This is a genomic window from Enterobacter sp. B79-1, assembly GCF_057444735.1.
In genome coordinates this window covers 112,816-168,242 of the sequence record NZ_JBYAZJ010000004.1, presented here as the reverse complement: position 1 = coordinate 168,242, position 55,427 = coordinate 112,816, and the positions used below count along the sequence as shown (strand labels likewise).

At 56.0% G+C, this 55,427-nt stretch carries 58 protein-coding genes, 1 tRNA gene and 1 riboswitch (2 of these 60 only partly in view); of the genes, 31 read left to right on the top strand and 28 right to left on the bottom strand.

Features of this window, described 5'->3' with window-relative positions:
• From lysB to AC2T6E_RS13625, 17 genes are all read left to right on the top strand, one after another.
• Positions 1–161: the final stretch of an Rz-like lysis system protein LysB gene (lysB, locus tag AC2T6E_RS13705; RefSeq protein WP_486692179.1), read on the top strand. 265 nt of this gene lie to the left of the window's left edge; only the last 161 of its 426 coding nucleotides appear in the window; its start codon lies beyond the left edge, outside the window; its stop codon occupies positions 159–161.
• Positions 49–294, top strand: coding sequence for an Rz1-like lysis system protein LysC (gene lysC / locus AC2T6E_RS13700; protein WP_010435787.1), 246 nt, complete (start codon positions 49–51; stop codon positions 292–294). Before lysB ends, lysC begins: the two co-directional genes overlap by 113 nt.
• Entirely contained in the window at positions 257–724 is a 468-nt protein-coding gene (locus tag AC2T6E_RS13695) for a phage tail protein (protein ID WP_486692177.1), read from the top strand. The genes lysC and AC2T6E_RS13695 overlap by 38 nt, the downstream gene beginning before the upstream one ends.
• A 121-nt stretch (positions 725–845) precedes the next feature.
• A complete protein-coding gene (locus tag AC2T6E_RS13690) occupies positions 846–1,487 on the top strand; it encodes a phage baseplate assembly protein V (protein WP_089601096.1) in 642 nt (213 codons plus the stop codon).
• On the top strand, positions 1,484–1,834 hold the full coding sequence (locus tag AC2T6E_RS13685) for a GPW/gp25 family protein (protein ID WP_010435782.1): 351 nt from the start codon (positions 1,484–1,486) through the stop codon (positions 1,832–1,834). Before AC2T6E_RS13690 ends, AC2T6E_RS13685 begins: the two co-directional genes overlap by 4 nt.
• 5 nt (positions 1,835–1,839) lie before the next feature.
• Entirely contained in the window at positions 1,840–2,748 is a 909-nt protein-coding gene (locus AC2T6E_RS13680) for a baseplate assembly protein (protein WP_454539542.1), read from the top strand.
• Positions 2,741–3,271, top strand: a complete 531-nt coding sequence (locus tag AC2T6E_RS13675) for a phage tail protein I (protein ID WP_010435777.1) — start codon at positions 2,741–2,743, stop codon at positions 3,269–3,271. The genes AC2T6E_RS13680 and AC2T6E_RS13675 overlap by 8 nt, the downstream gene beginning before the upstream one ends.
• Before the next feature lie 11 nt (positions 3,272–3,282).
• Positions 3,283–5,457 (top strand): phage tail protein, encoded by a 2,175-nt coding sequence (locus tag AC2T6E_RS13670; RefSeq protein WP_454539541.1) that lies wholly within the window; start codon positions 3,283–3,285, stop codon positions 5,455–5,457.
• A gap of 14 nt (positions 5,458–5,471) precedes the next feature.
• Entirely contained in the window at positions 5,472–5,987 is a 516-nt protein-coding gene (locus AC2T6E_RS13665; RefSeq protein ID WP_454539540.1) for a tail fiber assembly protein, read from the top strand.
• A 146-nt stretch (positions 5,988–6,133) separates the two neighbouring features.
• Positions 6,134–7,327, top strand: a complete 1,194-nt coding sequence (locus AC2T6E_RS13660) for a phage tail sheath protein (RefSeq protein WP_486692172.1) — start codon at positions 6,134–6,136, stop codon at positions 7,325–7,327.
• Between the two features lie 11 nt (positions 7,328–7,338).
• Entirely contained in the window at positions 7,339–7,857 is a 519-nt protein-coding gene (locus tag AC2T6E_RS13655; protein ID WP_454539539.1) for a phage major tail tube protein, read from the top strand.
• 57 nt (positions 7,858–7,914) lie between these two features.
• Entirely contained in the window at positions 7,915–8,208 is a 294-nt protein-coding gene (locus tag AC2T6E_RS13650; RefSeq protein WP_089601104.1) for a phage tail assembly protein, read from the top strand.
• The gene (locus AC2T6E_RS13645) at positions 8,205–8,363 is read left to right on the top strand and encodes a GpE family phage tail protein (protein WP_309232527.1); all 159 of its coding nucleotides are present in this window, start codon (positions 8,205–8,207) and stop codon (positions 8,361–8,363) included. The genes AC2T6E_RS13650 and AC2T6E_RS13645 overlap by 4 nt, the downstream gene beginning before the upstream one ends.
• Entirely contained in the window at positions 8,353–10,632 is a 2,280-nt protein-coding gene (locus AC2T6E_RS13640) for a phage tail tape measure protein (protein ID WP_454539538.1), read from the top strand. Before AC2T6E_RS13645 ends, AC2T6E_RS13640 begins: the two co-directional genes overlap by 11 nt.
• Positions 10,633–10,643: 11 nt before the next feature.
• Positions 10,644–11,108 (top strand): phage tail protein, encoded by a 465-nt coding sequence (locus tag AC2T6E_RS13635; RefSeq protein ID WP_214598111.1) that lies wholly within the window; start codon positions 10,644–10,646, stop codon positions 11,106–11,108.
• A complete protein-coding gene (locus tag AC2T6E_RS13630; RefSeq protein ID WP_486692166.1) occupies positions 11,105–12,256 on the top strand; it encodes a phage late control D family protein in 1,152 nt (383 codons plus the stop codon). The genes AC2T6E_RS13635 and AC2T6E_RS13630 overlap by 4 nt, the downstream gene beginning before the upstream one ends.
• A gap of 67 nt (positions 12,257–12,323) precedes the next feature.
• On the top strand, positions 12,324–12,524 hold the full coding sequence (locus tag AC2T6E_RS13625) for an ogr/Delta-like zinc finger family protein (protein WP_100166454.1): 201 nt from the start codon (positions 12,324–12,326) through the stop codon (positions 12,522–12,524).
• Between the two features lie 85 nt (positions 12,525–12,609).
• Here AC2T6E_RS13625 and AC2T6E_RS13620 read toward each other — a convergent pair.
• Positions 12,610–12,685, bottom strand: a tRNA-Ile gene (locus AC2T6E_RS13620).
• A 124-nt stretch (positions 12,686–12,809) separates the two neighbouring features.
• Here AC2T6E_RS13620 and mug point away from each other — a divergent pair.
• A complete protein-coding gene (gene mug, locus AC2T6E_RS13615; RefSeq protein WP_089601111.1) occupies positions 12,810–13,316 on the top strand; it encodes a G/U mismatch-specific DNA glycosylase in 507 nt (168 codons plus the stop codon).
• Positions 13,317–13,346: 30 nt separating this feature from the next.
• Here the strand turns inward: mug and AC2T6E_RS13610 are convergent, their stop codons facing one another.
• From AC2T6E_RS13610 to rpsU, 5 genes are all read right to left on the bottom strand, one after another.
• A complete protein-coding gene (locus AC2T6E_RS13610) occupies positions 13,347–15,344 on the bottom strand; it encodes a TonB-dependent receptor domain-containing protein (protein WP_486692163.1) in 1,998 nt (665 codons plus the stop codon).
• A 10-nt stretch (positions 15,345–15,354) separates the two neighbouring features.
• Positions 15,355–16,404, bottom strand: coding sequence for a 7-bladed beta-propeller protein YncE (gene yncE, locus AC2T6E_RS13605; protein ID WP_486692161.1), 1,050 nt, complete (start codon positions 16,402–16,404; stop codon positions 15,355–15,357).
• A 162-nt stretch (positions 16,405–16,566) separates the two neighbouring features.
• The gene (gene rpoD, locus AC2T6E_RS13600) at positions 16,567–18,438 is read right to left on the bottom strand and encodes an RNA polymerase sigma factor RpoD (RefSeq protein ID WP_260662717.1); all 1,872 of its coding nucleotides are present in this window, start codon (positions 18,436–18,438) and stop codon (positions 16,567–16,569) included.
• 123 nt (positions 18,439–18,561) lie between these two features.
• The gene (dnaG, locus tag AC2T6E_RS13595; RefSeq protein ID WP_089599648.1) at positions 18,562–20,307 is read right to left on the bottom strand and encodes a DNA primase; all 1,746 of its coding nucleotides are present in this window, start codon (positions 20,305–20,307) and stop codon (positions 18,562–18,564) included.
• Positions 20,308–20,422: 115 nt separating this feature from the next.
• A complete protein-coding gene (gene rpsU, locus AC2T6E_RS13590) occupies positions 20,423–20,638 on the bottom strand; it encodes a 30S ribosomal protein S21 (RefSeq protein ID WP_001144069.1) in 216 nt (71 codons plus the stop codon).
• Between the two features lie 236 nt (positions 20,639–20,874).
• Between rpsU and tsaD the strand changes: the two genes are divergently transcribed.
• A complete protein-coding gene (gene tsaD / locus AC2T6E_RS13585; protein ID WP_010435734.1) occupies positions 20,875–21,888 on the top strand; it encodes a tRNA (adenosine(37)-N6)-threonylcarbamoyltransferase complex transferase subunit TsaD in 1,014 nt (337 codons plus the stop codon).
• Between the two features lie 31 nt (positions 21,889–21,919).
• Here tsaD and AC2T6E_RS13580 read toward each other — a convergent pair whose 3' ends face one another.
• Positions 21,920–22,600 carry a LuxR C-terminal-related transcriptional regulator gene (locus AC2T6E_RS13580; protein WP_120158603.1) on the bottom strand — a complete coding sequence of 227 codons (681 nt, stop codon included), beginning with the start codon at positions 22,598–22,600 and terminating at the stop codon, positions 21,920–21,922.
• 339 nt (positions 22,601–22,939) lie between these two features.
• Between AC2T6E_RS13580 and AC2T6E_RS13575 the strand changes: the two genes are divergently transcribed.
• Together AC2T6E_RS13575 and AC2T6E_RS13570 are read left to right on the top strand one after the other, a co-directional pair.
• Positions 22,940–23,488 carry a hypothetical protein gene (locus tag AC2T6E_RS13575; RefSeq protein WP_486692156.1) on the top strand — a complete coding sequence of 183 codons (549 nt, stop codon included), beginning with the start codon at positions 22,940–22,942 and terminating at the stop codon, positions 23,486–23,488.
• 44 nt (positions 23,489–23,532) lie between these two features.
• Positions 23,533–24,933, top strand: a complete 1,401-nt coding sequence (locus tag AC2T6E_RS13570) for a S8 family serine peptidase (protein ID WP_486692154.1) — start codon at positions 23,533–23,535, stop codon at positions 24,931–24,933.
• Between the two features lie 33 nt (positions 24,934–24,966).
• Here the strand turns inward: AC2T6E_RS13570 and ureG are convergent, their stop codons facing one another.
• The 10 genes from ureG to plsY form a co-directional block, all read right to left on the bottom strand.
• Positions 24,967–25,584 (bottom strand): urease accessory protein UreG, encoded by a 618-nt coding sequence (gene ureG / locus AC2T6E_RS13565; protein WP_486692152.1) that lies wholly within the window; start codon positions 25,582–25,584, stop codon positions 24,967–24,969.
• A gap of 9 nt (positions 25,585–25,593) precedes the next feature.
• Complete coding sequence (locus AC2T6E_RS13560; RefSeq protein WP_486692150.1) at positions 25,594–26,268, bottom strand: urease accessory protein UreF; 675 nt, start codon at positions 26,266–26,268, stop codon at positions 25,594–25,596.
• A complete protein-coding gene (locus AC2T6E_RS13555) occupies positions 26,268–26,807 on the bottom strand; it encodes a HupE/UreJ family protein (RefSeq protein WP_063144822.1) in 540 nt (179 codons plus the stop codon). Before AC2T6E_RS13555 ends, AC2T6E_RS13560 begins: the two co-directional genes overlap by 1 nt.
• Positions 26,808–26,816: 9 nt before the next feature.
• Positions 26,817–27,275 carry an urease accessory protein UreE gene (ureE, locus tag AC2T6E_RS13550; RefSeq protein WP_182401792.1) on the bottom strand — a complete coding sequence of 153 codons (459 nt, stop codon included), beginning with the start codon at positions 27,273–27,275 and terminating at the stop codon, positions 26,817–26,819.
• Positions 27,276–27,284: 9 nt separating this feature from the next.
• Positions 27,285–28,988, bottom strand: coding sequence for an urease subunit alpha (gene ureC / locus AC2T6E_RS13545; protein ID WP_486692147.1), 1,704 nt, complete (start codon positions 28,986–28,988; stop codon positions 27,285–27,287).
• Positions 28,981–29,295, bottom strand: coding sequence for an urease subunit beta (locus tag AC2T6E_RS13540; RefSeq protein ID WP_348553213.1), 315 nt, complete (start codon positions 29,293–29,295; stop codon positions 28,981–28,983). The genes ureC and AC2T6E_RS13540 overlap by 8 nt, the downstream gene beginning before the upstream one ends.
• A gap of 10 nt (positions 29,296–29,305) precedes the next feature.
• A complete protein-coding gene (locus tag AC2T6E_RS13535; RefSeq protein WP_006811999.1) occupies positions 29,306–29,608 on the bottom strand; it encodes an urease subunit gamma in 303 nt (100 codons plus the stop codon).
• A gap of 10 nt (positions 29,609–29,618) precedes the next feature.
• Positions 29,619–30,446 (bottom strand): urease accessory protein UreD, encoded by an 828-nt coding sequence (locus tag AC2T6E_RS13530; RefSeq protein ID WP_148400547.1) that lies wholly within the window; start codon positions 30,444–30,446, stop codon positions 29,619–29,621.
• Positions 30,447–30,635: 189 nt separating this feature from the next.
• Positions 30,636–32,102, bottom strand: coding sequence for an MFS transporter (locus AC2T6E_RS13525; RefSeq protein ID WP_486692143.1), 1,467 nt, complete (start codon positions 32,100–32,102; stop codon positions 30,636–30,638).
• A 93-nt stretch (positions 32,103–32,195) separates the two neighbouring features.
• Positions 32,196–32,810 (bottom strand): glycerol-3-phosphate 1-O-acyltransferase PlsY, encoded by a 615-nt coding sequence (plsY, locus tag AC2T6E_RS13520; protein ID WP_010435699.1) that lies wholly within the window; start codon positions 32,808–32,810, stop codon positions 32,196–32,198.
• Positions 32,811–32,917: 107 nt separating this feature from the next.
• Here plsY and folB point away from each other — a divergent pair, with 107 nt between their 5' ends.
• Positions 32,918–33,286, top strand: coding sequence for a bifunctional dihydroneopterin aldolase/7,8-dihydroneopterin epimerase (gene folB / locus AC2T6E_RS13515; RefSeq protein ID WP_148400548.1), 369 nt, complete (start codon positions 32,918–32,920; stop codon positions 33,284–33,286).
• 106 nt (positions 33,287–33,392) lie between these two features.
• Positions 33,393–34,214, top strand: a complete 822-nt coding sequence (bacA, locus tag AC2T6E_RS13510) for an undecaprenyl-diphosphate phosphatase (protein ID WP_010435693.1) — start codon at positions 33,393–33,395, stop codon at positions 34,212–34,214.
• 13 nt (positions 34,215–34,227) lie between these two features.
• Here bacA and AC2T6E_RS13505 read toward each other — a convergent pair whose 3' ends face one another.
• Positions 34,228–35,469: a multifunctional CCA addition/repair protein gene (locus AC2T6E_RS13505; RefSeq protein ID WP_341495288.1), complete on the bottom strand. Its 1,242-nt coding sequence runs from the start codon at positions 35,467–35,469 to the stop codon at positions 34,228–34,230.
• A 60-nt stretch (positions 35,470–35,529) separates the two neighbouring features.
• Positions 35,530–36,150, bottom strand: coding sequence for a TIGR04211 family SH3 domain-containing protein (locus AC2T6E_RS13500; RefSeq protein ID WP_010435686.1), 621 nt, complete (start codon positions 36,148–36,150; stop codon positions 35,530–35,532).
• Positions 36,151–36,387: 237 nt separating this feature from the next.
• Between AC2T6E_RS13500 and AC2T6E_RS13495 the strand changes: the two genes are divergently transcribed.
• Genes AC2T6E_RS13495 through hldE form a run of 3 tightly spaced genes read left to right on the top strand, consistent with a single transcriptional unit; the run spans position 36,388 to position 42,037 of the window.
• Complete coding sequence (locus tag AC2T6E_RS13495; RefSeq protein WP_486692139.1) at positions 36,388–37,689, top strand: CYTH domain-containing protein; 1,302 nt, start codon at positions 36,388–36,390, stop codon at positions 37,687–37,689.
• Between the two features lie 18 nt (positions 37,690–37,707).
• Complete coding sequence (gene glnE, locus AC2T6E_RS13490; RefSeq protein ID WP_486692321.1) at positions 37,708–40,566, top strand: bifunctional [glutamate--ammonia ligase]-adenylyl-L-tyrosine phosphorylase/[glutamate--ammonia-ligase] adenylyltransferase; 2,859 nt, start codon at positions 37,708–37,710, stop codon at positions 40,564–40,566.
• 40 nt (positions 40,567–40,606) lie between these two features.
• Entirely contained in the window at positions 40,607–42,037 is a 1,431-nt protein-coding gene (hldE, locus tag AC2T6E_RS13485; RefSeq protein ID WP_260662560.1) for a bifunctional D-glycero-beta-D-manno-heptose-7-phosphate kinase/D-glycero-beta-D-manno-heptose 1-phosphate adenylyltransferase HldE, read from the top strand.
• A 115-nt stretch (positions 42,038–42,152) separates the two neighbouring features.
• On the opposite strand, the gene ubiK is transcribed toward hldE, so the two are convergent.
• On the bottom strand, positions 42,153–42,449 hold the full coding sequence (gene ubiK / locus AC2T6E_RS13480) for a ubiquinone biosynthesis accessory factor UbiK (protein ID WP_013098757.1): 297 nt from the start codon (positions 42,447–42,449) through the stop codon (positions 42,153–42,155).
• 121 nt (positions 42,450–42,570) lie between these two features.
• Positions 42,571–42,721: riboswitch (FMN riboswitch) on the top strand.
• A 106-nt stretch (positions 42,722–42,827) separates the two neighbouring features.
• Here ubiK and ribB point away from each other — a divergent pair.
• On the top strand, positions 42,828–43,481 hold the full coding sequence (gene ribB / locus AC2T6E_RS13475) for a 3,4-dihydroxy-2-butanone-4-phosphate synthase (RefSeq protein WP_010435670.1): 654 nt from the start codon (positions 42,828–42,830) through the stop codon (positions 43,479–43,481).
• A gap of 44 nt (positions 43,482–43,525) precedes the next feature.
• Here ribB and AC2T6E_RS13470 read toward each other — a convergent pair whose 3' ends face one another.
• From AC2T6E_RS13470 to zupT, 5 genes are all read right to left on the bottom strand, one after another.
• Entirely contained in the window at positions 43,526–44,590 is a 1,065-nt protein-coding gene (locus AC2T6E_RS13470; RefSeq protein WP_458667613.1) for a fimbrial protein, read from the bottom strand.
• Complete coding sequence (locus AC2T6E_RS13465) at positions 44,574–45,335, bottom strand: fimbrial biogenesis chaperone (RefSeq protein WP_120158613.1); 762 nt, start codon at positions 45,333–45,335, stop codon at positions 44,574–44,576. Before AC2T6E_RS13465 ends, AC2T6E_RS13470 begins: the two co-directional genes overlap by 17 nt.
• A 9-nt stretch (positions 45,336–45,344) precedes the next feature.
• Positions 45,345–47,738 carry a fimbria/pilus outer membrane usher protein gene (locus AC2T6E_RS13460; protein ID WP_486692318.1) on the bottom strand — a complete coding sequence of 798 codons (2,394 nt, stop codon included), beginning with the start codon at positions 47,736–47,738 and terminating at the stop codon, positions 45,345–45,347.
• Positions 47,739–47,857: 119 nt separating this feature from the next.
• A complete protein-coding gene (locus AC2T6E_RS13455) occupies positions 47,858–48,418 on the bottom strand; it encodes a fimbrial protein (RefSeq protein WP_316468324.1) in 561 nt (186 codons plus the stop codon).
• Between the two features lie 273 nt (positions 48,419–48,691).
• Positions 48,692–49,465, bottom strand: coding sequence for a zinc transporter ZupT (gene zupT, locus AC2T6E_RS13450; RefSeq protein WP_126545237.1), 774 nt, complete (start codon positions 49,463–49,465; stop codon positions 48,692–48,694).
• A 131-nt stretch (positions 49,466–49,596) separates the two neighbouring features.
• Here zupT and ygiD point away from each other — a divergent pair, with 131 nt between their 5' ends.
• A complete protein-coding gene (ygiD, locus tag AC2T6E_RS13445; RefSeq protein WP_316383052.1) occupies positions 49,597–50,385 on the top strand; it encodes a 4,5-DOPA-extradiol-dioxygenase in 789 nt (262 codons plus the stop codon).
• An 82-nt stretch (positions 50,386–50,467) separates the two neighbouring features.
• Here the strand turns inward: ygiD and AC2T6E_RS13440 are convergent, their stop codons facing one another.
• The 3 genes from AC2T6E_RS13440 to tolC all read right to left on the bottom strand — a co-directional run bounded on the left by AC2T6E_RS13440 (position 50,468) and on the right by tolC (position 53,953).
• Complete coding sequence (locus AC2T6E_RS13440) at positions 50,468–51,628, bottom strand: glutathionylspermidine synthase family protein (RefSeq protein WP_486692134.1); 1,161 nt, start codon at positions 51,626–51,628, stop codon at positions 50,468–50,470.
• Between the two features lie 2 nt (positions 51,629–51,630).
• Complete coding sequence (locus AC2T6E_RS13435; protein ID WP_010435649.1) at positions 51,631–52,296, bottom strand: DUF1190 family protein; 666 nt, start codon at positions 52,294–52,296, stop codon at positions 51,631–51,633.
• Between the two features lie 190 nt (positions 52,297–52,486).
• The gene (gene tolC / locus AC2T6E_RS13430) at positions 52,487–53,953 is read right to left on the bottom strand and encodes an outer membrane channel protein TolC (RefSeq protein WP_182401539.1); all 1,467 of its coding nucleotides are present in this window, start codon (positions 53,951–53,953) and stop codon (positions 52,487–52,489) included.
• Positions 53,954–54,156: 203 nt separating this feature from the next.
• On the opposite strand from tolC, the gene nudF reads away from it, so the two are divergent.
• The 3 genes in view from nudF to cpdA are tightly spaced (at most 27 nt apart) and all read left to right on the top strand, a layout consistent with a single transcriptional unit that may run on beyond the window.
• Positions 54,157–54,789 (top strand): ADP-ribose diphosphatase, encoded by a 633-nt coding sequence (gene nudF, locus AC2T6E_RS13425; RefSeq protein ID WP_126815540.1) that lies wholly within the window; start codon positions 54,157–54,159, stop codon positions 54,787–54,789.
• Positions 54,786–55,208 carry a DUF1249 family protein gene (locus AC2T6E_RS13420; RefSeq protein ID WP_126815541.1) on the top strand — a complete coding sequence of 141 codons (423 nt, stop codon included), beginning with the start codon at positions 54,786–54,788 and terminating at the stop codon, positions 55,206–55,208. The genes nudF and AC2T6E_RS13420 overlap by 4 nt, the downstream gene beginning before the upstream one ends.
• Positions 55,209–55,235: 27 nt before the next feature.
• On the top strand, positions 55,236–55,427 hold the 5' portion of the coding sequence (gene cpdA / locus AC2T6E_RS13415; RefSeq protein WP_042714985.1) for a 3',5'-cyclic-AMP phosphodiesterase. It continues 636 nt past the right edge of the window; the window shows 192 of its 828 coding nt (coding positions 1–192); its start codon is at positions 55,236–55,238; its stop codon lies off the right edge, out of view.

Sequence of the window (55,427 nt, the reverse complement as noted above, 5' to 3'; positions counted from 1 at the left end):
TAAATGAAAATGAAGAGTTACGCCGCTGGTATACCGCTCAGCTGCCTGATGCTGTCCGCAGGCTGCACGTCCGCGCCGCCTGCGCCTCCGCCGCACATTGTTTACCACGCTTGCCCGAAGGTGAGCCTCTGCCCGATGCCGGCAAGCGAGCCCGCCACTAACGGCGATCTGAGTGCCGATATTCGCAGGCTTGAGCATGCCCTTACTGCCTGCGCGTTGCAGGTTGAAACCATTAAAGACTGTCAGGATACACGCGATGCACAAACTCAAGAGCCTGCGTCAGGCCTTAATTGACGCTGTTCCACAACTGCGCGCAAACCCGGAGCGCCTGGCGATGTCCGTCGGGAGCGGGAATATTGAAGCCCGCCTGGCGTCCTCGCTCTCGTTTGAAAAGAAATATGAGCTGAAGGCGAAAGTCAGCGGTTTTTCCGGCGACAGCGAGGGCATTTTTGTTCCGGTGCTGGCCTGGCTTCGGGAAAACCAGCCGGACATGTTTACCCTCGAACAGGGGCAAAAAAATGGCTTTCTCTTTCAGGTCGCCTTAAATGAGGATGAAACGGCAGAGATCGGCTTTAGCCTGCAGCTGACCGAGCGCATTCTGGTTTCCCAGGAGGAGGGGACCTTGCTCGCCACCTATTCCCCGGAGCCGCCGCTGCCGGAACCCGTCACGCGCCCGATGGAGCTGTACATCAACGGTGAGCTGGTGAGCCGCTGGGAGGTGTGACTGCGCTGATGGCCAGCCCGCAGCCCTGTTGGCTGGCCAGTCGGCAATACTGCTTGTTGTTTCATCCCGCATCAAACCCCGTCTCGTTGCTGCCGATCGCCCTGCGCGGCATTCTCTTCTTATGAATACATTAACCTCCATACACGGCATCGCTCGCGCGATCCGCAATCTTATTCGTGTCGGTGTTGTGACCGATGTCGACCTCAAAAGAGGGCTCTGTCGGGTCCAGTCCGGTGGGATGAACACCACCTGGCTGAACTGGATGACCTGCCGCGCTGGCCGTTCGCGCGTGTGGTGGGCACCGTCCGAGGGCGAACAGGTACTGCTGCTGGCCATCGGCGGAGAGCTGGATACCGCCTTTGTGTTGCCGGGCATTTTCTCTGACGAGCATCCGGCGCCGTCGACGTCACCCGATGCGCTTCACGTTAGCTTTCCCGACGGGGCGGTTATTGAGTACGAGCCCGGGAGCGGGGCGCTGACGGCAACCGGCATCAAAACGGCAGCCATCACCGCATCGGAATCACTGAGCGCGACCGTACCGGTGGTGCTCGTGAAATCCGCGACCCGCATCACGCTTGATACACCCGAAGTAGTGTGTACCAACAAGTTAATTACCGCCTCGCTTGAGGTGCAAAAGGGCGGGGTGATGGCAGGAAATATCCAACACTCTGGCGGTCAATTCACCTCCAATGGGGTACAGGTGGACAACCATGCCCACGGTAGTGTGCAAAGCGGCGGAAGCTGGACTAAGGGGACACAATGACGGTGCGCTACACGGGAATGAATAGTCAAACCGGGCTCAGCATTTCAGAAGCTGAACATATCAGGCAAAGCGTGCGCGACATTCTGGTTACGCCCGTTGGCTCGCGGGTCATGCGTCGTGAGTACGGCTCCTTGCTGGCGGCGATGATCGACCGGCCCCAGAGTCCGGCGCTGCGCCTGCAAATTATGGCCGCCTGTTACTCCGCGATCCAGAAGTGGGAACCGCGGATGACCCTGACGGCAATCGCGTTCGAACGCTCGGAGAATGACGGGACGTTGTATGTCGATATCACCGGCACGCGACCAACGTCCGATCGCTCCTTTTCTATCACCATTTCACTGAGTTAAACCCTATGGCTATTGTTGATCTGAGCCAGCTCGCCGCGCCTGATGTCGTGGAGGAGGTGGATTATGAGACGCTGCTGGCAGAACGTAAGGCCACCTTTGTCTCGCTCTATCCTGAGGCGGAGCAAGAGGCGATCGCACGCACGCTGACCTTAGAGTCAGAGCCGATCGTGAAGCTGCTGCAGGAAAACGCGTATCGGGAAGTTATCTGGCGCCAGCGCGTAAATGAGGCCGCGCGTGCGGTCATGCTGGCCTACGCCGCGGGCAGCGATCTCGACCAGATTGGGGCAAACGCTAATCTTCAGCGTCTGGTGATTACGCCCGCCGACGACACCACGTTCCCGCCCACGCCAGCGGTCATGGAATCCGATACCGACTTTCGTCTGCGGATCCAGCAGGCGCCGGAAGGGCTAAGCGTGGCCGGTTCGACGGGCGCTTATCAGTTCCATGGCCGCAGCGCGGATGGGCGGGTGGCGGACATTTCCGTGATTAGCCCCCAGCCTGCGAACGTTACGGTTTCCGTGCTCTCCCGGGAGAATAACGGCGTGGCGTCCGAAGCGCTGCTCACCGCCGTTCGCAATGCACTGAACGATGAGAACGTCAGGCCCGTCGCCGATCGCGTGACCGTCCAGTCAGCCAATATTGTCGACTACAGCATTGTGGCCTCGCTGTTCTTATTCCCTGGCCCTGAAAGTGAACCCGTGCTCAACGCGGCCAGAGCCCGGCTGCAGGCCTATATCACGGCACAGCACCGGCTGGGGCGCGATATCCGCAAGTCTGCTATTTACGCTGCACTTCATGTGGAAGGGGTGCAGCGCGTGGAGCTGACGGCGCCGGCAGCCGATATCGTGCTCGATGAGACGCAGGCCTCATGGTGCAGCCAGTACAGCATAACCGTAGGGGGGAACGATGAGTGATACCCGTCTTCTGCCGGTTGGTTCGTCGCCTCTTGAGGTGGCGGCCGCGCGCGCCTGTGCGGAGATCGAAAAAACGCCGGTGCCGCTGCGCCATCTCTGGAGCGCAGATACCTGCCCGGCAAACTTGCTGCCGTGGCTGGCCTGGGCGTTCTCGGTCGACCGCTGGGATGAGAACTGGCCGGAGGCCACCAAGCGTGACGTGATCCGCGCGGCGTGGTTTATCCATGCCCACAAGGGAACGATAGGCGCCGTGCGTCGCGTGGTTGAGCCGCTGGGTTATCTGATTAACGTCACCGAGTGGTGGCAAACCAACGATCCGCCCGGCACCTTCCGCCTCGATATCGGCGTGTTAGACACGGGCATCACCGAGGAAATGTATTACGAGATGGAGAGGCTTATCGCCGATGCGAAGCCTGCCAGCCGCCACCTTATTGGCCTGAATATCATCCAGGACATACCGGGTTATCTCTATACCGGCGCCCTGAGCTATGACGGCGACATCATCACGGTTTATCCCGGATAAGTGAGAGCACAATGACAGTGAAATATAAAACGGTTATCACCAAAGCCGGTGCCGAAAAACTGGCTGCAGCAACCGTCCCGAACGGCAAGAAAGTCAATTTTACGGCGATGGCCGTGGGTGACGGTGGAGGTGTGTTGCCGACGCCAAACGCAAATCAGACGAAACTCATCAATGAAGTCTGGCGCCATACGTTGAATAAAATCAGCCTGGACAAAAAGAATAAAAACTATGTCGTGGCAGAGCTGCTGATCCCGCCTGAGGTTGGCGGTTTCTGGATGCGCGAGATGGGGCTGTATGACGATGCCGGAACGCTGATTGCCGTCGGGAACATGGCCGAAAGCTATAAACCCACGCTGGTGGAGGGCTCAGGGCGCGCGCAGACGTTGCGAATGGTCATTATGGTCAGCGATATCGCGTCCGTCGAGCTGACGATAGACACCTCAACGGTAATGGCGACGCAAGATTACGTTGACGGGAAGCTCGCGGAGCACGAGCAGTCGCGCCGCCATCCGGACGCGACCCTTACTGCCAAGGGCTTTACGCAGCTCAGCAGCGCCATTGACAGCGCCTCCGAGGTGCTCGCTGCAACGCCGAAAGCGGTGAAGGCGGCGTACGACCTGGCGAAAGGGAAATACGCGGCTCAGGACGCCACTACGGCGCAAAAGGGGATTGTCCAGCTTAGCAGCGCGACCGACAGTGTGTCTGAGGTGCTGGCGGCGACGCCAAAGGCGGTAAAAGTCGCTAACGACAGCGCCGCTGCGGCCAATAAAAATGCCAGTGAGCGAGTCAGCAAATTCGGCGACAGTATGACCGGAACGTTGAATCAGGACGCTATAACACAGTCAACCTATAACTTAACTGCACTCTCTAACGCGACGACAGGCAATAAAAATTATCTGCGTAAAATGCGCGGCGGAGCGGCGGACACTATCTGGCACGAAACCGTTCAGGGGGGCGAATACCGTCTGGCGACAGGCAGTACCGATTCGCAGGAGGAGCTGGCGATTAGCACAAGTACCGGCCTGAGAGTGAGAGGTAATTTAACCTCACAACTTGGTGGATTTTATTCAGGGAATACGAAAAAACTCTCTTTTTATTCATCTAATACCTCTGACAAGAATGCAGCCTTGCGACTCTGGGGTAATGTAGACCGGCCATCTGTAGTCGAACTGGGGGACGACACCGGCTACCATTTATACTCACAGCGAAATAAAGACGGCTCGCTGTTGTTTCAGACAAACGGTGCGGGGCAATTCAGCGGTTATTTACGTTCAAACGGGGAAGTGCAATCTCTTTCAGCCAATAGCTATCGGATTGCATATGGGGACTACGGCTGCTTCTGGCGTAATGATGGTTATAATCTTTATCTGATGCTGACCAATAAGGGCGATGCCTACGGAAATTACAATGCGCTGCGTCCTTTACGTGTGAGTCTTGAAACCGGGGCGTTGCAATCCGAAACACCTTTTACTGTAGGCAATACCATCTACGCCTCGAAGGAAATTACAGCGGGTTATAGCAATTCATTTGCATGGGCCGAGCAGTACAAAACAAAGGCACCATTTTATAATACCTATTCAACAACTGGAGCGAGTGAATACCACCCGGTGTTCAAACAGCAGGCAAGTATTACCGGGATCAACTCATGGGCTTTTTCCATGGGGTCTCTTGTTGCCGATACCGCTCTTTCATGGCATCTGCACATGAAAGGCAGCGGCGGTCAGGATGTTAACTATAAATGGGATACCAGCGGTAATTTTTCTGCGCCAGGACAAATTATACCGGGCAGTTTTGCTAATTTTGATGGGCGTTTTTATACCAAAACGCTGGCTGATACGCGCTTCCTGCTACGCGACAGTGCCTCTTATGCTGGCTTTGCGAACGGTGATGCGTCAAGGCCGTATATGAGGCATGAAGCCAGTAACGCTGTTGTTACATTGTTAAAGGTGGGAGATTCGTATACCAAGGCTGAAAGCGAAGCTCGCTATCAAGGCAAAGGCAGCTATATAACAGGCATTCGTTTTGGTGCATCCGCTGAATATCAAGAGCGTGGGAACACTGAGCGCCTGACCGGTGGGGTGATGACATCTTTTGCTGACCGGGGAAGTTCTAATTACTGGATTCGTCTTCGTCCGTTGCAATATCAGATCAATGGCGGCTCATGGGTTACTGCGGCCTACGCATAAGGATAACTAATTCGATGTTAATGAAAAATTTCACTGCCTCAACAAAAAAAATGGATGGCTTTACAGTCATGGTATTCATTGATGAGGATGGAAATGACTGGTATGCATCACAGACCAAATTTTCGGCCTCCTCTTTAAAATTTATGTTTGATGGAAAAGGCAATATTGTTGCCGCTTCATGGGATGCCTCCATGCTGGCACCTGAAAATCTGTCCGTTTCGGAAATTGAAAAAAATAGTGTGCCGGAGAATTTTTTCGAGCCGGAAATGCGCTGGGTATTTGATGGTGAAAAAATTATCCCGTTTGTTTATTCACATGAAGAACTGCTTCAACTAGCAAAAGACGAGCTCGAACGCTTACTTAGCGAGGCAAGAGAAAAAATAGTTGTACCTCAGACCAGGTTAATGGCAGGCAGAACGCTGACGGAGGGACAGTTAAACCTGTTAAACGCCTGGCTTGATTATATTGATGCTCTGGAGGCCTGTGATATCACCGTAATACCCGTTAGTTTCCCGGATCCCCCGCAGTAATTTAATTTGAAAAGACGAAATAACTCCAGCCCTCTGTTAAGAGGGCTTTTTGTTTGTTGTGTGAATGACAGGTGGAACATGATGAAGTGCATGGAATGAGAGGGTGGCAGAAAATAGTTTTACACCTTAACCACGGAGTTAAACAGATGGGCGACTATCACCACGGCGTGGAAGTCATCGAAATCAACGATGGCACGCGCACCATTTCCACCGTCTCGACGGCAATCATCGGTATGGTCTGTACGGCCAGCGATGCTGACGAACAGACATTCCCGCTTAACGAGCCGGTGCTCATTACCAATGTGCAATCCGCCATTGCGAAAGCCGGTAAACAGGGGACGCTGTCCGCTTCCCTTCAGGCTATCGCCGACCAGTGCAAGCCGGTCGTTGTGGTTGTCCGCGTGGCCGAAGGTATCGACGATCCGGAAGATCCTGAAGCGGCACAGAAAGAGACTATCTCTAACATCATCGGTACCACCGACGAAAACGGTAAATACACCGGCCTGAAGGCGCTTCTGACCGCAAAAACCGTCACCGGTGTTAAGCCGCGTATTCTCGGCGTTCCGGGGCTGGATTCGCTGGAAGTGGCCACCGCGCTGGCCGCGACGTGCCAGAGCCTGCGTGCGTTTGGCTATGTTAGCGCATGGGGCTGTAAAACCATTCCTGAGGCGATCGCCTACCGCAAAAACTTTAGCCAGCGTGAGCTGATGGTCATCCATCCGGACTTCCTGGCGTGGGATACCGCGACGAACGCCACTAAAATGGCATGGTCAACCGCGCGCGCGCTTGGCCTGCGCGCCAAAATCGACCAGACCACCGGCTGGCATAAAACCCTGTCAAACGTGGGCGTCAACGGCGTCACCGGCGTGAGCGCTTCCGTCTCCTGGGATCTGCAGGAACAGGCCACCGATGCCAACCTGCTTAACCAGGCTGGCGTGACGACGCTGATTCGCAATGACGGTTTCAAATTCTGGGGCAACCGCACCTGCTCTGACGACCCGTTATTCCTGTTTGAAAACTACACCCGTACCGCGCAGGTACTGGCCGACACCATGGCGGAAGCGCACGCATGGGCAATGGATAAGCCCATTACCCCAACGCTGATTCGCGACATCATTTCCGGCATTAACGCCAAATTCCGCGAACTGAAAACCAACGGCTACATCGTTGACGGCTCCTGCTGGTATGACCCGGAATCCAATGACGTGTCGACCCTGAAAGCGGGGAAACTGTATATCGATTACGACTACACCCCTGTCCCGCCGCTGGAAAACCTGACCCTGCGCCAGCGCATCACCGATACCTATCTGGCAGACCTGTCAGATTCGGTTAATAGCTAAGGAGCTGAAGCATGGCGTTACCACGCAAACTTAAATACCTGAATATGTTCAACGATGGCCTGAGCTACATGGGCGTGGTTGAGTCCGTCACCTTACCGAAGCTGACCCGCAAGCTGGAGAAGTATCGCGGCGGCGGTATGCCGGGCTCGGTCTCCGTCGACCTCGGCCTGGACGATGATGCCCTGGCGCTGGAGTGGACCATCGGCGGTCTCCCTGACGTCGCGCTGTGGGCGCAGTATGCCTCTCCGGGCGCGGACAGCGTGCCGCTGCGTTTTACCGGCTCTTTCCAGCGTGACGACACCGGTGAAATCTCAGCGGTCGAGATTGTGATGCGCGGCCGTCACAAAGAGTTTGACGGTGGTGAGAGCAAGCAGGGTGAAAGCGGCACCACTAAGATGTCGACCGAGTGTGCTTATTACCAGCTCACCATTGATGGCAAAGAGGTCATCGAGATTGACATCATCAACATGGTGCTGAAAGTCGACGGTGTCGATCGTCTGGCGGAACATCGTAAGGCCATCGGCCTGTAACTTCTTAACCGGCCAGAATTGCTGGCCGGTTACTCCCCTTTTTTTGAGAGTAACGAGATGGAAAATATCAACGAAAGCGAAAATCCTCACACCGTCATGCTTGATAGCCCCGTTCTGCGCGGTGAACAAAAAATCGAAAAAGTGACCGTCGTCAAACCCAATGCCGGCACCCTGCGTGGCGTCTCGCTGGCGTCGCTGGCGCAATCCGATGTGGATGCCCTGATTAAGGTACTGCCACGGATGACCTCTCCCGCATTAACCGAGCATGAGATTGCGCGTCTGGATGCCTCCGACCTGCTCTCTTTTGCCGGTAAGGTGGTCGGTTTTTTGTCACCGACTTCGGCTCGCTGAAATTTCCTGAAAACCTGTCGGTCGACGACCTGATGGCGGATATCGCAGTGATCTTTCACTGGCCGCTGTCAGAACTGTACTCCCTGAGCGTGACCGAACTCCTTATATGGCGCGAAAAGGCGCTGCAGCGAAGCGGAAACCACCATGAGCAATAATGTCAGACTTCAGGAGCTGCTGAGTGCCGTTGACCGGGCCACCCGACCGCTCAAGGCTATCCAACATGCCGGCCTCTCTCTCGAGGGCGAGATCCGTGATTCGCAGGCGGCGCTGCGCGCGCTTGATAAGCAGGAGGGGCGTATTGACGGCTTCAGGAAAGCAAACGCCCGGCTCGCCGTGACGGAACAATCGCTTGACCAGGCCAGACAGCAGGCCGCGGCGCTGGCGGTGCAATTTAAGAACACGCAAAACCCCACCCAGGCGCAGGCAGATGCGCTGTCCGCTGCTCGAAAATCGGCAGCCGACCTTAAGCTCGAGTACAACAGCCTGCGCTACGCGGTACAGCGCCAGCGCACTGAACTCGCTCAGGCGGGAATAAATACGCGCACGCTCTCGTCGGACGAGCGTCGTTTACGCACCCACATCAGCGAAAAAACGCAGCAGCTTAACCGACAGCGTGATGCGCTGGCCCGCGTCAGCCAGCAGCAGGAGCGGCTGAATACCGTTCAGACTCGCTACGAGTCAGGCAAACGCGTGGCCTCGCGGGTGCATCAGTTGGCTAATGCGGGTGTGGGTATGGCAAAGGCAGGTTTTGACCAGACGTCCCGGTTTATGGCCCCTGGCATCAGTTTTGAGAAGCAGATGTCAACCATTCAGGCGAACCTTGGTCTGGCGAAGGGCGACGCCCGGCTTGAGGCCATCCGACAGCAGGCGCGGGAGGTCAGCGCCAGCACCGGCGTCCCTGTCGATACGATCGCGCTGGCGCAGCGCGAGCTGGCCCAATCCGGTTTTGACGCCGATGGGCTGCTTGCGGCCACCGCGCCAGCGGTCAACCTCAGCCTGGCGGGGAATGTCGACGCGGCAAAAGCGGCCGATATGATCGCCAGTACGCAGGCCGCGTATGGCTTGGCCGATAAGGATGCGGGGCGCATCGCAGACGTTCTGACGCGCGGTTTTACCTCTTCCCATACTAGCCTCGCTGAGATGCAGGCCGCCGTCACCTCCGCTGCGCCCGCTGCGGATGCTTCCGGTATGGGGCTTGAAGAGACCACCGCGCTGCTCGGCGTCTTGGCGGAAAAAGGGATGAAAGGTGCCGCTGCCGGGGACGCGCTCAGCGCGATGCTGCGCCATGTTCAGACTCCGGATGCCATAAAAGCCGCAGGGGTGCTGGCTTCCGCTGCGGGTGATGGATCGCTTAATGAAAAACGTCAGCAGTTGCAGGCGGCGAAGGGCAGTACCGCGCTCGCGGCTTCCGTACAGACCGATAATCTTGACGGCGATATCAACCGGTTCCAGGCCGCGTGGAGCGGGTTAAAGATAGATGTATTTGATAACGCGGACGGTGCCCTGCGCACCCTGATCGCCACCGCGACCGGGTGGCTCGGTACGCTCTCTCTCTGGGCGAACGCTAACCCTGAGCTGACGCAAGGTCTGGTCGGTGTCGTTATCGGCGCGCAGGCGTTTGCAGGCGTACTGGGCGGGTTAGGCATGGTCGTCGCGCCGGTTTTGTCTGGCCTGAATATGATCATCACCGCCGCAGGAATGTTGGGTACGGGATTCAGCGTGGTGGGGGGCACAATCATGACGGTGCTGGGAGCCCTTAGCTGGCCGGTTATTGCCCTTGGCGCGGCGATTGCCGCCGGTGCCTTGCTGATCTTTAAATACTGGGAGCCCATCAGCGCCTTCTTTGGCGGCGTGATTGAGGGGCTTTCTGCGGTCTTCGCGCCGCTGGGCGAGCTGTTCTCCCCGCTATTAAAGGCGTTTGATTTCATCGCAGAAAAACTGAGCGGGATCTGGCAATGGTTCACCGATCTGATTGCGCCGATCAAGGCGACGCAGGAAACGCTCGACAGCTGCAAAAATGTTGGCGTGGCGTTCGGTCAGGCGCTGGGAAATGCGCTAATGGCTCCGCTTGATCTCTTTAACAGCCTGAGCGGCAAGGCCAGCTGGCTGCTGGAGAAACTCGGCGTCATAAAAAAAGAGTCGGGCAATATCGACCCGGTCGTGCCGAAAGAGGGTACCTCCTCTGCTGACGCTGGCAGCGCATGGGACCCGGCGTCACCGGTTTACGGCGGCTTCATGGGATACCAGCCAACGGCTGCCGCGGGAGGGCGTTCATACGTCGATCAGAGCAAAAGCGAATACAACATTACGCTGCAGGGAAGCGTGGCCTCCGGAACGGATCTGACTCGTCAAATCCGGGAGGCAATAGAGAACAGTGAACGTGAGAAAGCGAGACAGCAGCAAGCCAGCTTTATGTACGGTTGAGGAGAGAGAAAATGTTAATGGTGCTGGGTCTGTTTGTCTTTGAACGACGAACCTTACCGTATCAGACAATGCAGTTTACAAAGGGCTATCGTTGGGCATCCAACGATCGCATCGGGAAGCCTAAAGCCTGGCAGTATCTTGGCGAAGGTGAGACCTCCTTCAGCCTGTCCGGATTACTTTACCCGGAGCTCACGGGAGGGCGGCTTTCTCTTAAGGCGCTTGAGCTGATGGCCAATGAAGGGCGGGCATGGCCGCTGATAGACGGTACCGGTATTATTCACGGCATGTTTATCATTGAGAAAGTCACGCATACGCATTCGGATTTTTACAGTGATGGCACTGCGCGAAAAATTAATTTTACGCTGGAGCTGAAACGCGTGGACGAATCGCTAATGGCGATGTTTGGCGACCTGAGAACGCAGGCTGAAGAGCTGGTGACGAGCGCACGCAATAGCATTGGAGGGTTGGTGGGATGATCACCGAAATGAATATCCGGGCGGGTGGGAAAATCGCCCCTGATTTTATGCTCAAGCTTGACGATCGTGATATCACGCAAAACGTCAGTCCTCGTCTTATCAGCTTATCCATGACCGACAAACGCGGGCTGGAAGCCGATCAGCTGGATATTCAACTCGATGATTCCGACGGACTGCTTACGCTGCCTGCCCGGGGGGCTACGCTCACCTTATGGCTGGGATGGGAGGGAACCCCCCTTCAAAAGAAAGGGAACTTCACTGTCGATACGATTGAATTTCGGGGTGCGCCGGATACGCTGACCATTCGGGGATGCAGCGCGGATTTCCGCGGGAAGCTAAACGTTCGGCGCGAGCAGTCGTGGCATGACACGACGATCGGCGCGATCGTTAACACCCTCGCTCAGCGTAATCAGTTGACCGCCAGCGTCGCGGCGGAACTTTCATCCATTGCCATTTCGCATATCGATCAGTCTCAGGAGACAGACGCGGCGTTTCTCACCCGCCTGGCCGAACGCAACGGTGCCTTTGTTTCAATCAAAGCCGGCAAGGTTATTTTTATGAAGGCGGGCCAGGCCGTGACGGCCAGCGGCAAAACGATTCCCTTGATGGTGATTGAACGTGGGGATGGCGACCGGCATCTGTTTTCCGTCGCTGACCGTGAAAACTATTCTGGCGTGACGGCCAAATGGCTGCAAACGCGCGATCCTAAAAAACAAAATCCTCAATTGAGTGTTAATCGATTGCCTGAGGGGCAGGTGCCAGAGGCATTAATGCACCCGGATGCCGCCGCGCCGACAGCAGGAGCAGGAAAAGCGCAGCCGCCGCAGGAGATGCTGGTGGGATCGGCGGAGAACGTGTTTGAACTCACTACGGTCTACGCCACTGAAGAGCAGGCGCTCAGAGCTGCAGAGGCAAAGTGGCGTGCGCTCCAGCGGGGGACCGTGAAATTTTCCATCCAGCTGGCGCTGGGGCGAGCCGATCTGTTTCCCGAAACGCCGGTGCTTGTAAACGGTTTTAAACGCGTCATTGACGAGCAGGCGTGGATCATCAGCGAGGTGGTTCATACCCTCAGCGAAAGCGGATTTACCACCAGGCTTAACCTCGAGTTGAACGCCACCGACGAAAAATTTTCTGTCGACAGTGAGTAATTGATTTGCCTTTATGTTGTTTTTGAGTATTATTAATTCACAAAATGTGAATTAAACGGAGGGGTACATGTTTCATTGTCCTAAGTGCAAGCATTCCGCGCATGCGCGTACCAGTCGCTATTTAAGTGAAAACACCAAAGAGCGCTATCACCAGTGCACCAATGTTGACTGCAGCTGTACGTTCGTGACGATGGAGTCCGTGGAGCGTCTGATCGCAACCCCTGGAGACGCTGGGAATGCGCGAACGGCTTCGCTGGCTCACGGTTAGCGGCTTCGCTTCCGGCCGTTGAAAAAAACCAATAAAAAAGCCACTCGTTAGAGTGGCTTAATAATTTGATTCTACAATTAAAATTTGGTGGCCCCTGCTGGACTTGAACCAGCGACCAAGCGATTATGAGTCGCCTGCTCTAACCACTGAGCTAAGGGGCCGTGGCGGTGAATTATAAAGTAACTCCCCGCAGCAATCCAGCCATTCACTCCTGCCTGCTGTTTTTATAAACAATGCATAATCAATCCTTTATACTTCCATAACGATGTATCAGTGGGAGTAAAGATGATTAACGACATTCTGGCCCCTGGCCTGCGGGTAGTATTTTGCGGTATCAACCCGGGTAAATCCTCGGCGCACACCGGTTTTCACTTCGCTCATCCGGGAAATCGCTTCTGGAAGGTGATCTATCAGGCAGGTTTTACCGACAGGCTACTCAAGCCAGAAGAGGAGCAACACCTGCTGGATACGCGCTGTGGGATCACCATGCTGGTCGAGCGTCCTACGGTGCAGGCAACCGAGGTCAATCTGCATGAACTACGCAGCGGCGGGCGGGAACTGGTCAAGAAAATAGAGGATTATCAGCCCGCTGCGCTGGCTATCCTCGGCAAGCAGGCTTATGAGCAGGCATTCAGCCAGCGCGGGGCGCAGTGGGGTAAACAGAGCATTCGCATCGGCGTTACGCAGGTGTGGGTACTGCCAAACCCAAGCGGGTTAAACAGGGCAACGCTGGATAAGCTGGTTGAAGCCTATCGCGAACTGGATGAGGCGCTGATGGTGCGCGGGCTGTAGCTGCCGGAGCCAGAGGCTCCGGCACCACTGTCAGAACTCGAAGCGTGCGCCCATGTTGTAGCGGCGTCCTTCCAGCAGGGAAGACTGGTTATAGGACGTTTTGTAGATCGGGTTCACGTCGAACAGGTTGTAGACCCCCGCCATCAGCGTGATGCGCTTGTTGAAATGGTAGCGTGCGCCTAAATCAACCAGCGCATAGGCCTCTGTGGATGTCGATTTCCCGGTGTTCGGCGTGTTGCTGCGCCAGCTGGCTTTGGTCCACAGCTCAAGATCGTTAAGCGCGTTCCACGTCAGGGAGAGGTTGGCCATGCTGCTCGGGAATTCGTTCAGCGCTTCCCCCTTGTACTGACCGCTCTTTTGCTCGCTGTGCGTATAGGTGTAGTTCGCGTTAGCCTTCAGCGCGGGCGTGACCTGCCAGTCACCGTTCAGCTCCAGACCATAAATTTCCGCGTCGCTGACGTTGAAGTACTGGGAGACCTCTTCCGCTTCATAGCCGTTGTACACACACTTCTGCGTAGCCGTTGCGGTACAGATGGTGTAGTCGCTGATCTTGTCTTTAAATTTGGTGAAGAACACGGTGGCATCCAATGCCAGCGCGTCCTCTTGCCAGTAAACACCCAGTTCGGTGTTGACGCTCTGCTCGGGCTTCAGGTCGTTGTTACCGATGCCAATATAGGAATAAGGATACGAACCGTAAACGCTGGTGAAGCCTTCGTTGTTCTGGCGCAGATCCGGTTTTTTATAGCCCGCAGAGACGCCACCTTTCAGCGCCCAGCTTTCATCAATCGTCCAGTTACCGTAGAGTTTTGGCGTCACGTGGTAGCCAAAATAGCTGTCGTGATCGAGACGTGCTGAGGTGGTGAGGGTGAAGTCCGGCACCATCATCCAGGCGTCTTCGGCGAAGACCGCCCAGCCGTTACGCGTGATTTTGCTGACTGGCGTGACGCCCGGCACTTCCTTGTCTGCAATACCGAAGGTGTCGTCCAGCTCATTGCGGGTGAAGTTAATCCCCAGCGTTAGCTTGTGATCGCCAAGCGTGAAGGTGTTCGCGCTGTTGGCCTCGTAGTTACGCTGTTTGATGAACTGCGAGCTCATCCCCGGAACGCGATATTCGGTTTTGGCGTTCTCGTAGCTGACGAAGTTCTTCGCTTCCAGCAAATCGTCACCGTACCAGGCGTGCTGAGAAAGCGACGCAGCATCACGGTCAAAATCCCATTCCCAGGCTTTATCGTTGTGTGATTTTTCCTGATGCCCTTTAACGACATTTAGATCCCACAGTTGGGTATCGGTCGGCGACATGTTGATGGTCGCGTCCAGATTCCCGGCCTGGTGCTTTACAAAGCGCTCATCGTTCTGGCTGTCGTCATCGCGACGGTCCAGATAATCCGCCGCCACGCTCACCCCGAGTTTGCCGGGAATAATCGGCCCCATCAGGAAAGCGTTGGTCTGGTTGGTGTTGCCGTACTCGCTCTTCTCCTGCAGGAAGTAGTTATCTTCCAGTACGCCGGTCCATGTATCCAGGTTGTAGCCTTTTTTGGTGATGACGTTCACCACGCCGCCAATGGAGTCAGAGCCATACAGGGAGGACATTGGCCCACGGATCACCTCAATGCGCTCGATAGCGGCAAGCGGAGGTAAAAAGGCCGCTTCGGTGCCGATGTGGTGCCCGTAAGGGCGGGATTCGCGGGTGCCCTGTTTGATGCCGTTCACCATATAAGAGGTATAGGTCGAGTCCATGCCGCGCATCTGCACATCACCCGTGGCCAGGCTTCCGTTACCGTTGCCCACTAATACGCCAGGCATCTCACGAAGCGCCTCGGTGACGTTCTGGTTCGACCGGGTGTTAAGCTCTTTTTCACCGACGACAGAGATGGTGGCCGGTGCTTCGCGGCGTTCCTGCGCGAAACCGGTAGCGGTGACGACAAGCTGATCTTCATCTGCCGGGGTAGTTTCCTCGGCGAAAACCGCCGCAGGAAGGGTGGCGAGGGCGAGCGACATCGCCAGCGCCGTTCGTGTCTGGTTCATCACATCGCACTCCTCAGAATGGGGTTAAATCGAGTTTGAGCACATAGTCAGCCTTGTTGGCCTTTTCATCCTGTTTCACGCTGACGAACAGCGTTTTGTTGTCAGGGGAAAGCACCATGCTGTTTGGCATCGCCGCCGTTGTGACGGTGTGTTTCAGGCTGTAGGTATTGGCATCGATAACGCTTATCTGACGGGCATTGCGATGGGTAACATACACTTCATCGCGCGCAGGGTTGTAGACCGCGGCAATAGAGTTCGGTGTTGGAACGCGATGAACAATTTTGCCGGAGTCGAGCTGGACAACCAGTACGTCACGGGTGTTGGTATCCGCAATAAAACCAACGCCTTTGGCAGTGTTCAACGCGATGTTCAGGAAGTAGTGTTTAGGTTCAGCGGGGTCAACCTTCACGCGGGAGAGAACCTGAGAGGTTTTGCCATCCAGGGTAATTAGCTCGCCTTTGCCGGTCACAGCGTAAACTTTATCGCCTGCTTCATCGACCGCAAAACCGACCGGATCCATCTGTTTGTGGGTCAGCAGCAACGTCTGTTTTTGCGTGTCGACGACCCACAGCACGCCTTTGCCTTCGCTGCCGATGCCGGAGACATACAGGCGGTGGTGTTTCTTATCAAGAACCACTTCGCGGACGTGTGCTTTATTCTCAGCATCCGCAAGCTGGAGGGTTTTCACTTCTTTGTTGGTGCGGGTATCCAGCAGTGTCAGTGAGCCATCAAGCGCGTTGCCTAACCACAGGATATGACTGGCATCATCCAGTGAAACCGCAAACGGGCGGCGCTGGGTAGTAATGCGCTCATTAACGTTTAGTGAATCGGCCGCAAGCTGGAACACTTCACCGGCGGTTTTGTCTTTCTCGAAAGAGGGGGCAGAGGCCGCGTAGACTGCCTTTTGTCCAGCGTCATAAGCCAGTTCGTAAACGCCGTGACCCAGCGGCTGAGAGGTAAACTGATCTTCCGTGAAGTCCTTTGCCAAAACAGAACCCGCGTGAAGTGCCAGGGAAATCGCGAGCGCACAGAGGGATTGATTTTTTAATGTTTTGAAATTCATGTAATTTTTCTTTACAGTAGTTTACGAAAAGAAAAATGATAATGAAAATAAATATCATTTACAATTGCATATGTAAGCGGTCACCCCTACTAATTTTTGTACTCCCGGTAGAAAATCCCCAAAAAAAAACTCCCCGCAGGGAGTTTTTGCTGTCAGGACAGATTAGTCGTCCAGGAAGCTACGCAGCACTTCAGAGCGGCTTGGATGACGCAGCTTACGCAGCGCCTTCGCCTCGATCTGACGGATACGTTCGCGGGTAACGTCGAACTGTTTACCCACTTCTTCCAGCGTGTGGTCGGTATTCATATCGATACCGAAACGCATACGCAGTACTTTTGCTTCACGGGCGGTCAGGCCAGCCAGAACGTCGTGCGTGGCAGCACGCAGGCTCTCGGTGGTGGCAGAGTCCAGCGGCAGCTCGAGGGTGGTATCCTCGATGAAATCACCCAGATGCGAATCTTCATCATCACCGATTGGTGTTTCCATGGAGATTGGCTCTTTGGCGATCTTCAGCACTTTACGGATCTTGTCTTCCGGCATCAGCATGCGTTCAGCCAGCTCTTCCGGCGTCGGCTCGCGGCCCATCTCTTGCAGCATCTGGCGGGAGATACGGTTGAGCTTGTTGATGGTCTCAATCATATGCACCGGAATACGGATGGTGCGCGCCTGGTCTGCGATAGAGCGGGTGATCGCCTGACGGATCCACCATGTCGCATAGGTAGAGAACTTGTAACCACGACGGTATTCAAACTTATCTACCGCTTTCATCAGACCGATGTTGCCTTCCTGAATCAGATCCAGGAACTGCAGACCACGGTTGGTGTATTTCTTGGCGATAGAGATAACCAGACGCAAGTTCGCTTCAACCATCTCTTTCTTCGCACGGCGGGCTTTCGCTTCGCCGATGGACATACGACGGTTAATGTCTTTTACCTGCTCAATGGTCAGGCCAGTTTCTTCTTCGATCTGCTGAAGTTTCATCAGGCCGCGCTGCACATCGTCTTTCACATCATGCAGTTTTTCTGACCACGGTTTGTTCATCGCGATAGCCGCGTTGAACCAGGTCTCGCTGGTTTCGTTGCCGGTGAAGAGGGTTATGAAGTTCTTCTTCGGCATTTTGCACTGTTCAACGCACAGCTTCATGATGATACGTTCCTGGGTACGTACGCGATCCATCATGACGCGCATGCTGTTCACCAGGTAATCGAACTGTTTTGGCACCAGGCGGAACTGTTTGAACACTTCAGACAGCTTCAGGATCTCTTCCTGAGCGGCGGCATGACTGCGGCCTTTCGCTTTGATGGTGTCACGCGTGACTTCGTACTGGGTACGCAGCTCACCGAACTTCTCACGTGCCAGCTCAGGGTCGATGCTGTTGTCGTCGTCGCTGTCGTCTTCTTCTTCCTCATCTTCGTCTTCGTCGTCATCCATCTCTTCCTGAGACAGTTCTGAACCGACGTGAGTGGCGGTAGGCGCCATATCTTCTTCAGCGTTCGGATCGACAAAGCCGGTGATCAGATCGGACAGGCGAGCTTCTTCAGCTTCAACGCGATCGTACTGTTCCAGCAGATAGGTGATGGCTTCCGGGTATTCAGCAACAGAACACTGAACCTGGTTGATCCCGTCTTCGATGCGTTTAGCGATGTCAATTTCGCCTTCGCGGGTCAACAGTTCAACGGTACCCATTTCGCGCATGTACATGCGGACCGGGTCAGTGGTACGCCCGATTTCAGATTCCACGCTGGACAGTACCTGTGCAGCAGCTTCTTCCGCATCTTCGTCAGTGTTGTTGGAGGTTTCAGCCAGCAACAGATCATCGGCATCCGGTGCTTCTTCCATCACCTGAATACCCATGTCATTGATCATTTGGATGATGTCTTCGATTTGATCTGAATCGACGATATCTTCCGGCAGATGGTCATTGACCTCGGCATAGGTCAGATAGCCTTGCTCCTTACCGCGTTGGACAAGAAGTTTCAGCTGTGACTGCGGGTTTTGCTCCATAAGACGGTATCCACACTTATTTCGTTTGATTGGTGTCGGCGATGGGGCTGCCAACCTTTAAAGCGAGGGCGTACTTATATTTTTGCCGCTGCCTCTCAGTGCGGCTGCCGGGGGCTTCCCGATCGATATTCGGCACTTAAGCCGTTAAATTTTTTATTTCTTCGCCAGTTCCTGGTTAATCATCCAGAGCTCCCGGCGTTCTTCGCTGCTCAAACCGTGTGTGCGCTCGCGAGCTATCAACTCTTCCTGGCGCAACTCAAGCATCGAATCAAACATATGGTTGAGCGAGTCGGTGAACGTTTTTTCTGCAATGTCCTTATCTGCTATATCGTCCCACATCGACAATTTTTCAAGGGTAGCGGCCTCTTTTGTGCCGCGATAATGTTCTAAAAGTTGTCCGGTGGTCAGACCTGGCTGAGACAAACAAGTGTTGACCAGTTCTGAAAATAAGCCAAGTCCGGGCAATTTTTCGTGGTTCAAACCCGCCAGCGACGGCACTTGCGGAGCAAGCTCGGGGTTTTGCACCAGTAACCCTATCAGTATACGCATGGTTGTGCGTTTTAGCTGAGGCGCGGCGCGAACCGCACCGTTTTCAGCCTGTTTAGGCATTAAACGTTCAAGCTGGCTATCGTCCAGAATGCCGAGCTTGTTGCCTAGCTCCTGACGCAGATAGATGCGCAGCGTTTCGCCAGGCACCTGGCTGATTAACGGCAGCGCCAGCGTACTGAGCTGCGCGCGCCCGTCAGGGGTACTCAAATCGACCTGCGGCATCAGGCTGTTAAACAAAAACGTGGAGAGCGGCTGAGCCTGCTCCATCCGCGCTTCAAACGCCGCTTTGCCCTCTTTACGCACCAGCGTATCCGGGTCTTCACCGTCGGGCAGAAACATAAAGCGTAGCTGACGCCCATCGGTCATATAAGGTAGCGCGGTTTCCAGCGCTCGCCAGGCGGCGTCACGTCCTGCGCGGTCACCGTCGTAACAGCAGATGACGTTGTTGGTCACCCTGAACAGCAGCTGAATATGATCGGCTGTCGTGGACGTACCTAACGACGCAACCGCGTAGTTGATGTCGTACTGCGCCAGCGCCACGACGTCCATATAGCCTTCGACGACCAGCAGACGCGGAGGTTCCGCATTATCCTGCTGCGCCTCATAAAGACCGTACAGCTGGCGGCCCTTATGGAAAATATCGGTTTCCGGGGAGTTGAGGTACTTCGGCAGGGCATCACCCAGCACGCGACCACCAAAACCAATTACCCGGCCTCGCTTGTCGCGGATCGGGAACATCACCCGTTCACGGAAGCGGTCGTAGCTTCGTCCCTGGTCGTTGGTGACCAGCATGCCTGCATCGATGAGAGACTTACGATCTTCGCTATTGCCGCCAAAACGCTTTAACACGTTGTCCCAGCCGGGCGGGGCGTAACCAATAGCGAAACGCGCAATGACATCGTCGCTCAGTCCGCGCTTGTTCAGATACTGACGCGCAGGCTCAGCCGCAGAGTGCTTAAGAGACTGTTGGTAAAACGAATTCAGGCCATCCATCAGTTGATACAGCGTTTGCCGTTGATGGCGCTCGATCTGACTTGGCCCACTGCCTGCTTCATACGGCACTTCAAGGTTATGCATCGCCGCCAGCTCTTCGACGGTTTCAACGAACTCGAGCTTGTCGTAGTTCATCAAAAAATCGACGGCATTACCGTGTGCGCCACAGCCGAAGCAATGGTAGAACTGCTTTTCACCGTTTACGGTGAAGGAGGGGGTTTTTTCATTATGGAACGGACAGCACGCATGGTAGTTCTTGCCCTGCTTTTTTAGCTTTACCCGCGCGTCGATGAGATCGACGATGTCGGTTCTGGCAAGCAGGTCATTGATGAAAACGCGTGGGATTCTTCCGGCCATATGCCCCAAAATTTTAAGCGACTTATAAACGAAAACAAGCCGCGCATTCCTTCCGGAAGCACGGCCTTACGACTATTACTCTGTCTGTCAATTGAGGGCTGAGGCCCTCAACCAATTAGTACAGACGAGTACGGCGTGCGTTTTCGCGAGCCAGTTTCTTCGCGTGACGTTTCACAGCGGAAGCTTTAGCGCGCTTACGTTCGGTCGTTGGTTTTTCATAAAACTCACGACGACGAACTTCAGCCAGAACACCTGCTTTCTCGCATGAACGTTTGAAGCGACGCAGTGCTACGTCGAACGGCTCGTTTTCACGTACTTTAATTACCGGCATGTAACTCTCACCTTTAATAAATTCGGTTTGCCGCTGGCATCAACGCCAGCTTATTTCAAAATGGTGCGGAATTTTACTGCAAATGCTGCTGCTTTGTAAAGCACCGATGCGATTTTGAAAGGGACTTTAATAAGGGTGAGGAGTATACACGAGCCTTCTTCCTGGGGCGAACAAAGTTTTACATCAACCCGCCCAGGCTCTACACTGCGCGGTATTGAAACGAGGTAAAACAAGTCATGCGTGTACTGGGTATTGAAACATCCTGCGATGAAACCGGCATCGCCATTTACGACGACGAAAAAGGGCTGCTGGCCAACCAGCTGTATAGTCAGGTGAAATTGCACGCTGACTACGGCGGCGTCGTGCCGGAACTGGCCTCTCGTGACCACGTGCGTAAAACGGTTCCCCTGATTCAGGCGGCGCTGAAAGAAGCCGGATTAACGGCAAAAGAGATTGATGCAGTGGCGTATACCGCAGGCCCGGGCCTGGTCGGCGCGCTGCTGGTTGGCGCAACGGTTGGCCGTTCGCTGGCGTTCGCGTGGGATGTGCCGGCCATTCCGGTTCACCATATGGAAGGGCACCTTCTGGCGCCGATGCTGGAAGAGAATCCGCCTGAATTCCCGTTTGTGGCGCTGCTGGTCTCCGGCGGCCATACGCAGCTGATTAGCGTAACGGGCATTGGCAAGTACGAGCTGCTGGGCGAGTCGATCGACGATGCCGCCGGTGAAGCGTTCGATAAAACCGCCAAGCTGCTGGGGCTGGATTACCCGGGCGGCCCGATGCTGTCAAAAATGGCGTCGCAGGGAACGGAAGGGCGCTTTGTCTTCCCGCGCCCGATGACCGACCGTCCGGGGCTGGACTTCAGCTTCTCCGGGCTGAAAACCTTCGCGGCCAATACTATCCGCAATAATGATAACGACGAGCAGACGCGTGCCGACATCGCCCGTGCGTTTGAAGATGCGGTGGTGGATACGTTGATGATCAAGTGCAAACGCGCGCTGGATCAGACCGGCTTTAAGCGCCTGGTGATGGCCGGTGGCGTAAGCGCTAACCGCACGCTGCGCGCGAAGCTCGCCGAAATGATGCAAAAGCGTCGCGGAGAAGTGTTCTATGCGCGTCCGGAATTCTGTACCGATAACGGCGCGATGATCGCTTACGCGGGTATGGTGCGCCTGAATGCGGGCGCAACGTCCGACCTGAGCGTGTCCGTGCGTCCGCGCTGGCCGCTGGCGGAGCTGCCTGAGGCCTGAACGGCTCTCCCGTCGTCGCGGCGGGGGAGTTTTATAACCTGATGTCGAACATCTCGTTCTTGATGATCAGAGAGTAAAGCTGGTAGTCGTTTTGCACATCCAGCTTTTCCATCGCCCGGATCTTATGCGCACTGACTGTTTTGATGCTCAGATGCATATGTTGTGCAATCTCCTTCAAATTTAATCCGTTACATATCAGACGCAGCACATCGATTTCCCGCGGCGAGAGTTTTTCAATATCTGTCATCTCATGACGAAAAAGCATATTTACCAGCTGACTTTCGATATAGATCTCACCTTTAAGAACTGTAGCAATCGCCTGGCTTAGGGTTTTCTCGTTGATATCCCGCGACAAATACGATCTGGCGCCTTCCTTTAGCGCCTGACGAATAAACATGGCGTTTGCATAGGGCGAGAGCAGGATAATGCTGAGCGTAGGATAAGTCTGATGGAGCCATTTCAACAGCTTCAGACCGTCCATACCCGTGAGAGGAGAGCGATTAAAGCTGGTTGTCAGTGAATAGCTGAGGATAACGATATCGGGGTTATGCTGGCCAAGAAGCGACAGAAGTTCTGCGGAAGAGGCTGCTTCACCGGTCAAAACACATCTCTGATTCATGCCTGAGGCGGGTAACGAGAGCGGTTGCATCATTGAGGATAAGCCGCGGCGAATCAACGAGGATTCTTCAGCGATAACGATTTTAATGTCCATAATGATGCGTCGTATTAACCCTTACATGATAATGGCGGGGTTGGAATCCCTCGCAAGATATATCGTTATTAAAATCCAGGCTGCGGTAAAATAGCAGTAACAATGAGAGTATTTTTAGCGGCGGCGGATATTGATTATTTCATTATGCTTAATCTTTACGGTTTTTGTATCCAGGTGTATCCTCGCGTTGCGAAATATAAAGAAACGAGGTATAGATTTTTCTTATTCAATTATAGAAAGATCGTTCCCCCAGATTAGGAAGTTCTTATTCATCACGGTGCATGTATCACAGATACTGAAAAAGGAGAAATGTCGATTCACAAAGGAACCGTGATTACCATGAAAAAAAGTACCTTGTCCCTTTTTATTTGTGCAGCAATTTCATTTTCCGCTACGGCAGAAAATCATGTGCAAAATGAGTTTGCACATGACAATGCGACCTACACAGCAATTGTACTCAAGCTAAAACCCACTACAGGTTTGCTAAAAGCGACAAACAATAAAATTACCCTGAATGATCCTTCCCTTATCACCACAAATATGTTTCGGCCGACTAATTTGCGGAGTTCAAATCAGTCATCCGTGTTAACGGAACTCAATAAACGCTATGGCTTTGACCGTTATCTGCGTATCGCGTTACCGCAAGATAAACGTCAGGATAAAACCTACATTAACCATATTATTACTGAGCTGGAGCAGAATCAGAACGTAGAGTTTGTTTATCCGGAGGCCGAACCGGTGTCGCTGGATGAAAACGCCCTTACGCCGCAGGTTAAATCTTCGGTAAATAATAATTTAACGTCTGCTGCCGTTCCGGATTTTCGCAATAAGCAGGATTATCTCAAAGCACCTGATGTTAAGCGCGCCGGTTATTATATGGGGGCGTAAACCGCGAAAGCGTTGATCGCTATGCAGGCAGTGCGGGTGAAGGGGTGACGATTATTTCAACGGAGATTTATCCCTGGAATACCCACCACCTCAACTTACCGCCAATGAGCCTCAGCTCTGGAAAGACAACGTATGTTGAAAAGCAAGATCATGACACCGCTTCCGTCGGGATTATGGCAGCGAAAGATATTGGCACCGGTATTCGAGGGATAAGCTGGAAAAGCCGACTGGGGTACGCGGCCTCAGCGCATAATAACCTCTATAATTTAATTCCGTTGCTAAACGCTGGCGATGTGGTGCAGATCGGGGTACACGTAGCGGGCGGTTATCCAGCGGGTTGTCAGAAGGATTGCTGGGTGGCAATGGAGTCCGAGCCCGCCTATTACGATGTGATTAAAGCGCTGACGGATAAAGGCGTTCACGTTATTGAGGCGGCAGGTAACGGGAACGTCAACCTGGATAGCCCAGGCTTCCAGGGGGAGTTTGACGTGAACGTGCGGGACTCCGGGGCTATCCTGGCGGGTGCGTTTTGTGCAAAAGACGGTAAAAAAGCGTCGTTCAGCACCTATGGTTCGCGCGTCACCAGCTCTGCATGGGGCTGCTGGGACGTAGTGAGCACAGGTTATGGCGATCTCTATAAAAATGGCGGCGTTAACGATTCTTATACCGCGACGTTTGCCGGAACTTCTTCCTCGAACCCGATTATTGCGGGTGTGGTAGCCAGCCTGTCAGGCATCGCCAAAGCCAACGGTATTACCGTGACACCGCTGCAGATGCGTCAGATTCTGGCGGAGACCGGAACGCCACTGGCCAACGGAGATTCGGCAAAAGTGGGTACTCAACCTGACATGGAGCGTGCGGTGGCCCGTATTATGGCGCTCAAAGACGGTAGCACGCCTGTCGTGCCGGCTCCAACGGCTGTGGCAGGCGCAGATTACGCTCTGGTTTCTCCGACCACGGGGGTGATCACCTACGCGCTGGACGGCAGTAAGAGCCTGAATGCCAAATCGTATAACTGGCGTGTGACGAAAGGGGCAGAAACCTTCTCGCTGGAGGCGACACTGAACGGCACGCTGGTGAAGAGCGTGGACAGCGCGCATGCCTATGCCGTCATTCCTGCCAACAGCGAGGGTGAAGCGACCTTTACACTGACGACGACCGGCGCGGATGGGCGAACCGCGACGGACAGCATGACCATCATCGTCAGTAAACCGGCGGTACCGGCTAAGGATGACACCCCGGCAAAAGATGACACACCGGTAAATCCTGCGGCACCGGCCTATAACGCCAAAATTGCCTATCCAACCCGATGCGCCAAAGTGTCTTACAACGGTAAAGTTTGGCTCAACCAGTGGTATGTCAACCCGGGGCAAGAAACGCCGGGAACCGGCGGCCAGTGGGGCGCATGGCGCCAACAAGGGTCTTCCAATAACAGCTGCAAATAACAATCACGGCCTGGCGTTATGCCAGGCCTTTTTTCAGATCCGCAGCATCCCTTTCTCTTCCAGAAACGCAATGATCTTCGCCAGCCCGTCACCCGCTTTCAGGTTGGTAAACGTCCACGGACGCTCGCCGCGCATGCGATTAGTGTCGCGCTCCATTACCTCCAGCGACGCCCCCACGTACGGCGCGAGGTCGGTTTTATTGATCACCAGAAAATCGGATTTGGTGATTCCCGGCCCGCCCTTGCGCGGGATTTTTTCCCCTTCGGCCACGTCGATCACGTAAATAGTCAGATCCGCAAGCTCCGGGCTGAAGGTCGCGCTCAGGTTGTCGCCACCGCTTTCAACGAAGATCAGATCCAGATTGCCGAACTTCTCGCTTAACGCTTCCACCGCCGCCAGGTTCATTGAGGCGTCTTCGCGGATGGCCGTGTGCGGGCAGCCGCCCGTTTCCACGCCCACGATGCGCTCCGGCTCCAGCGCACCCGCCTCGGTCAGGATGCGCTGATCCTCTTTGGTGTAGATATCGTTGGTCACCACCGCGAGATGGTAGGTATCGCGCATCGCCTTGCAGAGCGCTTCCAGCAGCGCGGTTTTGCCCGACCCTACCGGGCCGCCCACGCCCACGCGCAGGGGATGTTTGTAATCAGCCATATTGACTCCTCAGGAACGGAATAGTCGTGAATATTGGGTTTCGTGGCGCGCGGAGGCGATGGCGGAAAGCGGCGTTGCTGCCCCCAGCGCGTCGTCGCGACGTAAAAATGCCTGTTCAACACCAGCGGCGTAGTGGTCGCCCAGGTCGATAATCAGCTGCTGCGCAGCCTGTTGCCCAAACGGCACCAGCTTGACGCCCGCCATCACCGCGCTCTCCATCCAGCTGTAGCCGAGGCTCAGCGCCAGCTCGCGCGCGCCAATACCCCAGCGCACGCCGAGCCAGGCCATGCCGCCGAGCTGGCTTTGCATAAACAGCGGTAGCCACTCGGGCGGACACTCAGGTTCCCAGCTCTTAATCAGTCGCGTAAAGGCCGCCCCGCGGTTGCGCTCTTCTTCGCGCAGCTCGCGCGTTTCCCGGCAGGCGAGAAGGTATGCCGTCCAGCGTTTTGCATGTGTAAGATCGCGTTGCTCACAGGCCTGATAAAGACGGATAAACAGCGGCAGATCGACGCAGAAAAAACTCTGCTCCATCTGCTGGATTTGCCAGCGTTTAAAGGCGTCGGCGTCCGTGACCCAGCCCGCCTCAACGGCCCACTCCAGCCCCTGCGACCAGGTAAACGATCCGACCGGCAGGCTACTGCTGGAGAGCTGCATCAGGCGCAGCCGCTGGCGGGCGTGCTCCATCAGCTCATCAACGCCAGCAGGGCGGAGACGATCAGCCCGCCGCCGAAGGTCTTACGCAGGCCGTCGTGACGACGCAGCAGCAGCCCCGCGGCAAAGCTGGCGCACAGCACCGTGGCGCTGGCCAGCATAAAGCCGCTGGTGAAGAGCCAGAAGCTGTGGCCGGACATCTCCACGCCGTGCGCCCAGCCGTGGAACATCGCCAGGGCAGGCACCGCCAGCAGCAGGCGGTTTTCAGTTTTAAACATCATCACGCCGGATACCGCCAGCGAGGCGATAATCAGCATCTCCATGCCGCTGAAGCCGCCGAGCAGGCTGCCCGCAATCGCACCGACAAGCATCATCCCGAGGGTGGCAAACGGCAGCAGGAGTTTGCGACCGCTCAGCGCCGAGAGCACGCCCGCACCGGTCAGCATCAGCAGATGATCGAGCCCGGTCAGCGGGTGGAGAAAACCGGCCTGAAAGCTGTCGGCACCGTGGCCGGGATGCGCGAGCGCGGGAACGGAAAAGGCCAGAAGCAGCAGAGGTAAATACTTACGCATGATTAATCCTTAATGTGAATGAGCGTGAGAGTGGCTGTGGGCATCGCTGGTGTAAGCGCCCGCTTCCGGTTCAAACGGCAGGCTGGCGTAGGCCACTTCCAGCCCGAACTGGCGCAGCATGTCGTCGAGAACGTGGTCGTGGTGATAGCGCAGCTCGCCGGGCATGATCTGCAGCGGCACGTGGCGGTTGCCCAGGTGGTAGCAGGCGCGGGCGAGCAGGAACGGATCGGCGCAGCGCACCACGGAAACCGACTCCGGGGCGGCGAACACCTCGACAACCTCGCTGCCGTCGTCGGTAGTCAGCAGGTCGCCCCCGCGCAGCAGCAGGCCGCGCGGCAGCATCAGCCCGGCTTCGCGGCCGTCGTTCAGCGATACGCGGGCGCGGCTTTTCACCCGTACGTCAATCGGCAGCGTGACGCTGGCGGTGACGGGGTGGGCATGGTCCAGGCGTTGGGTTAAATAGATCATCATCACTCCTCAAAACAGGAAATAGCGTTGCGCCATCGGCAGAACGTCAGCCGGTTCGCTGGTTATCAGTTCACCGTCGACGCGCACCTCGTAGGTTTGTGAGTCGACGGTGATATTCGGCTGCAGGCCGTTGTGGATCATGTCCGCCTTTTTCACCGTCCGGCAGCCTTTCACTACCGCCGTGGCGCTCTGCAGGTTGAGCTGCTGCGGGATGCCGTTCGCACTGGCGGCCTGCGAGATAAACGTCAGCCGGGTGGCGTGGCGCGCGGCACCCAGCGAGCCAAACATCGGGCGGTAATGCACCGGCTGCGGCGTCGGGATCGAGGCGTTGATATCACCCATCGGCGCGCAGGCGATCATCCCGCCCTTGACGATGGTGGCGGGTTTGACGCCAAAGAACGCCGGGGACCAGACCACCAGATCCGCCAGCTTGCCCGCCTCAATCGAACCGACTTCGTGGGCGATGCCGTGAGTGAGCGCCGGGTTAATGGTGTATTTGGCGACGTAGCGCTTCACGCGGAAGTTATCGTTCTCGCCGGTCTCTTCCGGCAGCGCGCCGCGCTGGACTTTCATGCGGTGCGCCACCTGCCAGGTGCGGATAATTACTTCTCCGACGCGGCCCATGGCCTGCGAATCTGACGAGGTGAGCGAGAATGCGCCGATGTCGTGCAGCACGTCTTCAGCGGCGATGGTTTCACGACGAATGCGGGATTCGGCAAACGCCACGTCCTCGGCGATATCCGGGTCAAGGTGGTGGCAGACCATCAGCATGTCGAGATGCTCGTCGATGGTATTGACCGTGTAGGGCAGCGTCGGATTGGTGGAGGAAGGCAGAATATTCGGGTGCGCGCAGGCGGTGATGATATCCGGCGCATGGCCGCCGCCCGCCCCTTCGGTGTGGAAGGTGTGGATGGTGCGCCCGGCGATGGCGGCCAGCGTGTCTTCGACAAAACCGGACTCGTTCAGCGTGTCGCTGTGCAGCGCCACCTGAATATCCATCTCGTCAGCGACCTCCAGCGAGCAGTTGATCGCTGCAGGCGTTGCGCCCCAGTCTTCGTGAATTTTCAGCCCGATAGCACCGGCGGCAATCTGCTCGCGCAGGGCATCCGGGTTGGAGCCGTTACCTTTGCCGAGCAGGCCGATATTCACCGGCAGGGTATCGGCAGCCTGCAGCATGCGGGCGATATACCACGGTCCTGGCGTGCAGGTGGTAGCGTTGGTGCCTGCCGCAGGCCCGGTGCCGCCACCGATCATGGTGGTGACGCCGGAAACCAGCGCCTCTTCCGCCTGCTGCGGGCAGATCCAGTGGATGTGGGTGTCGATCCCGCCAGCGGTGACGATCTTCCCCTCGGCGGCGATCACTTCCGTCGCGGCGCCAATCGGGATCGTCACGCCGGGCTGAATGTCCGGGTTCCCGGCTTTGCCCACGGCGAAGATCCGCCCGTCCTTGACGCCGATATCGGCTTTCACGATCCCCCAGTGATCGACGATCAGCGCGTTGGTGAGAACCAGATCCACGCAGGCGTCAGCGGTCATCTGCCCCTGGCCCATGCCGTCGCGGATCACCTTCCCGCCGCCGAATTTGACTTCTTCGCCGTAGATCGTGAGATCGTCTTCCACTTCGATCCACAGCTCGCTATCGGCCAGCCGCACTTTATCCCCCGTGGTGGGGCCGAACATATCGACATACGCCCGGCGTGAAATCTCAGCCATGTTTCACCTCTCCCATCACGGCACTGCGAAAACCGAAAATCCGCTGTGCACCCGCGATCTGCACCAGCGTTACTTCCCGCTTCTGGCCGGGCTCGAAGCGCACGGCGGTGCCCGCCGGGATGTTCAGTCGGTAGCCCCTGGTGGCTTCCCGATCGAACTTCAGCGCCGGATTGACCTCGTAAAAGTGGTAGTGCGATCCGACCTGGATCGGCCTGTCGCCGTGGTTTTCGACAACCACGCTTTGGGTTTCTCGCCCGACGTTAAAGCTGATATTGCCCGGTTTGATCTGATATTCACCTGGGATCATCACGCGCTCCTTAGACGATCGGGTTGTGGACGGTGACGAGCTTGGAACCGTCCGGGAAGGTGGCTTCCACCTGAATATCCGGGATCATCTCCGGGACGCCCTCCATTACCTGGTCGCGCCTCAGGACGTGGCGGCCCGCCTCCATCAGCGAGGCGACGGTTTCGCCATCGCGCGCGCCTTCCATAATGAAGGCGCTGATCAGCGCGACCGATTCCGGGTAGTTGAGCTTTACCCCGCGCGCAAGGCGGCGTTCGGCAACCAGCGCGGCGGTGAACAGCAACAGCTTGTCTTTTTCTCTGGGGGTCAGTTCCATAACGTTTCTCTTATGTCTGCCAGATACGCGGCGAACAGGCGGGTTTGGTGGTGAGGAGCGGGCGAAGCGACTGCCAGATATCGCGCATCACCCGCTGGCAAATCAGGTTGTCGTGGGAGAGAAAACGCACCGACAGCAGGCCATCGGTGAGCGTTGCCCCGGCATAATTTTCCAGTGGCGCGAGCCGCTCGCGTACCGCGTCGAGGTGATCGTCGACAGCCGGATAGAACAGCAGCGTGCCGAGCCAAGGATGTCCGGCTACGGGCGTGAGATCGCCGTCGCTAAGATGCTGGCGCTCAATCAGGCGCGGTTCGTCGTCGACCCACACCTCAAGACGGCTCTCCAGCGTGCCGTGGCTGAAGGTCTCACCGATCACCGGGCGGCCCAGGCAGTACAGCTCCCACGTCAGCAGCGTGCTGGAGGCCTTCAGGTGGAAGACGGAGCGCAACGCGGCATGCGCACCGGGAAAAATAATGGTGTCCTGCGGCAGCCATTCCAGGGTGGCGTCTTCATCGAGATAAAAGTGCTGGCTCAGACGGGCCTGCGGGCCGCTGCTGCGATAGAACTTGCTGGCACCGGGCATGGTGATAAGCACATGGCTTTTGGCGTCCAGCCGAACGGAAATGTCCAGCGTATCGCCACCCACAATCCCGCCGGGCGGGTGAAGCAGATAAAGGTGGCAGGTTTCCCCTTCGGGGTAAAACGGACGCTGGACGGTAAGCGGCCCGACGTGATGAGCGGAGTACAGGAAGGTTTTCTCAGGGGTGTGACAAAACTGCAGGGCAAGCGATGCCTGCCAGCCTTTGTATGAATTATCAGTGACCTGAGCTGCTAACATGCTGCATCCATCTGCTCATCATCGGGGTCGTTTCAGTATGCCCTGGCAGAAATGAAGGCTGTCATATGAGTCGCTTATGGATAAAAAACGGCTCATGTGATTTTCGCCCGGCGGCGCTACGCTTGCACGGGCCTACAAGATAATGCGCAGTGTAGGCCGGGTAAGCGCAGCGCCACCCGGCAGGAAAGGCTAGCGATAATCCTCCGCATCCACATCATACCCGGACGGCTCCCAGCGGATCGCCAGCAGCGACGCCAGGCCGATAAACGGTGCCAGCGCAATCACCCAGAACACGGCGGTATCCAGCGAAGCAACCAGCAGCGGGAACAGGAATAGCGACAGCGTCGAGCTGCTGCGCATCAGCGTCTGGTTGAGGCCCACGCCCACGCCGCGCAGCGAGGTCGGGTAGCTCAGTGACGCAAACGTCATGGTATGCGCACCCGGGCCAAAGCCCTGACCGAACAGGAATAGCGCCAGCATCGAAACAGCAAGCACCCCTTCAGAAGCACCTTCCGGTCGGCCTATCAGCGCCAGCCCGAGCAGCGCCACAAGCTGGCAGGCATAGCCCGCGAGCGACATCCGCCACGCGCCGAAGCGTGGAACATAGCGCACCGCCAGTAATCCGCCAACAAACGCAAACAGCAGGTTAAGCACCAGCGAGATCAAAATAGTGGTGAGCATCGACTGCACGAAGAAGCTTGAAATAATCACCGGCAGGCCAAAGGCCACGGCGTTATAGGCAAACGAGGAGACCACCGACAGCAGCGTGGCGAGGGTGGTACGCCGCAGATAATTGCCCCGGAACAGGTTGAGGTAGTTCGACCATTTTGCCTTGTTAACCACCGGCGCGGGCTGGTCAAGGGCATCCTGCGGCACGTGGGCGTTGATGTTGTACGACTGCCGCAAAATGGATGCCGCCTCTTTCAGGTTGCCCTGATTCGCCGCCCAGACCGGAGACTCGCTCATGTAACGGCTGCGAATGGCGATAATCACCAGCGCGGGCACCGCGCCAAAGCCGAGGATCAGGCGCCAGAGCCAGTCGCTGTGGCTTTCCGGCAGCACGGCGTAGAAGAAGAGCACCAGCAGGTAGGAGACGCTGATGGCCGCATACCAGGTAGGGCACCACATCGCGACGCTGGAAGCTTTGTTTCCCGGACCTTTCAGTCTGGCGAACTCGCTGAGAAACGCCATCGCCACGGGAAGGTCGATCCCTACGCCGAGCCCCATCACAAAGCGCGCGCCCGCCAGCACATATTCGTTCGGAGCCAGCGCACAGGCGATAGCGGCGACGACGAAGAAGACCATATCGGCCATAAACACGCGGTAGCGCCCGATTTTATCCGTGAGATAGCCGCCGAGCAGTGCCCCGACGATGGCACCGAAGGTAATGGCCGACGCCACCATGCCGGTGCCGGCAGGGGTTAAATTGAATTCGCGGGTAATGTCCTTGATGCCAAACGCCAGCGCGCCGAGATCGTACGCGTCGAGAAAAATACCGCCCAGCGCGATACCGACCACGATACGGGCGTTAGCCCGGCCCTGAGAGCCGTCGTTAATCAGACGTGAAACGTCCGATGCGCTGCGCACCCACTTGATGTCGCCATCCGGGGTGCTTCCTGCCGTTGAAAGGGGAGTTGTATCTGTGATTTCTGCCATTTTTCTTTTTGTGTGGTTGTGTTGTGTCTCTAACAGTTACCACAGGCAGAAGGTGACCAAAATCACATTTGGTTATAAGGCATAACGAACGCTTTATTTAGCGTCTTTCTTCTTACGCTTGAGCTTCGTCCAGATCTTGGTTTCCTGACGACGCCACAGGCGCTGAATATTGTCGTGATGGCGCAGCAGGATCAGGCAGGAGAGCATCGACACCGGGAAGGTGAACTGGGGTTTAAACCACCAGACGTAGAACGGGGCAATCAGCGCGCTGACGATCGCGCCCAGCGACGAGTAGCCGCTCAGAAGAATGGTGAGCAGCCAGGTCCCGGCCATCACGCCGGTGAGATCCCAGCCGATAGGTGCAATCGCACCGAAGGCCGTCGCAACGCCTTTTCCGCCTTTAAAACCAAAGAAAACGGGCCAGATATGGCCGACGCAGGCGGCGATGGCGATAAGACCGAGCCAGAACGGCGTGACGCCCAGCGCATACGCGCCCCAGACGGGTAGCATCCCTTTCAGAACATCAAAAATCAAAACCGCTACGGCTGCTCCCTTGCCGCCAATTCGTAGTACATTGGTCGCCCCCGGATTCCCGGAACCACTTTCGCGTGGGTCAGGCAACCCGGCGATGCGGCAGACCAGAATGGCGCTGGAGATTGAGCCGCAAAGGTAGGCGAGGATAATCATTCCAGGCGCGATTGCACTCATAACGCTGTTCCGTTTTGAAAATGTATCTGTATTCTCAGCATCTGTGGATAATACGCATAATTCGCCGGAAGTGGTATCCGGTTTAGCCAAAAAGCAGGCAGGTCGTGATGGATATTGTATTTATAGAGCAACTTTCGGTAATCACCACTATTGGTGTTTACGACTGGGAACAGACCATTGAGCAGAAGCTGGTGTTCGATATCGAAATGGGCTGGGATAACCGCGCGTCGGCAAAAAGCGACGATGTGAATGACTGTCTGAGCTATGCCGACATCAGTGAAACGGTCATCAACCATGTGGAAGGGCAGCGTTTTGCGCTGGTGGAACGCGTGGCGGAAGAGGTGGCGGAGCTACTGCTGACCAAATTTAACTCGCCATGGGTACGCATCAAGTTAAGCAAACCGGGGGCGGTAGCGCGCGCTGCCAACGTAGGCGTGATTATCGAGCGTGGCAATAATCTGAAAGCAAAGATTTAACGTCATAATCGCTAAACCATTTTAGGTTATACCGGTCATAAAGCTGTATCTTTCACGGTTGTCCACGTGGGACACCGTTTTTTTATATCTTTTTAGGGGTTTATAGATGAGCGATATGCACTCGCTGCTGGTGGCGGCAATACTGGGTGTGGTCGAAGGATTGACGGAGTTTTTGCCGGTTTCCAGTACGGGCCATATGATTATCGTCGGCCACCTGCTGGGCTTTGAGGGCGATACCGCAAAGACGTTCGAAGTGGTGATTCAGCTGGGTTCTATTCTGGCGGTTGTGGTGATGTTCTGGCGTCGTCTGTTTGGCCTGATCGGCATTCACTTTGGACGTTTGCCGCAGCGTGAAGGGGAAGGCAAGGGCCGTCTGACGCTGATTCACATTCTGCTCGGCATGGTCCCGGCGGTCGTGCTGGGGCTGGTATTCCACGACACCATCAAATCGCTGTTTAACCCGATTAACGTGATGTATGCGCTGGTGGTTGGCGGTTTCCTGCTGATTGCAGCAGAAGTGCTGAAACCTAAAACCCCGCGTGCGGAAGGTCTGGATGATATGACCTACCGTCAGGCGTTTATCATTGGTTGCTTCCAGTGTCTGGCGCTGTGGCCGGGCTTCTCGCGTTCAGGGGCGACCATTTCTGGTGGCATGCTGATGGGTGTGAGCCGTTATGCCGCGTCGGAATTTTCATTCCTGCTGGCGGTGCCGATGATGATGGGTGCCACCGTACTCGACGTCTATAAGAGCTATCACTTCCTGACGGCTGGCGACATTCCGATGTTCGCCGTGGGCTTCATCACCGCCTTCATCGTGGCGCTGATTGCCATCAAAACCTTCCTGCAGCTGATCAAGCGTATCTCGTTCATTCCGTTCGCGATCTACCGCTTTATCGTCGCGGCTGCGGTGTACGTGGTCTTCTTCTGATGACCAACGGCCCTCAGTCTTTTGGCTGAGGGCAACGCTTTTCCTTCCATGCCGCAACGGCTTCTGTCCTGCGTTTCGTCAACTCTTCCCGAATTTCCGGTCCTTTGAATCCTGCTTCAACAACATCTTTCGTGGGTACGGCTTTCGCCACGTCCCAGGCTTCACGCAGCAAACGGCCTTGTGGGTAATCGCAGGCCTCAAACCCGGTGCGACCGCGCACGTCGGCTTCGCTGGTCAGGGCGATCTGCTCCACGCGCTGGGGTTTACGCCAGGCGTCGATATTATCGAACAGCTTAACGATGGTGGCCGGTTTCAGGATCGGGAAGGTATGGATGAGATCGTGGAACTCTGCCACCAGTTTTGCCAGGTCGCGGATCTCATTCGGCACGCGCAGCCGCTGGCAAATGCCTTCGACCAGCTTCACGCCTGCCGGACCGTGTCCGTGATGGCGCGGCCAGAACGCCTTCGGCGTTAACCCTTTGCCGAGATCGTGGCACAGAGTGGAAAAACGCACGTCCACGTCCGGGCTGAGCATGGCGGCCATGCTGAGCGTCATCAGGGTATGAATACCGGTATCAATTTCCGGGTGCCATTTCGCCGGGGCGGGGACGCCGAACAGCACGTCGATTTCCGGGAACAGCACTTTCAGCGCGCCACAGTCGCGCAGCACCTGGAAAAAGACCTGCGGGTTGCGGGTCGTGAGGGCGTTTTCCGTCTCTTTCCAGACGCGTTCTGGCGTCAGGTGTTCCAGTTCGCCCGCTTCGGTCATCGCGGTCATCAGCGCCATGGTTTCATCAGCGATACGGAAACTGAGATGCGCATAACGCGCGGCGAAACGCGCCACGCGCAGCACGCGGAGCGGATCTTCAGAAAAAGCCGGGGAAACGTGACGTAAAAGACGGTCGCGCAGATCGTCCTGACCGCCGTAGGCATCAATGATCTGGCCGTGCTCGTCCTGCGCAAGGGCGTTGATGGTGAGATCGCGGCGCAGCAGATCCTGCTCCAGCGTCACATCCGGGGCGGCATAGCAGGTAAAACCGGTATAGCCAGAGCCGGATTTTCGTTCGGTACGCGCCAGGGCGTACTCTTCACGGCTTTTAGGATGAAGAAAAACGGGAAAATCGCGGCCTACCTGCTGGTAGCCCGCGTCGAGCATCTCTTCGGGGGTGGCACCTACCACCACCCAGTCTTTATCTTTGACCGGCAGACCTAACAACGCATCACGTACCGCACCACCGACCAGATAACTCTTCACACCAACGCTCCCGTTTTCTCTTTTCGCAAGATAATACGTAAGTGTGGCAGAGAAGACGAGTTAGTTCATCCAGCGGTCTTTGCGCTTACGGCTTGGGATCAGCATTGGCAGCACCAGACCCAGCACCAGACCGACGCCCAGCACGCCGCCGCCATACATGAACCACTGCATGATGATGGTGCGCTGTTTATCATCAAGCTGCAGGTTGGCGGCATTCACTTTCTTCTGCGCGACAATCAGCTCGTTTTTCAGCTTCTGGTTCTCTTCCTTCAAACCGTTGATCACACCGTCGCTCTGGGCCACTTTCTGCTGCATTTCTGCCGTGCGCTGGTTCCAGGTGTTATCGATGTTGGTCAGCTTATCGGTCAGGGTTTTCACCTGGTTTTCCAGGTCCGGCACGCGGGTGCGCAGGCTTGGCACGTTGCTCAGCTCTTTCAGCGGGATCCAGGAGGTGCGGCCGGAGCTGTCGCGTACCTGACCGTAGTTGGTGTCTGCATTGGTTTGTAACAGAACCACTTCCTCGCCGGCATTTACCGTGCCCACGAGGCGATAATTGTCCCCAGGGCCACTGCGTACCCAGGTGTTCAGTTCATCAGAAACGTAACGCTTCTCTTCAGCGTGGACCGCGGTTGCGGCGCTAAAAGCGAGTAAAGTAAGTCCAATCAGGCGTAATTTAAGCATATCAGTCGTTATTTTCATAAATAGTGGAACGATAGTAGTGGTATCAGTGTCTCTACGCAAAGGATTCGTCATCAATCGGAATCATCTGTGTCGTGATTTCCACCTCTTCAAACTTTTACGCCCGTCAAATTGCTCATTGCGTGGTAATTTGGCGCAAAATACTATGTACTGACAAACAAATGGCGAGGAAGTTCGCCTTCATCGACGCGTCTGTGACGCAGGCAAAAGTACAAGGCTATGGCACAAGAAATCGAATTAAAGTTTATCGTCGAAAAAGACAGCGTTGACGCGCTCCGTCAGCATCTGCACACGCTTTCCGGCGAACACCATGAACCGGTACAACTGCTTAATATCTATTACGAAACGCCGGATAACTGGCTGCGTCGTCACGATATGGGCCTGCGCATCCGTGGCGCGAGCGGGCGCTACGAGATGACGATGAAAATTGCCGGTCGCGTGGTGGGCGGTTTGCACCAGCGTCCGGAATACAATATCGACATCAGTAAGCCAGAACTTGAGCTTGAACGTTTTCCGGCTGAGGTCTGGCCGGAAGGCACTCTCCCGGCAACCTTATCCGCAGAAGTACAGCCGCTGTTCAGCACCGATTTCTGGCGCGAAAAATGGCTGGTGACGGAAGGCAAAAGCCGCATTGAAATCGCCCTCGATCTGGGCGAGGTGAAGGCGGGGGAGATCCAGGAGCCGATTTGCGAACTGGAGCTTGAACTGCTGGAAGGCGACGCCAACGACGTGCTGAAGCTGGCACGCAGGCTGGTGAACCAGTCCGGATTACGTCAAGGAAGCCTGAGTAAAGCCGCGCGGGGCTACCATCTGGCCGCCGGAAATGCGCCGCGCGTGCTGAAAGAGACGACCATTTTGCACGTTGCGCCGAAAGCCAGCGTTGAACAGGGTCTGGAAGCCGCGCTGGAGCTGGCGCTTTCCCAGTGGCAGTACCACGAAGAGCTGTGGGTGCGTAATGTGAAAAACGCGAAATCCCACGTGTTGGCGGCTATTGCCCTGGTGCGTCATACTCTTGCGTTGTTCGGCGGTATCGTTCCTCGCAAAGCGAGTGCTCACTTACGCGATCTGCTGACGCAAACCGAAGCGCTGATACTCTCGGACGTATCCGCGCAAACGGCAATCTACAGCCCGCAAACCGCCACGGCAAAACTGGCGCTGACCGAGTTTCTGGTGACGCGAGGCTGGCGTACTTTCCTTGATGCAAAAGCGCAAACAAAAATCGCGGAAAACTTCAAACGTTTCGCGGATATTCATCTTTCCCGCCATGCCGCCGAACTGAAGACCACGTTTGCCTGCCCGCTGGGCGATCAGTATGGCGATCAGCTTCCCCGTCTTTCGCGCAATATCGACAGCATGGTGCTTCTGTCTGGAGCTTATGACGGCGTGAAGGCGCAGGCCTGGCTGGAGAACTGGCAGGGGCTGAAACACGCCATTGAAACCCGCCAGCATATTGAGATTGAGCATTTCCGTAACGAGGCCATTTCGCAGGAGCCGTTCTGGCTGCACAGCGGAAAACGTTAACTCTGGCAAGGAACCCCAATAATGCCGCTTTCTTCGCAATTACAGCAGCAGTGGCAGACCGTTTGCGAACGTCTGCCCGAGTCATTACCGGCCTCATCGTTAAGCGAGCAGGCAAAGAGCGTGCTCGCCTTCAGTGATTTTGTGCAGGAAAGTATCGCCGCCAACCCGGACTGGCTGGCAGAGCTTGAGAACGCACCGCCACAGGCGGACGAGTGGCAGCATTATGCGGGCTGGCTGCAAACCGCACTCGAAGACGTAGCGGATGAAGCGACGCTGATGCGCGTCCTTCGCCAGTTCCGCCGTCGGGTCATGGTACGCATTGCCTGGGCGCAGTCGCTGGAGCGGGTAAGCGAAGAGAGCACCTTGCAGCAGCTAAGCGAGCTGGCGCAAACGCTGATTGTCGCCGCGCGCGACTGGCTCTACGCCGCCTGCTGTAAAGAGTGGGGCACGCCGTGCAGCGAGGAAGGGGTTCCTCAGCCGCTGTTGATTCTGGGAATGGGCAAGCTCGGCGGCTGTGAGCTGAACTTCTCCTCCGACATCGACCTGATTTTTGCCTGGCCCGAGAACGGCTCCACGCGCGGCGGCCGACGCGAGCTGGACAACGCCCAGTTCTTTACCCGCCTCGGCCAGCGTCTGATTAAGGCGCTGGACCAGCCCACGCAGGACGGTTTTGTCTACCGCGTGGACATGCGCCTGCGTCCGTTTGGCGACAGCGGCCCGCTGGTGCTGAGCTTTGCCGCGCTGGAAGATTACTACCAGGAGCAGGGGCGCGACTGGGAGCGCTACGCGATGGTCAAAGCGCGGATCATGGGCGACAGCGACGACGCTTACGCCAACGAGCTGCGCGCCATGCTGCGCCCGTTCGTGTTCCGTCGCTATATCGACTTCAGCGTGATCCAGTCCCTGCGTAATATGAAAGGGATGATCGCCCGTGAGGTGCGCCGTCGCGGTCTGAAGGACAACATCAAGCTCGGCGCGGGCGGCATTCGCGAAATTGAATTTATCGTGCAGGTCTTCCAGCTTATTCGCGGCGGGCGCGAGCCATCGCTGCAGTCCCGCTCGCTGTTGCCGACGCTGAGCGCCATCGAGCAGCTGCACCTGCTGCCGGAAGGCGACGCGCAAACCCTGCGCGAGGCCTATCTGTTCCTGCGCCGTCTGGAAAATCTGTTGCAAAGCATCAACGACGAACAGACCCAGACTCTGCCGGGCGACGACCTGAACCGGGCGCGTCTGGCCTGGGGCATGCGCGTGAATGACTGGGCTGCGTTAACCGAGCGGCTGGATGCCCATATGGCGGGCGTGCGCCGCATCTTTAACGACCTGATTGGCGATGACGAAAGTGAGTCGCAGGACGATGCGCTTTCCGAGCACTGGCGCGAGCTGTGGCAGGACGCGCTTCAGGAAGATGACACGACCCCCGTGCTGGCGCACCTGAGTGACGATGCCCGTCATCGCGTGGTGGCGCTAATCGCGGATTTCCGTCTCGAACTGAACAAACGCGCCATTGGCCCGCGCGGTCGGCAGGTGCTGGATCACCTGATGCCGCACCTGCTGAGCGAGGTCTGCTCGCGGGCGGACGCGCCGGTGCCGCTGTCGCGCATGATGCCGCTGCTGAGCGGGATTATCACGCGTACCACCTATCTGGAGCTCCTGAGCGAGTTTCCGGGGGCGCTCAAGCATCTGATTTCCCTCTGTGCCGCGTCGCCGATGGTGGCGAACAAGCTGGCACGTTACCCGCTGCTGCTGGATGAGCTGCTCGACCCGAACACGCTGTATCAGCCCACGGCGACGGATGCCTACCGCGACGAGCTGCGTCAGTATCTGCTGCGCGTGCCGGAAGAAGATGAAGAGCAACAGCTTGAGGCGCTGCGCCAGTTTAAGCAGGCGCAGATGCTGCGCGTGGCGGCGGCGGATATCGCCGGAACGCTGCCAGTGATGAAAGTGAGCGATCACTTAACCTGGCTTGCGGAAGCGATTATCGACGCGGTAGTGCATCAGGCGTGGGTGCAGATGGTGGCGCGCTACGGCCAGCCGAAACACCTGGCCGACCGTGAGGGTCGCGGCTTCGCGGTGGTGGGCTACGGCAAGCTTGGCGGCTGGGAGCTGGGATACAGTTCTGATCTCGATCTTATTTTCCTGCACGATTGCCCGGTTGACGTGATGACCGACGGCGAGCGTGAAATTGACGGGCGCCAGTTCTACCTGCGTCTGGCGCAGCGCATCATGCACCTGTTCAGCACCCGCACCTCGTCGGGCATTTTGTATGAAGTGGATGCCCGTCTGCGTCCGTCAGGCGCGGCGGGCATGCTGGTGACCTCAACGGAATCCTTCGCCGATTACCAGAAGAATGAAGCCTGGACGTGGGAGCATCAGGCGCTGGTGCGTGCACGCGTGGTGTATGGCGATCCGCAGCTCAAAACGCAGTTTGACGTCATCCGCAAGGAGGTCATGACCACCCCGCGTGACGGCAGTACGTTGCAGACCGAAGTGCGCGAAATGCGCGAGAAAATGCGTGCGCACTTAGGCAATAAACATCGCGATCGCTTTGATATTAAAGCCGACGAGGGCGGGATTACCGATATTGAGTTTATTACCCAGTATCTGGTGCTGCTGCACGCCCACGACAAGCCGAAGCTGACGCGCTGGTCGGATAACGTGCGCATTCTGGAACTATTGGCGCAAAACGACATTATGGACGAGCAGGAGGCGCAGGCTTTAACCCGCGCCTACACCACGCTGCGCGACGAGCTGCATCACCTGGCCTTGCAGGAGCAGCCTGGGCATGTGGCGCTGGATTGTTTCATCGCTGAACGCGCTCAGGTAACGGCCAGCTGGCAGAAGTGGCTGGTGGAACCGTGCGTAACAAATCAAGTGTGATATTATCGCGCGCAAATTGTGAATCTTTCTGGAGTCAGGAATGAAAGTAACACTGCCAGAGTTTGAACGTGCTGGGGTAATGGTTGTTGGGGATGTGATGCTGGATCGCTACTGGTACGGCCCGACCAGCCGCATCTCTCCGGAAGCACCGGTACCGGTGGTTAAGGTCGACACCATTGAAGAGCGTCCCGGCGGCGCGGCAAACGTGGCGATGAACATTGCCTCTTTGGGCGCGCAGTCGCGTCTGGTGGGCCTGACCGGCATCGACGATGCGGCGCGCGCGCTGAGCAAGTCGCTGGCGGACGTGAACGTGAAGTGCGATTTCGTTTCTGTTCCGACCCACCCGACCATCACGAAACTGCGCGTGCTGTCGCGTAACCAGCAGCTGATCCGCCTCGACTTTGAAGAAGGTTTTGAGGGCGTCGATCCTGAGCCGCTGCACGAGCGTATCAATCAGGCGCTGGGCAATATCGGCGCGCTGGTGCTGTCCGACTACGCCAAAGGCGCGCTGGCGAGCGTGCAGACGATGATTAAGCTGGCGCGTAAAGCCAACGTGCCGGTGCTGATCGACCCGAAAGGAACCGATTTTGAGCGCTATCGCGGCGCGACGCTGCTGACGCCAAACCTCTCCGAGTTTGAGGCGGTGGCGGGCAAGTGCAAAACCGAGGAAGAGCTGGTTGAGCGCGGCATGAAGATCATTGCAGATTTCGAGCTGTCCGCGCTGCTGGTGACTCGCTCCGAGCAGGGGATGACGCTGCTGCAGCCGGGCAAACAGCCGCTGCATATGCCAACCCAGGCGCAGGAAGTGTACGATGTGACCGGTGCCGGTGATACGGTAATTGGCGTCCTGGCGGCGACGCTGGCGGCGGGTAATTCCCTCGAGGAAGCGTGCTACTTTGCGAACGCGGCGGCGGGCGTGGTGGTCGGTAAACTCGGGACGTCTACCGTTTCGCCAATCGAGCTGGAAAACGCGGTGCGCGGTCGTGCCGATACCGGTTTTGGCGTGATGACCGAAGACGAGCTGAAGGTGGCCGTCGCCGCCGCGCGCAAGCGTGGTGAAAAAGTGGTGATGACCAATGGCGTGTTCGACATCCTGCACGCGGGTCACGTTTCGTATCTGGCAAACGCGCGCAAGCTGGGCGATCGCCTGATTGTGGCGGTCAACAGCGATGCGTCGACGAAACGCCTGAAGGGTGAAACGCGTCCGGTGAACCCGCTCGAGCAGCGAATGATTGTGCTCGGCGCGCTGGAAGCGGTGGACTGGGTGGTGTCGTTTGAAGAAGACACGCCGCAGCGCCTGATTGCCGGTATTCTGCCGGATCTGCTGGTGAAGGGCGGCGATTATAAGCCGGAGCAAATCGCGGGTAGCGAAGAGGTCTGGGCCAACGGCGGTGAAGTGATGGTGCTCAACTTTGAGGACGGGTGCTCAACCACCAACATCATCAAGAAGATTCAGAAAGACAGTCAGTAAAAAACGGGCCATTTGGCCCGTTTTTTTATGTCGGGTGGCGGCTGCGCCTTACCCGACCTACGCGTTCATGTAGGCCCGGTAAGGCGTAGCCGCCACCGGGCACAACAGGCCGCGCTTACGCCTGGTCATCCACCGGTGGAATAGCCGGTGCCGGTTTCACTTCTTCCGGGGTATTGCGGTTTTCCAGCTCGGTCAAACGCTGTTCCAGCAGTGCCAGCTTTTCGCGGGTGCGCAGCAGAACCTGCGTCTGCACGTCGAACTCTTCACGGCTCACTAAATCAAGGCGAACCAACTGCGCCTGCAGCGTCTGGCGGATTTTCTTCTCAACGTCATCACCAAATTCACGAATGCCTTTTGGCATGGACTCGTGAACCTGACGCGCAATTTGCTCAATTTTCTTCGGGTCAATCATAGTGGCTTCCCTTGATAAAACGGTGTTGATGAACATTGTAGCGCGTCATGCTCCAGGATAAAGCAGATTTGTTTGAAGCTTATGCATTGCCCAGGTTAATCAATAGCGTTATAGTTATCTCGCTTATTCTCAGGGCGGGGCGAAATTCCCCACCGGCGGTAAATCAGCTTAACGCTGAAAGCCCGCGAGCGCTTTGGGTGAATACTCAAAGGTCAGCAGATCCGGTGTAATTCCGGGGCCGACGGTTAGAGTCCGGATGGGAGAGAGTAACGATCCAGTCGGGCATGGGCCCGCTCACGTTATCTTTTTGCCGCTTATACGGCGCTCCTAAGACTGCCCTGATTCTGGTAACCATAATGTTAATGAGGTTTTTTTACCATGAATCAGACGCTACTTTCCTCTTTTGGCACTTCAACTCAACGTGTTGAACATGCACTGGATGCACTGCGCGAAGGCCGCGGTGTGATGGTGCTTGACGATGAAAACCGTGAAAACGAAGGCGATATGATTTTCGCCGCCGAAAACATGACCGTTGAACAGATGGCGCTGACCATCCGTCACGGCAGCGGCATCGTATGCCTGTGTATTACCGAAGATCGTCGTAAGCAGCTCGAGCTGCCGATGATGGTCGAAAACAATACCAGCGCCTTCGGTACCGGTTTTACCGTGACCATTGAAGCGGCGCATGGCGTGACCACCGGTGTGTCTGCGGCTGACCGTCTGACCACCGTACGTGCAGCGATTGCCGATGGTGCTAAGCCGTCCGACCTGCATCGTCCAGGCCACGTCTTCCCACTGCGCGCACAGGCGGGCGGCGTGCTGACCCGCGGCGGTCACACCGAAGCGACGATCGACCTGGTAACGCTGGCAGGCTTCAAACCTGCAGGCGTGCTGTGTGAACTGACCAACGATGACGGCACCATGGCGCGCGCGCCGGAGTGCATCACCTTTGCCCGTCTGCACAATATGCCGGTGGTAACGATCGAAGATCTGGTTGAGTATCGCCAGGCGCACGAGCGCAAAGCCAGCTGAAATGGCTGATGTGAAAAAGCCGGGGAAACCCGGCTTTTTTGTGTCTAGTTATAGTTAATTTTGAACAGAACTACCGTTTCGAACGGGCCGGACTGAATGGCTTGACCCTCTACGGGCGATAGCTCTGCCGTGTAGGTTTGCTCATATTGCAACGTGCTGCCCGTAAAATCAGCATACTCTTCATAGTGGTTGAAGGTGTAGGGCTGCTGCGTTTTGTTAAGGATCCGCAGCTTTAAGCCGTTCCCGACCAATAACGCCGTATCGTCGGTGCTGAGTGACTCTGTGGTATAGAACGACGAATCCATTTTGAACCCATCTGAACATTGCGCATCCTGCACTTTGGTTGTTCGTACCGAAAATGTGCGAGTGCGCGTCTGCTGATTCACAATGTCGCGCGCGCTAAAAGTGCCGAAATCAATCTCCTGGTTCTCAGGGTAAATACTGAACGTCGCCCCGCAGTCCAGAACGGTAATATTTTGCAGGCCGTTAATATGATATTTGAGGTTTTTCGCGTCCACCATCTGGTTAACCCCACCTTTTCCGTCAAACTGCACGACGATGTAATCCCCCAGAGAGCTGACATAGCCGTGGGGCGGCATCGCTTTGATTTTGACGTATAAACGCAGGCGAGCGACAAAAGTACGTGAAGTGTGAATATCGTCCGGGTTACCGGAACAGATGCGATTTTCCCATCCCATTTGTCGAATCTGGTCAGGGGTATAAATTGTGATGTTTTGGTTGTCCAGACACTGTCGGGTATCGACGCCGTTGGGCTGGCCTGTTGCATCGTAGTCTATCCCTTCATAGGTTACCCCAAGTTCATAATAGGGATCGGTAGCAGAAGGATATGGGTTCACCCAGCCAAAAACGTCTTCAGGTTGAAAACTGCTCGTGACGTTGTGATCGCACGTCACCGGGATTTTGATGTCATCTGACTCCCAGATTTTTTCACCCACCTGCGCATTACTGGGAATAGCAAACGGCGAGATCGTTTTGACCTCTTCAACGGGGCCGCCGGAACCGCCCAGGTAGCAGTCAAGCGCCAGCGCGTCTTTTAAAGGCAGCACTGAGAGCAGCAATATGAACAATACCTTAGCGAGATTTTGCATCTTTTTCGATCTTCCTTTCGCTGAGCGTGCACTGCGCCGTTCCCGCACACTGCACGTCGACCTTTTTCAGCGCACCGTAGTCGTCGATGTAACCGATGCTGTAATAATTACCGTGATAGTCACCCGTAGACGTGGTTGCTGTAGCGAAAGGCGCGATCATCAGGCTGTCAAAGCCCGGGAGCATGGTCTTAGCATTCTTGCTGAGCCACGCGAGGGTGATGTAATACGGCGTGGGGTTATGCACGGTCAGCCCTTTGGCATTGGCTGAAATTTCCATGCGCATTTCCGCCAGCTCACCGGGCTTTTTGGTAATCGCTTTTGGGCGCCAGAACAGTTTGATCCTGCTCTGCATCGCGACCTGCATGACGCTGCGTTCCTCGCTGGCGCTGCTGCTTTTCGGCGGCACTTCGCGCAGGTTGAAATAAAACAGGGATTCTCTGTCTTTCGGCAACTGGCTGGTGGCTGCTTGCTTAACGATCCTGATCTGCGATGCGGAACCCGCTTCAAGGCGTTGAATGGGAGGGAGCGCCATGAAATGCGTGTCTTCTTTCCGGCCTTTTTCATCTTCAATCCAGGAGAGCGCCAGATAAGGCAACGCCTTACTCTGGTTTTCAACCTTCAGGCTGCTGGCTTTGTCGCTTTCCGGGAAGACAATGCGCGTGCGGTCGAGGTTTACGGCCGCGTGGGTGGTGAATGCTGCGCCGGCCAGCATCAGGCACAGGCTTTTGAGTAGGGTTAATTTCATCATGGTTTCTTACTGACATGGCAGTATCAACTGCATACTGTTTTCAAGGTGTGAAGGTAACGCGAAGCGACACTGCTGATTGTCTCCCCACGTTACGCGGAACTGTTGTTCTGGCTCTACGGCACCGAGCCAGACGTGGCCGTCATCGGCGACCATGGCAATCTGCCGGTCGTTTTCCTGCAGGCGAACAACCGCACCCAGCGGCGGCGTGCCGGATGCGGTGCGTAAGATGCCTGCAATATCGTTGCCTGCACGCGTGGCAATCTGACGGAATCCAATCGCGCCTTCTGTCCAGGTTGAGGTGACGACGCGGGTGTCCACGTCCACGCCATCGGGCAGGTTGTTCATATTGACCTGCACGCTGGAGGGCGAATAGCTGGAGATGGACGGTAAAACGCCAATGCCAAACCGGTTTGTTTCATCCCGCGACATGTTCAGCGGGATGTTGCCTACGCCGTCGGTGCTGACCATCACGCGCGGTTCATTACCGTAGCTGCGGCGGTGCAGGGCGGCACCTTTCGCCGTTGCAGTCAACGAGCCGTTCCAGCTGGCGCTCAGGGAATTGTATTCATTAGCCTTATAGCTCCCGGAAAGATTCAGATCGCCATAAGGGGAATAATGTTGATAGTTGCCGCCCACCTGCGCACCAGCATCTGACTTCTCGCTCTCGGTGCCTGCGGAAACACCCCAGGTATTATTGCGGTCTGATGTGTCGTACCACGACACGTTCTGGCTCAGGTTGTCGCTGTTGCGCAGGTCGTAATTCAGTCGATGATCGGGATCGAGCGGCACGCTCAATGAGAGATAGAACTGCGTATCGTCGTCTTCATCTTCATAATGCGTTTTACTCCACGACAGGGTGACGCCCAGGTTTTTCCAGCGACCCAGGTCAAAGTTGTAGCCAGCGGTCACGCTGCCCGTTGTGGAAGGCGAGTCGTTCCACCAGGTTTGACGCAGCATGTTTACATAGAGATTGAGTGATAATGCCGAAATGTACTGGCTGGCCGTCACGCTGAGCGTCTGTTTTTCGGACTGCCGGTCGTTATTGTCATCATCCAGAAAACGGGCGTAGCTCAGGAACTGAGGGTCTGAGTAGCGATAGCTGGCGAGCGTAAGCTGACTGCCTGTGGTATCGAAACGTTTACTGTAGTTAAAGCGGTAGCTATAGCCCGTTTGGCTATTCTGATTGGGCAACTGGCTGGTCGCCTGTGTGACGTCAAAAGAGAGGGCACCCAGGTACTCCATGTTTTGTCCGATGCCGGCGGCGACGGATCGGTAATGGTCGCCATCGGCGAGCGTACCGCCATAGAGGGAGGTTTGTGACAGCATCCCCCACGAGAATTCACCGCTCAGAAACGCGTTATCTTCAACGTCATGCGAGGCGTCTTTGCGCGCTTTCCCGGTCGCCAGCTTGTAGCGAACCTGACCTTTGCGGGTTAAAAACGGGACCGATTCTGCAGAGACCTGGAAGGTGCTGACGCGCCCGTCTTCTTCCGTTACTTTGACATCCAGCGTGCCCTGTACAGACTGGTTAAGATCCTGAATTACAAAGGGACCGGGCGGGACCTTGCTCTGGTAAATCACGCGATCGGCAAGGCTGACGGTGACCGTGGCGTTGGTTTGCGCTATCCCGGTAATTTGTGGCGCGTAACCCCGTAGCGACCACGGCAGCATGCGCTCATCGCTAATCAGGGATGCACCGGTATAGGTGAAAGCATCAAAAATAGCGGACTGGAAATCTGTTTCCCCTAGCGTAAGTTTGGCGCCGAGCGACGGGAGAGGGCGGAACATATAGACACGTGAAAAGCGACCATCATTTTCTGAACCCGTGTCAGTATGGGTTTGCGTGTACTGATAATCGCTGCGCAGCCGCCAGGCACCCATATTGGCACCCACCGTTCCGTAAGTGTTCGCATTGTCGGTACTGCTGCCATCATTTGGCTGATAATGGCTGGCAAAAATGTTGTAATCCAGCAGCACGCCGGGCACGCCGTTTTCCCAGGTTGAGGGCGGCATCCAGTCGGCAGCGCGGTACTGTAGCCACGCCTGGGGGATAGTGACTTTTAATGTTTGGCTGGCTTGCTCAAAGGTAAATTTAATATCCGGTTTGGACGTAAAGTCGACGCACCCGTCTTTTTTAGGTAATGCGCTACGGATGGAGTCTTGAAGTGCAAACGTATCGGCCAGCTCGGGGGGAATACAGACTTGTACACTATTTTTTATCTCCCGCCAACGAAGCTCCCAGCCGTTCGCCAGCGGAATATCATTAATTGAAACGCTAACGAAATAGTTGCCTGGCGTGACGGATATTTGATCTTTAAAAAGGGATAAATCAACGCTGCCACGCTGATCTTTATCAATGGCATTGATGTTGAATTCGGTAGCGGAGCCAATGTTCGTCATTAACAGGGACGTAATAATAATTATCCATTGTAATTTATATGTCATCGTCCTGTTACTCAAAAAATATAGATTGCCGGCTGCATTAAATGCCAGCCGGTTTATACCGTGACGTGATGTTATTATTTGTACATCAGAACATAGTTGGCAGTTGCTTCAACCTGACCCGCCGTAGCGGTTTTGCCTGCAAGCACTTCCATTAATGCTTTGAAGTGAAGAGTCTGAGTCGTTGAACCTGCCAGCAGGGCAACTTCATTAGCTGCGCCCAGCGTAATGTTGGCTTCGGCGTTATCCAGCAGACGAACGCCAACGTTCTGGGCACCGCTTGCATAGGTGTTGCTCATCAGGCTGGTGTCAGTTGCGTCTGTTGCTGCGCTGGTGAAGGTGACATCGACTTTGGTAATTGGAGTGTCAGTCTCGTCGGCCGGATCGTCAAGCTGGCAGTTTTCCAGATTGATATCAACCGGAACAGCGGTAGATTTCTTGTTGGCATTGATAACTGCTGTGGTCACTTCACCGAGATCCACTTCTTTATCAACGCTATCTGGTGCAATGTTGCAAGGCGCATCAATAACTACACCTTTAAATTTGATTTTGCCAGAACCCTGATCGTCAGCAAATGCAGAACCCGAGACAATGGCAGTCATTGCAACCGCTAACAGTACTTTTTTACCCATATGCATGAAAATATCCTTTTTCAAATGAATTCATAAACTGAATATTAAATTTCAGAATACTCGCAAAGTATACGGGCTAAAGAGGTGAGGGGGGGATTAAATTGGCTAAAACTCATTTTAAGGAAATATTAAATTATAATTACTGGTTATTGTAAGCGGTGCATATAGTTACTGTTTTACCCGGAGATATTCGAAATAATTAAAGAGAATAAAAATAATGTAGATTGTCTTCGACAAAATAAGGAAATAATGCCTCCGCGTTTAACGGAGGCAAAACGCTCAACCAATACCTGCTGTTTGCAGCAACACCAGGCTCAGGCCCATCACCGACATCCCGCACAGTACGCCATAGCTGGGGTTGTTATTCGGATCGATCTCTTTTGCCAGCGGCATCAGTTCATCCACAGAGAGGGCGACCATAATCCCCGCGACCGCCGCCATAATGGCTGCCATCACGACCGGAGACACCAGGCTGCCGAGGATCAGCCACGCCAGCACCCCGCCGAGGATTTCGGCCATCCCGGAGATCCCCGCCCAGAATACGGCCGTGCGTTTTGAGCCGGTCGCAGCATAAACCGGTCCGGCAACGGCCAGTCCTTCAGGGATATTGTGTAAGGCCACCGCCAGGGCGATGCCAAAGCCCATCTCCAGATTGCTGCTGGCCGTCACGTAGGTGGCGACCCCCTCCGGGAAGTTATGCAGGCTGATACCGAGCGTCAGCAGAATGGCGGTACGCTTGATATTGCGCGGCAGGGGGGTAACGTTTTTCTGCATTAAATCCTGCGGATGTGCATGAGGCAGCATGCGGTCGAGGGCAAAGTAGCCCAGCAGGCCCAGTACAAACATGCCGTAGCCCAGAATGGGCGACATGCCCCTGGTACCCAGTGCCGCAGGGAGCATCTCCATTAACGAGATGAGCAGCATAATCCCGGCGGCAAAGCCCAGTGAGAAGGCCAGCACGCGATTAGATGGTTTTTGTCCGAGCACGCCGAGGATCGCGCCAATAAAGGTGGCTGCCCCCGCCAGTATTGTCAGAATTAAAGGTACTGACATTCATCCCTCCTTACGCTGTTCCTGATATTCAAATTTCCTGATGATGATCTTCATGCTTATCTGCGTTTATCTGCACGCGATCGCGCGTAATGTAGCACCATCAAATTGCCAATATCTCTAAGGATATCACCATGACTTCTTCACGTATGCCAGCACTGTTTTTAGGCCACGGTAGCCCAATGAACGTTCTGGAAGATAACGTCTATACCCGCGCCTGGCGTCATCTGGGCGAGACGTTGCCGCGTCCGAAGGCGATTGTGGTGGTATCTGCACACTGGTTTACCCGTGGTACGGGCGTCACCGCGATGGAAGCACCAAAGACCATCCATGATTTCGGCGGCTTCCCGCAGGCGCTGTACGACACGCATTATCCTGCGCCGGGTTCGCCTGAACTGGCGCAACAGCTGGTTGATTTACTGGCTCCCGTCCCGGTCACGCTGGATAAAGAAGCCTGGGGTTTTGACCACGGCTCCTGGGGCGTGCTGATTAAGATGTACCCGGATGCCGATATCCCAATGGTGCAGTTGAGCATCGACAGCACCAAACCTGCCGCCTGGCATCTGGAGATGGGCCGCAAGCTGGCAACCCTGCGTGATGAAGGCATCATGCTGGTGGCGAGTGGCAACGTGGTGCATAACCTGCGTACGGCACGCTGGCACGGTGAGAACACGCCGTACCCGTGGGCGACCTCATTTAACGACTACGTCAAAGCAAACCTGACGTGGCAAGGCCCGAGTGAGGCGCATCCGCTGGTGAACTATCTGGATCACGAAGGCGGCTCGCTCTCTAACCCGACCCCGGAGCACTTCCTGCCGCTGCTGTATGTGCTTGGCGCGTGGGATGGCCAGGAACCGATTACGATCCCGGTCGACGGGATTGAGATGGGGAGTTTAAGTATGCTGTCGGTGCAGATTGGGTAAAAACGTGCCGGGTGGCGGCTTCGCCTTACCCGGCCTACATGTCGCGCGTAGGCCCGGTAAGCGTAGCGCCACCGGGCAAGTCTTACTCAATAAAAATATGCGGATAAAACCGTGACAGATCCTGGGTGATCAGCGCGCGATCTTCGCGAATACCAATCCCGGCTGGCTGATCGTTGATGAGCCAACTGCCAATCAGGGTATAGCTGTCGCCAAACTTCGGCAGTTGCCAGAACTCCTGGACGATCATCCCTTCTTCGCCGTAAGGTCCTTCAACCGCTTCCAGCGTTTTGCCGTTTTCGACGATGGAGACGTTTGCCCCCTCGCGGGAGAAGATCGGCTTAACGACGTATTTTTCCATTTGTGGGTGATCGTCTTCCGCAAAGTACGCCGCCAGCAGGTTAGGGTGGTTCGGGAACATTTCCCACAGCATCGGCAGCAGGGCTTTGTTGGAGATAATGCTCTTCCAGGCCGGCTCCAGCCAGCGCACGCCAGCGTCTTCCAGCTTGGTGGAGAACATCTCGCGCAGCATGTACTCCCACGGGTAGAGCTTGAACAGGTTGCTGATGATCTGGTCCTGCGTGTCGGTAAACTGACCTTTCTCCCCCAGACCAATATCTTCGATATAGAGGAACTCTGTCGCCACTTCCGCTTCTGCTGCGCAATCCTGCAGATACTGCACCGTTCCACGGTCTTCTTCCGTATCGCGACAGCAGGCAAGGTGCAGCAGGTTGAAGCCGTGCTGTTCGCGCAGTTCGGCGAAGCGCTCAATCAGCTTTTCCTGCAGGCTGTTGAACTGGTCGCTCCCTTCCGGCAGGTTTCCAGCATTGATTTGATCTTCCAGCCAAATCCACTGGAAGAACGCGGCTTCGTACAGCGAGGTTGGGGTATCCGCGTTGTTCTCAAGCAGCTTAGGTTCGCCCACGCCATCCCATGCCAGATCGAGACGAGAGTAAAGCGACGGCTGGCTGGTTTTCCATGATTGACGAACAAAACTCCAGGTGTGCTTCGGGATGCGGAATTTGGTCATCAGCTCATCGCTGTCGATAACCTTCTCGACAACCCTCAGGCACATCTGGTGCAGCTCTGCGGTTACCTCTTCCAGCTTTTCAACCTGGGCAAGCGTGAGCTTATAGTAAGCATCCTCACACCAGTACGGCTCGCCGTACATGGTATGGAAGTTAAAACCGTACTCGGTGGCCTTTTCGCGCCAGTCCGGGCGCTCGACAATACTGACTCGTTCCATGATCAGCCGCCCATTGAGCGAGTCGAAGACCCGGTCGCGCTGCGCTGCATGGTGGTTTGTTTCGCCACAGATTCACCAAAGCCACCGCGGGTGATGGTGCTGGTGGTTGCTGGCTTAGGTGCCATCGCCGTTTTAGGCACGGTCGTGGTACGGCCAGGCGTTGCTGCACCGTAGTTTTTACCGGTGGCGTCGGTGTATTTACCGTATGCCGGGCTGTTTGGGTTTTTGGAACTAAACAGCGGCTGCTGCTGGTAGCCCGCGCCGCCGCTCATCATGCGGCCCATCATGTAGCCCGCCATCAGCGGCATCCAGAAGCTGCCGCTGGACTGCGCCTGCGCCTGGTTTTCCGGTGCCATGCCTGCCTGAGCAGGCGCCTGCTGGCACTGGCCTTCGCCGAATTCCGCCACGCAGTCTTCGCGCGAAGCATATTTCGGTGCGGTACGTTCCGCTTCTTTCAGCGCGCTGTTATAAGCCGTCGTACATTCCGCGGCTTTACCGGTTGCGGCCGAGCAGTCGTCCGCGTTTTGATACATCGAGACCGTTTCGTCGCTTTGCTCACAGCCTGCCAGCATAAAGACGGCGGTGACCGCCAGTGCAACAGGGGTGAGGTGACGTGCGTTCCAGCTTTTGCGGAACGACGCGTGATTCATTGTTTTTGTCCGTTTCATGTTTGTCTTCCAGGACCCAGTGGTAATAACGCTCAGGATAGAGGATGAGTGGTTGAAAATGAAGCGAAGAGGGGCGGAATCAGGGGGATCTTTACGTTGGCTTACGTTCGAGTGTGATTCAGATGCTCCCTCTCCCTGTGGGAGAGGGCCGGGGTGAGGGCATCAGGCCGCAGTGGGCCTGATGACACTCTTAGTTACGGAACGGATTGCTGCCGGTGTTGGTACGTGCTGCCGCTGGTTGTGCAGCAGGCGCGCTGCCTTCAGCGTTGTAGTTATCCACCGCGGCAACCTGCTGCGGGTTCTCCGGTGCAACGCTTTCCGGTGACGTCGACACTGGTTTGCCCAGCGTGCTGTTCAGCATCTGCAGATCCTGCTCGTTAAGCGTACCCAGAGCCTGCTTGATATTCAGCTGGTTAATCAGGTACTGGTAACGCGCGCTGGAGAGCTGCTGTTTCGCGTTGTACAGCGTGGTGGTCGCGTCCAGAACGTCAACGATGGTACGGGTACCGACGGAGTAGCCCGCTTCGTTCGCATCCAGAGAGCTCTGGGCAGAGACAACGGCCTGTTTATACGCGTTGATGCTGCTGATCGAGGCGTTCACGTTGTTGAAGGAGGAACGCACGGTCTGCACCACGTTGCGGTGGGCGCTTTCCAGCTGCTCGCTCGCGCCAACAAAGTTGTACTGCGCCTGTTTCACCTGCGAGTTAACCTGACCGCCCTGGTACAGCGGCAGAGAGAAGCTCAGGCCCACTTTGTTCTGGCCCATATTGCTGTCGTCATACTGGGACGTATTGGTTTTAGAGCCGCTATAGCTGGTATCAGAGACACCGGTTGACGCGCTCAGGCTCAGGGTTGGCAGGTGGCCGTCCTGCGCCTGACGGATTTGTTCGCGGGCCAGGTCCTGGCTCAGACGCGCCTGCAATAACGCCAGGTTGCGGTTTTCCGCCTCTTTCAGCAGGGCGTTTACGGCCTGCGGTTTATCCGTTTTAAAGCTGTCCACGTTCAGGGACGCCAGCTCTGGATAGTAGTTACCGGTGACCTGACGCAGGGATTCCAGCGCGTTATCGAGGTTGTTACGGGCAGTCACCTCGTTAGCCAGCACGGTGTCGTACTGTGAGCGGGCGTTCTGCACGTCAGTAATCGCGACCAGACCCACGTTGAAACGCTGGGTCGTTTGATCTAACTGACGGTAAACCGCCTGTTTCTGCGCTTCGGTATAGGAGAGTGCGTCAATCGCGCTCAGCACGTTGAAGTACGCGGTGGCGGTATTGAGGATCAGCGTCTGCTGATCGGTCTGATACGTCACATCCTGAATACCCGCGCTCTTTTCCTGCAGGGTCAGGGCGCGCCATTTGGACATGTCAAACAGCGTCTGGGTTAACTGCAGTGATGCGCTGGTGGCATTGGAGTTAACGCCGTTAGCGTCGCGGAAACCGTTGCTGTAGGTGTAATCTGCACCTAAACCTAACTGCGGCAGCAAGGGGCTACGCGCTTCGTTAATCTTTTCAAACGCAGCATCACGATCGGCCGCTGATTTACGTAAATCAGGGTTGCCCAGACGTGCCTGCTGGTAGACCTGTAACAGGTTTTCCGCCTGGCTCATTGCACTGAAGCCCGTCAGGCTCAGGCCGATAAGGATGGGGAGCAATTTCTTCATTTGCATTCCTTGTTGTGAAGCAGTATTAGCGCTGATCTAATTAAAAATAATTGCCGATTCTAACAGAATCATCCACACCAAAAGGTTGGCGTTACGTGCCATCTGGCGGTAATTTGCACCAATCTATCATATAGCCTTACAAACGGCAGCCAAACAGCCTTGAAATTCATCATTTCATCACCATTGCTACCAGGACATGATTTATGCAAAAAACAGAGAAGTTGCCCGTCACATTCGCCAAAAACGATGTAGAAATTATTGCACGAGAAACGCTTTATAGCGGTTTTTTTTCAATGGAACTTTACCGTTTCAGGCATCGCCTGTTTAACGGCGAGATGAGCGGCGAAATCAAACGCGAAATTTTTGAGCGCGGGCATGCTGCAGTCTTGCTACCCTTTGACCCAGTGCGTGATGAAGTGGTGCTGGTTGAGCAGATCCGCATCGCCGCTTATGACGTTAGCGAAAGCCCGTGGCTGCTGGAGATGGTGGCCGGGATGATTGAAGAGGGCGAATCGGTCGAGGACGTCGCCCGGCGCGAAGCGCTGGAAGAGGCGGGTCTGGTTGTCGGGAGAACAAAGCCCGTGCTCAGCTATCTGGCAAGCCCGGGTGGCACAAGTGAACGCTTATCCATTATGGTGGGCGAAGTGGACGCCACGACCGCGGAAGGGATCCACGGTCTGGCAGATGAAAACGAAGATATTCGGGTTCATGTGGTGAGCCGGGAACAGGCCTACCAGTGGGTAGAAGAGGGGAAAATCGACAACGCAGCGTCTGTCATCGCCCTGCAATGGCTGCAACTGCATTATCAGACATTACGAAACGAGTGGAAAAAATGAAGCGCTATACACCTGACTTCCCAGAAATGATGCGCCTGTGCGAAACCAATTTCGCACAGCTGCGCCGCCTGCTGCCGCGAAACGACGCACCCGGCGAAACGGTAAGCTATCAGGTGAGCAACGCGCAGTATCGGTTAACGATAACAGAATCAACGCGCTACACTACGCTGGTAGAGATTGAGCAAACGGCCCCCAACATTAGCTACTGGAGCCTGCCGTCGATGACGGTGCGCCTCTATCACGACGCGATGGTCGCTGAAGTGTGTTCGAGCCAGCAGATCTTTCGCTTCAAAGCGCGGTATGATTACCCGAATAAAAAGTTGCATCAACGCGACGAAAAGCATCAAATTAACCAGTTTTTAGCCGACTGGCTAAGATATTGTTTAGCACATGGAGCAATGGCGATTCCGGTTTGTTAGCGTCATAAACCTACCTAAGGACACCATTTGGAAAGCCTGTTGAACCTGACTGTTGCTGGTGGGGCGCCAGTCAGGATATTACAAATCACCGATACCCACCTTTTTGCCGAAAAGCATGAAACGCTGTTGGGCGTGAATACCTGGGAGAGCTATCAGGCTGTACTCAACGCGATTCACGCCGAAAATCGCGCCTGCGATCTGATTGTCGCAACGGGCGAT

Excerpts from the sequence above, each read along its gene's own strand:
- lysC (WP_010435787.1), top strand. The coding sequence starts at position 49 with ATGCTGTCCGCAGGCTGCACGTCCGCGCCGCCTGCGCCTCCGCCGCAC.
- AC2T6E_RS13640 (WP_454539538.1), top strand. The coding sequence starts at position 8,353 with ATGAGCAATAATGTCAGACTTCAGGAGCTGCTGAGTGCCGTTGACCGG.
- AC2T6E_RS13560 (WP_486692150.1), bottom strand. The coding sequence starts at position 26,268 with ATGGAGCACGCCCGCCAGCGGCTGCGCCTGATGCAGCTCTCCAGCAGT.
- AC2T6E_RS13575 (WP_486692156.1), top strand. The coding sequence starts at position 22,940 with ATGAAAAAAAGTACCTTGTCCCTTTTTATTTGTGCAGCAATTTCATTT.
- ureC (WP_486692147.1), bottom strand. The coding sequence starts at position 28,988 with ATGGCTGAGATTTCACGCCGGGCGTATGTCGATATGTTCGGCCCCACC.
- AC2T6E_RS13465 (WP_120158613.1), bottom strand. The coding sequence starts at position 45,335 with ATGAAATTAACCCTACTCAAAAGCCTGTGCCTGATGCTGGCCGGCGCA.
- ygiD (WP_316383052.1), top strand. The coding sequence starts at position 49,597 with ATGACTTCTTCACGTATGCCAGCACTGTTTTTAGGCCACGGTAGCCCA.
- ubiK (WP_013098757.1), bottom strand. The coding sequence starts at position 42,449 with ATGATTGACCCGAAGAAAATTGAGCAAATTGCGCGTCAGGTTCACGAG.
- AC2T6E_RS13625 (WP_100166454.1), top strand. The coding sequence starts at position 12,324 with ATGTTTCATTGTCCTAAGTGCAAGCATTCCGCGCATGCGCGTACCAGT.
- ureG (WP_486692152.1), bottom strand. The coding sequence starts at position 25,584 with ATGGCTGATTACAAACATCCCCTGCGCGTGGGCGTGGGCGGCCCGGTA.
- AC2T6E_RS13525 (WP_486692143.1), bottom strand. The coding sequence starts at position 32,102 with ATGGCAGAAATCACAGATACAACTCCCCTTTCAACGGCAGGAAGCACC.
- ribB (WP_010435670.1), top strand. The coding sequence starts at position 42,828 with ATGAATCAGACGCTACTTTCCTCTTTTGGCACTTCAACTCAACGTGTT.
- folB (WP_148400548.1), top strand. The coding sequence starts at position 32,918 with ATGGATATTGTATTTATAGAGCAACTTTCGGTAATCACCACTATTGGT.
- ureE (WP_182401792.1), bottom strand. The coding sequence starts at position 27,275 with ATGATCTATTTAACCCAACGCCTGGACCATGCCCACCCCGTCACCGCC.
- AC2T6E_RS13535 (WP_006811999.1), bottom strand. The coding sequence starts at position 29,608 with ATGGAACTGACCCCCAGAGAAAAAGACAAGCTGTTGCTGTTCACCGCC.
- AC2T6E_RS13500 (WP_010435686.1), bottom strand. The coding sequence starts at position 36,150 with ATGCTTAAATTACGCCTGATTGGACTTACTTTACTCGCTTTTAGCGCC.
- AC2T6E_RS13690 (WP_089601096.1), top strand. The coding sequence starts at position 846 with ATGAATACATTAACCTCCATACACGGCATCGCTCGCGCGATCCGCAAT.
- AC2T6E_RS13685 (WP_010435782.1), top strand. The coding sequence starts at position 1,484 with ATGACGGTGCGCTACACGGGAATGAATAGTCAAACCGGGCTCAGCATT.
- AC2T6E_RS13530 (WP_148400547.1), bottom strand. The coding sequence starts at position 30,446 with ATGTTAGCAGCTCAGGTCACTGATAATTCATACAAAGGCTGGCAGGCA.
- AC2T6E_RS13630 (WP_486692166.1), top strand. The coding sequence starts at position 11,105 with ATGATCACCGAAATGAATATCCGGGCGGGTGGGAAAATCGCCCCTGAT.
- AC2T6E_RS13695 (WP_486692177.1), top strand. The coding sequence starts at position 257 with ATGCACAAACTCAAGAGCCTGCGTCAGGCCTTAATTGACGCTGTTCCA.
- bacA (WP_010435693.1), top strand. The coding sequence starts at position 33,393 with ATGAGCGATATGCACTCGCTGCTGGTGGCGGCAATACTGGGTGTGGTC.
- AC2T6E_RS13650 (WP_089601104.1), top strand. The coding sequence starts at position 7,915 with ATGGAAAATATCAACGAAAGCGAAAATCCTCACACCGTCATGCTTGAT.
- zupT (WP_126545237.1), bottom strand. The coding sequence starts at position 49,465 with ATGTCAGTACCTTTAATTCTGACAATACTGGCGGGGGCAGCCACCTTT.
- nudF (WP_126815540.1), top strand. The coding sequence starts at position 54,157 with ATGCAAAAAACAGAGAAGTTGCCCGTCACATTCGCCAAAAACGATGTA.
- AC2T6E_RS13460 (WP_486692318.1), bottom strand. The coding sequence starts at position 47,738 with ATGACGAACATTGGCTCCGCTACCGAATTCAACATCAATGCCATTGAT.
- mug (WP_089601111.1), top strand. The coding sequence starts at position 12,810 with ATGATTAACGACATTCTGGCCCCTGGCCTGCGGGTAGTATTTTGCGGT.
- dnaG (WP_089599648.1), bottom strand. The coding sequence starts at position 20,307 with ATGGCCGGAAGAATCCCACGCGTTTTCATCAATGACCTGCTTGCCAGA.
- AC2T6E_RS13680 (WP_454539542.1), top strand. The coding sequence starts at position 1,840 with ATGGCTATTGTTGATCTGAGCCAGCTCGCCGCGCCTGATGTCGTGGAG.
- AC2T6E_RS13495 (WP_486692139.1), top strand. The coding sequence starts at position 36,388 with ATGGCACAAGAAATCGAATTAAAGTTTATCGTCGAAAAAGACAGCGTT.
- plsY (WP_010435699.1), bottom strand. The coding sequence starts at position 32,810 with ATGAGTGCAATCGCGCCTGGAATGATTATCCTCGCCTACCTTTGCGGC.
- AC2T6E_RS13635 (WP_214598111.1), top strand. The coding sequence starts at position 10,644 with ATGTTAATGGTGCTGGGTCTGTTTGTCTTTGAACGACGAACCTTACCG.
- AC2T6E_RS13540 (WP_348553213.1), bottom strand. The coding sequence starts at position 29,295 with ATGATCCCAGGTGAATATCAGATCAAACCGGGCAATATCAGCTTTAAC.
- AC2T6E_RS13655 (WP_454539539.1), top strand. The coding sequence starts at position 7,339 with ATGGCGTTACCACGCAAACTTAAATACCTGAATATGTTCAACGATGGC.
- AC2T6E_RS13435 (WP_010435649.1), bottom strand. The coding sequence starts at position 52,296 with ATGAAACGGACAAAAACAATGAATCACGCGTCGTTCCGCAAAAGCTGG.
- AC2T6E_RS13440 (WP_486692134.1), bottom strand. The coding sequence starts at position 51,628 with ATGGAACGAGTCAGTATTGTCGAGCGCCCGGACTGGCGCGAAAAGGCC.
- AC2T6E_RS13455 (WP_316468324.1), bottom strand. The coding sequence starts at position 48,418 with ATGCATATGGGTAAAAAAGTACTGTTAGCGGTTGCAATGACTGCCATT.
- AC2T6E_RS13470 (WP_458667613.1), bottom strand. The coding sequence starts at position 44,590 with ATGCAAAATCTCGCTAAGGTATTGTTCATATTGCTGCTCTCAGTGCTG.
- hldE (WP_260662560.1), top strand. The coding sequence starts at position 40,607 with ATGAAAGTAACACTGCCAGAGTTTGAACGTGCTGGGGTAATGGTTGTT.
- AC2T6E_RS13665 (WP_454539540.1), top strand. The coding sequence starts at position 5,472 with ATGTTAATGAAAAATTTCACTGCCTCAACAAAAAAAATGGATGGCTTT.
- yncE (WP_486692161.1), bottom strand. The coding sequence starts at position 16,404 with ATGAATTTCAAAACATTAAAAAATCAATCCCTCTGTGCGCTCGCGATT.
- AC2T6E_RS13675 (WP_010435777.1), top strand. The coding sequence starts at position 2,741 with ATGAGTGATACCCGTCTTCTGCCGGTTGGTTCGTCGCCTCTTGAGGTG.
- AC2T6E_RS13580 (WP_120158603.1), bottom strand. The coding sequence starts at position 22,600 with ATGGACATTAAAATCGTTATCGCTGAAGAATCCTCGTTGATTCGCCGC.
- tolC (WP_182401539.1), bottom strand. The coding sequence starts at position 53,953 with ATGAAGAAATTGCTCCCCATCCTTATCGGCCTGAGCCTGACGGGCTTC.
- rpsU (WP_001144069.1), bottom strand. The coding sequence starts at position 20,638 with ATGCCGGTAATTAAAGTACGTGAAAACGAGCCGTTCGACGTAGCACTG.
- AC2T6E_RS13660 (WP_486692172.1), top strand. The coding sequence starts at position 6,134 with ATGGGCGACTATCACCACGGCGTGGAAGTCATCGAAATCAACGATGGC.
- AC2T6E_RS13670 (WP_454539541.1), top strand. The coding sequence starts at position 3,283 with ATGACAGTGAAATATAAAACGGTTATCACCAAAGCCGGTGCCGAAAAA.
- AC2T6E_RS13420 (WP_126815541.1), top strand. The coding sequence starts at position 54,786 with ATGAAGCGCTATACACCTGACTTCCCAGAAATGATGCGCCTGTGCGAA.
- AC2T6E_RS13555 (WP_063144822.1), bottom strand. The coding sequence starts at position 26,807 with ATGCGTAAGTATTTACCTCTGCTGCTTCTGGCCTTTTCCGTTCCCGCG.
- tsaD (WP_010435734.1), top strand. The coding sequence starts at position 20,875 with ATGCGTGTACTGGGTATTGAAACATCCTGCGATGAAACCGGCATCGCC.